This is a genomic window from Pseudomonas psychrophila HA-4 (assembly GCF_000282975.1).
In the GTDB taxonomy this organism is placed as follows: domain Bacteria; phylum Pseudomonadota; class Gammaproteobacteria; order Pseudomonadales; family Pseudomonadaceae; genus Aquipseudomonas; species Aquipseudomonas psychrophila_A.
This window is the reverse complement of the sequence record NZ_ALJC01000126.1, coordinates 1-48,446: the sequence shown is the minus strand read 5'-3', so window position 1 is coordinate 48,446 and position 48,446 is coordinate 1. Positions and strand designations below refer to the sequence as shown.

The 48,446-nt window shown below is 58.3% G+C and carries 50 protein-coding genes and 1 pseudogene; 27 read left to right on the top strand and 24 right to left on the bottom strand.

All coding sequences use genetic code 11. From position 1 onward, the window contains the following. The 3 genes from B347_RS25290 to B347_RS0121880 all read right to left on the bottom strand — a co-directional run. The coding region (locus B347_RS25290; RefSeq protein ID WP_019411836.1) for an SrfA family protein at positions 1-906 on the bottom strand (906 nt) is incomplete at its 3' end. A gap of 146 nt (positions 907-1,052) precedes the next feature. Next, positions 1,053-1,481: a bleomycin resistance protein gene (locus tag B347_RS0121885; RefSeq protein ID WP_019411835.1), complete on the bottom strand. Its 429-nt coding sequence runs from the start codon at positions 1,479-1,481 to the stop codon at positions 1,053-1,055. A 45-nt stretch (positions 1,482-1,526) separates the two neighbouring features. Further along, complete coding sequence (locus B347_RS0121880) at positions 1,527-1,787, bottom strand: accessory factor UbiK family protein (protein WP_019411834.1); 261 nt, start codon at positions 1,785-1,787, stop codon at positions 1,527-1,529. Positions 1,788-2,205: 418 nt separating this feature from the next. Here B347_RS0121880 and glnK point away from each other — a divergent pair, with 418 nt between their 5' ends. From glnK to sutA, 3 genes are all read left to right on the top strand, one after another. Next, positions 2,206-2,544 carry a P-II family nitrogen regulator gene (gene glnK / locus B347_RS0121875; protein WP_002555808.1) on the top strand — a complete coding sequence of 113 codons (339 nt, stop codon included), beginning with the start codon at positions 2,206-2,208 and terminating at the stop codon, positions 2,542-2,544. A 35-nt stretch (positions 2,545-2,579) separates the two neighbouring features. Then, positions 2,580-3,917, top strand: coding sequence for an ammonium transporter (locus B347_RS0121870; protein WP_019411833.1), 1,338 nt, complete (start codon positions 2,580-2,582; stop codon positions 3,915-3,917). A 486-nt stretch (positions 3,918-4,403) separates the two neighbouring features. After that, a complete protein-coding gene (sutA, locus tag B347_RS0121865; protein ID WP_019411832.1) occupies positions 4,404-4,730 on the top strand; it encodes a transcriptional regulator SutA in 327 nt (108 codons plus the stop codon). A gap of 186 nt (positions 4,731-4,916) precedes the next feature. Here sutA and B347_RS0121860 read toward each other — a convergent pair whose 3' ends face one another. The 6 genes from B347_RS0121860 to lptM are packed head-to-tail and all read right to left on the bottom strand — an operon-like array spanning position 4,917 to position 9,479. After that, a complete protein-coding gene (locus tag B347_RS0121860; protein WP_019411831.1) occupies positions 4,917-5,606 on the bottom strand; it encodes an HAD family hydrolase in 690 nt (229 codons plus the stop codon). Next, on the bottom strand, positions 5,603-6,499 hold the full coding sequence (gene xerC / locus B347_RS0121855; RefSeq protein WP_019411830.1) for a tyrosine recombinase XerC: 897 nt from the start codon (positions 6,497-6,499) through the stop codon (positions 5,603-5,605). The genes B347_RS0121860 and xerC overlap by 4 nt, the downstream gene beginning before the upstream one ends. A gap of 2 nt (positions 6,500-6,501) precedes the next feature. Further along, on the bottom strand, positions 6,502-7,218 hold the full coding sequence (locus B347_RS0121850; protein ID WP_019411829.1) for a DUF484 family protein: 717 nt from the start codon (positions 7,216-7,218) through the stop codon (positions 6,502-6,504). Positions 7,219-7,231: 13 nt separating this feature from the next. Continuing rightward, positions 7,232-8,062 carry a diaminopimelate epimerase gene (gene dapF / locus B347_RS0121845; protein ID WP_019411828.1) on the bottom strand — a complete coding sequence of 277 codons (831 nt, stop codon included), beginning with the start codon at positions 8,060-8,062 and terminating at the stop codon, positions 7,232-7,234. Between the two features lie 4 nt (positions 8,063-8,066). Further along, on the bottom strand, positions 8,067-9,314 hold the full coding sequence (gene lysA, locus B347_RS0121840) for a diaminopimelate decarboxylase (RefSeq protein ID WP_019411827.1): 1,248 nt from the start codon (positions 9,312-9,314) through the stop codon (positions 8,067-8,069). Between the two features lie 9 nt (positions 9,315-9,323). Then, positions 9,324-9,479 carry an LPS translocon maturation chaperone LptM gene (gene lptM, locus B347_RS26190; protein ID WP_010656736.1) on the bottom strand — a complete coding sequence of 52 codons (156 nt, stop codon included), beginning with the start codon at positions 9,477-9,479 and terminating at the stop codon, positions 9,324-9,326. 205 nt (positions 9,480-9,684) lie between these two features. Here lptM and cyaY point away from each other — a divergent pair, with 205 nt between their 5' ends. The 3 genes from cyaY to rnk all read left to right on the top strand — a co-directional run bounded on the left by cyaY (position 9,685) and on the right by rnk (position 10,792). Continuing rightward, on the top strand, positions 9,685-10,017 hold the full coding sequence (cyaY, locus tag B347_RS0121830) for an iron donor protein CyaY (protein WP_019411826.1): 333 nt from the start codon (positions 9,685-9,687) through the stop codon (positions 10,015-10,017). 2 nt (positions 10,018-10,019) lie between these two features. Further along, entirely contained in the window at positions 10,020-10,226 is a 207-nt protein-coding gene (locus B347_RS26185) for a DUF1289 domain-containing protein (RefSeq protein WP_081498336.1), read from the top strand. Between the two features lie 152 nt (positions 10,227-10,378). After that, entirely contained in the window at positions 10,379-10,792 is a 414-nt protein-coding gene (gene rnk, locus B347_RS0121820; RefSeq protein ID WP_019411824.1) for a nucleoside diphosphate kinase regulator, read from the top strand. A 93-nt stretch (positions 10,793-10,885) separates the two neighbouring features. On the opposite strand, the pseudogene B347_RS0121815 reads toward rnk, so the two are convergent. Both B347_RS0121815 and B347_RS0121810 read right to left on the bottom strand, forming a co-directional pair. Next, positions 10,886-12,145 (bottom strand): annotated as a pseudogene (locus tag B347_RS0121815) (class I adenylate cyclase); the annotation flags it as partial. 184 nt (positions 12,146-12,329) lie between these two features. Next, complete coding sequence (locus B347_RS0121810) at positions 12,330-12,599, bottom strand: TIGR02647 family protein (RefSeq protein WP_019411822.1); 270 nt, start codon at positions 12,597-12,599, stop codon at positions 12,330-12,332. A gap of 353 nt (positions 12,600-12,952) precedes the next feature. Here B347_RS0121810 and oscA point away from each other — a divergent pair, with 353 nt between their 5' ends. The 5 genes from oscA (at position 12,953) to B347_RS0121785 (ending at position 16,995) form a co-directional block, all read left to right on the top strand. Next, entirely contained in the window at positions 12,953-13,135 is a 183-nt protein-coding gene (gene oscA, locus B347_RS0121805; protein WP_019411821.1) for a sulfur starvation response protein OscA, read from the top strand. A gap of 64 nt (positions 13,136-13,199) precedes the next feature. Beyond that, the gene (locus B347_RS0121800) at positions 13,200-14,213 is read left to right on the top strand and encodes a sulfate ABC transporter substrate-binding protein (RefSeq protein ID WP_019411820.1); all 1,014 of its coding nucleotides are present in this window, start codon (positions 13,200-13,202) and stop codon (positions 14,211-14,213) included. Positions 14,214-14,303: 90 nt separating this feature from the next. Then, complete coding sequence (gene cysT / locus B347_RS0121795; RefSeq protein WP_019411819.1) at positions 14,304-15,125, top strand: sulfate ABC transporter permease subunit CysT; 822 nt, start codon at positions 14,304-14,306, stop codon at positions 15,123-15,125. 13 nt (positions 15,126-15,138) lie between these two features. Beyond that, the gene (gene cysW, locus B347_RS0121790; RefSeq protein WP_019411818.1) at positions 15,139-16,011 is read left to right on the top strand and encodes a sulfate ABC transporter permease subunit CysW; all 873 of its coding nucleotides are present in this window, start codon (positions 15,139-15,141) and stop codon (positions 16,009-16,011) included. 3 nt (positions 16,012-16,014) lie between these two features. Continuing rightward, the gene (locus B347_RS0121785; RefSeq protein ID WP_019411817.1) at positions 16,015-16,995 is read left to right on the top strand and encodes a sulfate/molybdate ABC transporter ATP-binding protein; all 981 of its coding nucleotides are present in this window, start codon (positions 16,015-16,017) and stop codon (positions 16,993-16,995) included. A gap of 82 nt (positions 16,996-17,077) precedes the next feature. Here the strand turns inward: B347_RS0121785 and B347_RS0121780 are convergent, their stop codons facing one another. Next, on the bottom strand, positions 17,078-17,356 hold the full coding sequence (locus B347_RS0121780) for a YheV family putative zinc ribbon protein (RefSeq protein WP_019411816.1): 279 nt from the start codon (positions 17,354-17,356) through the stop codon (positions 17,078-17,080). Then, positions 17,353-19,431 (bottom strand): oligopeptidase A, encoded by a 2,079-nt coding sequence (gene prlC, locus B347_RS0121775; protein ID WP_019411815.1) that lies wholly within the window; start codon positions 19,429-19,431, stop codon positions 17,353-17,355. The genes B347_RS0121780 and prlC overlap by 4 nt, the downstream gene beginning before the upstream one ends. 75 nt (positions 19,432-19,506) lie before the next feature. On the opposite strand from prlC, the gene B347_RS0121770 reads away from it, so the two are divergent. Continuing rightward, complete coding sequence (locus B347_RS0121770) at positions 19,507-20,055, top strand: gamma carbonic anhydrase family protein (protein ID WP_019411814.1); 549 nt, start codon at positions 19,507-19,509, stop codon at positions 20,053-20,055. Positions 20,056-20,077: 22 nt separating this feature from the next. Further along, complete coding sequence (locus B347_RS0121765) at positions 20,078-20,725, top strand: HAD family hydrolase (protein WP_019411813.1); 648 nt, start codon at positions 20,078-20,080, stop codon at positions 20,723-20,725. 26 nt (positions 20,726-20,751) lie between these two features. Here the strand turns inward: B347_RS0121765 and B347_RS26180 are convergent, their stop codons facing one another. Further along, positions 20,752-21,753: an RHS repeat-associated core domain-containing protein gene (locus B347_RS26180; RefSeq protein WP_019411812.1), complete on the bottom strand. Its 1,002-nt coding sequence runs from the start codon at positions 21,751-21,753 to the stop codon at positions 20,752-20,754. A gap of 96 nt (positions 21,754-21,849) precedes the next feature. Next, positions 21,850-22,344, bottom strand: coding sequence for a DUF962 domain-containing protein (locus B347_RS0121755; RefSeq protein ID WP_019411811.1), 495 nt, complete (start codon positions 22,342-22,344; stop codon positions 21,850-21,852). A 223-nt stretch (positions 22,345-22,567) separates the two neighbouring features. On the opposite strand from B347_RS0121755, the gene B347_RS0121750 reads away from it, so the two are divergent. The 4 genes from B347_RS0121750 (at position 22,568) to B347_RS25635 (ending at position 26,162) form a co-directional block, all read left to right on the top strand. Continuing rightward, positions 22,568-23,149 carry an alpha/beta hydrolase gene (locus B347_RS0121750; RefSeq protein ID WP_019411810.1) on the top strand — a complete coding sequence of 194 codons (582 nt, stop codon included), beginning with the start codon at positions 22,568-22,570 and terminating at the stop codon, positions 23,147-23,149. A 50-nt stretch (positions 23,150-23,199) separates the two neighbouring features. Then, positions 23,200-24,096 carry a sigma 54-interacting transcriptional regulator gene (locus tag B347_RS0121745; protein ID WP_019411809.1) on the top strand — a complete coding sequence of 299 codons (897 nt, stop codon included), beginning with the start codon at positions 23,200-23,202 and terminating at the stop codon, positions 24,094-24,096. A 147-nt stretch (positions 24,097-24,243) separates the two neighbouring features. Beyond that, the gene (locus tag B347_RS0121740; protein WP_019411808.1) at positions 24,244-25,026 is read left to right on the top strand and encodes a MetQ/NlpA family ABC transporter substrate-binding protein; all 783 of its coding nucleotides are present in this window, start codon (positions 24,244-24,246) and stop codon (positions 25,024-25,026) included. Between the two features lie 149 nt (positions 25,027-25,175). Beyond that, positions 25,176-26,162 (top strand): RHS repeat-associated core domain-containing protein, encoded by a 987-nt coding sequence (locus tag B347_RS25635; RefSeq protein ID WP_019411807.1) that lies wholly within the window; start codon positions 25,176-25,178, stop codon positions 26,160-26,162. Positions 26,163-26,164: 2 nt separating this feature from the next. Here the strand turns inward: B347_RS25635 and B347_RS0121730 are convergent, their stop codons facing one another. After that, positions 26,165-27,325, bottom strand: coding sequence for an AAA family ATPase (locus B347_RS0121730; RefSeq protein WP_019411806.1), 1,161 nt, complete (start codon positions 27,323-27,325; stop codon positions 26,165-26,167). Between the two features lie 116 nt (positions 27,326-27,441). Between B347_RS0121730 and B347_RS0121725 the strand changes: the two genes are divergently transcribed. From B347_RS0121725 to B347_RS0121715, 3 genes are read left to right on the top strand one after another with little or no spacing between them, the layout of a single operon-like run. Next, a complete protein-coding gene (locus B347_RS0121725; RefSeq protein WP_019411805.1) occupies positions 27,442-28,533 on the top strand; it encodes an efflux RND transporter periplasmic adaptor subunit in 1,092 nt (363 codons plus the stop codon). Beyond that, entirely contained in the window at positions 28,530-29,600 is a 1,071-nt protein-coding gene (locus B347_RS0121720) for an efflux RND transporter periplasmic adaptor subunit (RefSeq protein ID WP_019411804.1), read from the top strand. The genes B347_RS0121725 and B347_RS0121720 overlap by 4 nt, the downstream gene beginning before the upstream one ends. After that, positions 29,597-32,659 carry an efflux RND transporter permease subunit gene (locus B347_RS0121715; protein ID WP_019411803.1) on the top strand — a complete coding sequence of 1,021 codons (3,063 nt, stop codon included), beginning with the start codon at positions 29,597-29,599 and terminating at the stop codon, positions 32,657-32,659. The genes B347_RS0121720 and B347_RS0121715 overlap by 4 nt, the downstream gene beginning before the upstream one ends. Positions 32,660-32,755: 96 nt before the next feature. On the opposite strand, the gene B347_RS0121710 is transcribed toward B347_RS0121715, so the two are convergent. The 4 genes from B347_RS0121710 to B347_RS0121695 all read right to left on the bottom strand — a co-directional run bounded on the left by B347_RS0121710 (position 32,756) and on the right by B347_RS0121695 (position 36,755). Then, positions 32,756-33,013, bottom strand: coding sequence for a hypothetical protein (locus B347_RS0121710; RefSeq protein WP_019411802.1), 258 nt, complete (start codon positions 33,011-33,013; stop codon positions 32,756-32,758). Between the two features lie 398 nt (positions 33,014-33,411). Then, positions 33,412-35,415, bottom strand: a complete 2,004-nt coding sequence (betT, locus tag B347_RS0121705) for a choline transporter BetT (RefSeq protein ID WP_019411801.1) — start codon at positions 35,413-35,415, stop codon at positions 33,412-33,414. A 496-nt stretch (positions 35,416-35,911) separates the two neighbouring features. Then, complete coding sequence (locus B347_RS0121700) at positions 35,912-36,295, bottom strand: hypothetical protein (protein ID WP_019411800.1); 384 nt, start codon at positions 36,293-36,295, stop codon at positions 35,912-35,914. Between the two features lie 133 nt (positions 36,296-36,428). Continuing rightward, positions 36,429-36,755, bottom strand: a complete 327-nt coding sequence (locus B347_RS0121695) for a DOPA 4,5-dioxygenase family protein (protein WP_019411799.1) — start codon at positions 36,753-36,755, stop codon at positions 36,429-36,431. Between the two features lie 147 nt (positions 36,756-36,902). On the opposite strand from B347_RS0121695, the gene B347_RS0121690 reads away from it, so the two are divergent. Then, on the top strand, positions 36,903-38,471 hold the full coding sequence (locus B347_RS0121690; RefSeq protein WP_019411798.1) for a SulP family inorganic anion transporter: 1,569 nt from the start codon (positions 36,903-36,905) through the stop codon (positions 38,469-38,471). Between the two features lie 165 nt (positions 38,472-38,636). Here the strand turns inward: B347_RS0121690 and aroE are convergent, their stop codons facing one another. Together aroE and hemF are read right to left on the bottom strand one after the other, a co-directional pair. Further along, on the bottom strand, positions 38,637-39,458 hold the full coding sequence (gene aroE / locus B347_RS0121685) for a shikimate dehydrogenase (protein ID WP_019411797.1): 822 nt from the start codon (positions 39,456-39,458) through the stop codon (positions 38,637-38,639). Positions 39,459-39,480: 22 nt separating this feature from the next. Beyond that, positions 39,481-40,395, bottom strand: a complete 915-nt coding sequence (gene hemF, locus B347_RS0121680) for an oxygen-dependent coproporphyrinogen oxidase (protein ID WP_019411796.1) — start codon at positions 40,393-40,395, stop codon at positions 39,481-39,483. A 159-nt stretch (positions 40,396-40,554) separates the two neighbouring features. Between hemF and B347_RS0121675 the strand changes: the two genes are divergently transcribed. Further along, positions 40,555-41,532, top strand: a complete 978-nt coding sequence (locus B347_RS0121675; RefSeq protein WP_019411795.1) for an NADPH:quinone reductase — start codon at positions 40,555-40,557, stop codon at positions 41,530-41,532. A gap of 86 nt (positions 41,533-41,618) precedes the next feature. On the opposite strand, the gene B347_RS0121670 is transcribed toward B347_RS0121675, so the two are convergent. After that, positions 41,619-42,176, bottom strand: a complete 558-nt coding sequence (locus B347_RS0121670; protein WP_019411794.1) for an L-threonylcarbamoyladenylate synthase — start codon at positions 42,174-42,176, stop codon at positions 41,619-41,621. A 35-nt stretch (positions 42,177-42,211) separates the two neighbouring features. Then, positions 42,212-43,309, bottom strand: coding sequence for a DNA-processing protein DprA (gene dprA / locus B347_RS0121665; RefSeq protein WP_019411793.1), 1,098 nt, complete (start codon positions 43,307-43,309; stop codon positions 42,212-42,214). Positions 43,310-43,703: 394 nt separating this feature from the next. Between dprA and def the strand changes: the two genes are divergently transcribed. From def to B347_RS0121635, 5 genes are all read left to right on the top strand, one after another. Further along, positions 43,704-44,210 (top strand): peptide deformylase, encoded by a 507-nt coding sequence (gene def / locus B347_RS0121655; protein ID WP_019411791.1) that lies wholly within the window; start codon positions 43,704-43,706, stop codon positions 44,208-44,210. Positions 44,211-44,428: 218 nt separating this feature from the next. Next, positions 44,429-45,379: a methionyl-tRNA formyltransferase gene (fmt, locus tag B347_RS0121650; RefSeq protein WP_019411790.1), complete on the top strand. Its 951-nt coding sequence runs from the start codon at positions 44,429-44,431 to the stop codon at positions 45,377-45,379. Next, positions 45,376-46,686, top strand: a complete 1,311-nt coding sequence (gene rsmB / locus B347_RS0121645) for a 16S rRNA (cytosine(967)-C(5))-methyltransferase RsmB (protein WP_019411789.1) — start codon at positions 45,376-45,378, stop codon at positions 46,684-46,686. Before fmt ends, rsmB begins: the two co-directional genes overlap by 4 nt. Positions 46,687-46,709: 23 nt before the next feature. Beyond that, positions 46,710-48,086: a Trk system potassium transporter TrkA gene (gene trkA, locus B347_RS0121640; RefSeq protein ID WP_019411788.1), complete on the top strand. Its 1,377-nt coding sequence runs from the start codon at positions 46,710-46,712 to the stop codon at positions 48,084-48,086. Between the two features lie 12 nt (positions 48,087-48,098). Beyond that, a complete protein-coding gene (locus tag B347_RS0121635) occupies positions 48,099-48,419 on the top strand; it encodes a hypothetical protein (RefSeq protein ID WP_019411787.1) in 321 nt (106 codons plus the stop codon). Positions 48,420-48,446: the final 27 nt, after the last annotated feature.

Sequence of the window (48,446 nt, the reverse complement as noted above, 5' to 3'; positions counted from 1 at the left end):
GGGCGGCTCGGGCGTCGGATTGGGTTCAGGTGCAGGCGGCGCAGGCGCGTCACCGCCCGGTTTGGGAGCCGGTAGTGGAGCCGTGTCCGAGCCCGTCTTGGGCAGCTGTGCGCCGCCCCTGCCAGGCCCCTGACCCGACAGGCCATTGCCATCACCGAGGCCCAGTTTGCCCATAATCAGCTTGAGCGACTGTGGCAGCTCAACCTTTGGCCATTGCCACGCGGAGCCCGAGGTCTCGGGCAACGGCGCATTCGGCGCGCAAAAGCGCAGCCCGAACAACAGCAAGAGCAGGAGCAACAAAGGCAGCAGCCACCACAACCAGCGCCACCAAGGGCGTTTGACCACCACATGAGCGCGTGGCGGCGTCACCACAGGCTCGGCAACGGGTGCCAACGGCGCTGCGACAGGCACTTCAGTGCGCGGATAAAGGCAATACAACGGATCTAGAAAACGATCGGCATTGGGGTGTACAAACCCCCAAAAGGTCAGTACCGGCGTGCCGTTGACCAAGTACACAAAGCTTTCATCAGGAAAGGAGATGACGCGCGTAAGGAGCTTGGCGAAGACCGCTTTGTCACTGAGCGGCGAACTGGCGCCTTCGCTCAGCAGCGTCGTGCTCTGCTCGGCCAAAAAGGCTTTGAAGGTTTCGAGCTGGGCGCGGGCAGGGGCGCGTTCTGCTTCGGTGGCGCTGCCCCACGGCACGACATCGCCCTGGACATCGCTGTACCAGTCAATGTTGTCGCCCAACTCATCACTTTGCGGGACGGCCAAATGCATGGCCATGCCAGGATTTTTGCGGCGAATCGCTTCGCGTAGTTGCAGTGCAGACCGATAGACCGGCTGTCCAGTTTCACCCAGGGCCGTAAAAGCCCCACTTTTGCCACTGCGTAAAAGTGCGCCGCGCATCCTTGCTCCATCAATTAATTCGCGCGGTAAAACCCGGACTGATGCCCGCACCGCCTCCCTGAAAGGTGAGGACAGTAATGTTAAAGCGTCACTGGCGTCAAATAGCCATTATCTGAGAACCGTCAATTTGTCGGCGCGGGGCAGGTTTACCCCTCCACAGCCTTGGTGCCTAGATCATCGGCAAAGCGAAGCAGATAGCCGTCGGGGTCGAGCACTAAAAAGTTGCGCTCACCAAACAGCACATCGTTGCTGCGGTACCAACGTTCTTCGAGGGGTTTGCGTAGCGTGTGCCCGGCGGCGTGGAGGTGCCCGATCAAACCTTGCGCGTCAGGGCATTTGATCGAGAGGTTCATGCCCCGCCCAAACGGCGGCTCTAACGGCCCCACACGCCAAGCGGACTCTTCATGATCATCCTGCTCCAACATCAGTTGGCTGCCATGAAAAGACAGAAAAGCAAAAAGATGCTCAGGCCGTTGATACTCGACGGTGAAGCCCAGCACATCACAGTAGAAGTGCAGGCTGCGCGCCAGATCCGCGACGATCAACTCAGGCACCAGTGCGTTCATCACCACCATAAAAAACATCCTTGTTCTTATTAAAAAACGCACCGCATCCGGGCATTACTCAGCGGGCGGCAGCAACGTGGCTTCCAGTTCAGCCACTTTGGCCTCAAGGCTTTCAAGGCGTGCGCGGGTGCGGGCCAAGACCACCATCTGGCTGTCGAATTCTTCGCGGCTGACCAAGTCCAGCTTGCTAAAGCCACTTTGCAGCAAGGCTTTGAACTGGCTTTCGATTTCGTTGCGCGGCAGCGCAGTTTCGCCACTGAACAGACGAGAGGCGTGGCCACTCAGGGCGTCGAGAAGGTCTTTAGGCGCGAGCATGATTTAAGGTCCTTAAAACTGATGGCGGCGAGTGTATCACGCAGTGTCAGGGGGGCATTCCCAACCGGCCTTCGCACATTTTTCGCGCATCCCACCTGCCACCAGCGCACCGTTTGAGTGCACAAATCCCCTGCGAACTCAGGCACAAAGCCATCAACCCTTGGTAAATGACTGTAATTGCTGACTTTTTCAGACATGGCAAGGTTTCTGCTTAGTTGCTCATGACTCACGTACTGATGCAGTTGCTGTGACGATGGTAGTGCGGCAGATGGTTCAGGGAGTGTTTTCGTCACCAGCGATTGATACACGTTGCGTTGCCTGAAGAAGGACAACGACGCGTTACAAAGCCAGACACTGCGCTTAGACTTGAGCCGGGTTTGTTTTCCTGGGGCAAGTCCACCAATTCGGGAGAAGTTTCATGAAGCTAGTCACCGCCATTATCAAGCCGTTCAAATTAGACGACGTACGCGAGTCGCTGTCTGAAATCGGTGTGCAAGGCATTACCGTTACTGAGGTTAAAGGCTTCGGCCGGCAGAAAGGTCACACCGAGCTGTATCGCGGCGCGGAGTATGTGGTCGATTTTCTGCCAAAGGTGAAGATTGATGTCGCCATTGACGACAAAGATCTTGACCGGGTTATCGAAGCGATAACCAAGGCTGCTAACACCGGCAAGATTGGTGATGGCAAGATTTTTGTGGTCAATCTGGAACAGGCTATTCGCATCCGTACCGGCGAAACCGATACCGACGCAATCTAAGCCGCCAAACCCCCAACGCCCCAGGAGAAAACACTATGACTCTGCGTAAAATCGCAGGGCTCGGAGCCCTGTTGTCCGTCGTAATGCCTGGCCTGGCCATGGCGGCAGACGAAGTGGCCGCTCCAGTCCTCAACTCCGGCGACACTGCCTGGATGCTGACTGCCACGGCTTTGGTGCTGTTTATGACCATTCCCGGCCTGGCGCTGTTTTACGGCGGCATGGTCCGCTCTAAAAACCTTCTTTCCGTGATGATGCAATGCTTCGCCATTACCGGCCTGATCAGCATTCTGTGGGTCGCTTACGGCTACAGCATCACGTTCGACACAACCGGTATGGAAGCGGGCGTTGTTAACTTCAACTCATTCATCGGCGGCTTTGGCAAAGCGTTCTTGGCTGGCATCACACCTGCCAGCATTACGGGACCTTCGGCGCTGTTCCCTGAGGCGATCTTCGTCACCTTCCAGATGACCTTCGCCATCATCACCCCTGCCCTGATCGTCGGTGCGTTCGCTGAGCGCATGAAGTTCTCGGCCATGCTGATCTTCATGGGCGTGTGGTTCACCTTGGTGTATGCACCTATCGCGCATATGGTCTGGGGCGGCCCGGGTTCATTGCTGGGTGATTGGGGTGTGCTCGACTTCGCGGGCGGCACCGTGGTGCACATCAACGCCGGTATTGCAGGCCTTGTAGCGTGCATCGTACTCGGCAAGCGTAAAGGCTACCCGACCACGCCAATGGCCCCGCACAACCTGGGTTACACCCTGATCGGCGCGGCGATGCTGTGGATCGGCTGGTTCGGCTTTAACGCAGGCTCCGCCGCGGCTGCCAATGGCACCGCCGGCATGGCGATGCTGGTAACTCAAATCGCAACCGCCGCGGCTGCACTGGGTTGGATGTTTGCCGAGTGGGTCACCCACGGTAAACCAAGCGCACTGGGCATCGCCTCCGGCGTGGTCGCAGGTCTGGTGGCCATTACCCCAGCGGCAGGCACTGTTGGCCCAATGGGCTCGATCGTGATCGGTCTGGCGGCAGGCGTGATCTGCTTCTTCTGCGCCACCAGCCTCAAGCGCAAACTGGGCTATGACGACTCACTGGACGCATTCGGCGTACACGGTATCGGCGGTATCGTCGGCGCCATCCTGACTGGTGTGTTCGCAGCCCCTGCACTGGGTGGCTTCGGCGCCGTCACTGACATCCCGACGCAAGTCTGGATTCAGTTCAAGGGTGTCGCCTTCACCGTCGTCTACACCGCGATTGTGACCTTCGTCATTCTCAAAGTGCTGGATGCCGTGATGGGCCTGCGTGTTGCCGAAGAGGAAGAGGCCGTTGGCCTCGACCTGGCACAACACAACGAACGCGGTTACAACTTGTAAGCTCGCAAGCGCTCGAAAAAAATACCCGGCCTGCCGGGTATTTTTTTATCTGTAATCTGGCGCTATTCGCGGCACTGAAATGATTTTTCCTACCACTTTAGGCTTAGAACAGTTCTACGCTGGTTTGTAAGCTGAATACTTACATCGAAACTCGACTATTAGCCGCTTTGTTTTTTTATTCAGCACGCTAGAATGCGCGCCGAAGGGCGAAAAACAGCACCTTGGCAGGACGAAGGCGAGGATAACCTCCCGACGCTTTCAAGGCCCGCAGGCCGGGCAGCCAAAGCAACTGGCACTGGGCTGCTGGCAACGTGTTTATCTGGACGAACAGCGCGATACCGCGGTGCTCGGTAAGTTCTCGTCACCTTAATCGATGAAGAGACTTGAGCCTCGGTTTACCCAAGGCTACTTTTTCACCAGCGGCAGTCGACAGTTGGCGCAGCTGGTCTATAACTAATCTGCTTTACGCAAGTCATGGGGTAGAACATGAGCGACGATGATCTGGAAAATGATGACCTCGAAGTAGGTGACGAAGACGAAACCGAAGAAGGCTTGGAAGCAACAGCCGAAGACGTTGCAGACGATGACGGTGGCGAAGATGCGCCGGTCCCTGCGGCCAAAGGCAAATCCAAGGCAGCGGTTTCGGTAGATGACCTGCCAAGTGTTGAAGCCAAAAACAAAGAGCGTGATGCGCTGGCTCGTGCCATGGAAGAGTTTCTTTCGCGGGGCGGCAAAGTGCAGGAGGTCGAGGCGAACGTGGTGGCAGACCCACCCAAAAAGCCTGACAACAAGTACGGCAGCCGTCCTATCTAAGGACTGCTCCAATGCATGAAGAAAAAACCCGCCGTCGCTGCGGGTTTTTTTGTGGGTCACGGCTGAGCGCCGCCCCCCCATAGGCGGCCGCTGCGCAGCCGGACGAAGCCTCGCAAGGCTCGTCAACGGCTACGAGAGGGGGCCTGTGCAGGAGCGAGCTTGTCTCGCGATCTTTTCGCGAAGCGTTTAGCGCAGGTGCTTGAGCACCGCTGGCAGTTCGCTCAAGCAACCTACTTCGGCATCCGGGGCTTTGTCACCGTCCCAGCGTTTGCCACCCGGATTGAACCAGACGGCGCGCAAGCCTGCCTGCTGGGCACCGGCAATGTCGTCACCAGGGTGATCGCCCACGTGCACGGTCGAACTGGCCGCCACGCCACCGCGCGATAAGGCTTCATGGAACAGCCGCGCATCCGGCTTGGCAATGCCAATGTCTTCGGCACACAACACAAACCTGAAGTGATGCCCCAACCCGATCCGTCGCACGTCCGCGTTGCCATTGGTGACCACGCCCAATGCGTAGTCACGGGCCAGTTGCGTCAACGTCGGCTCTGCCAGCGGGAATACGTGCAGTGCATGACGCGCCTCGATAAAGACCTCAAAGGCTTGATCCGACATGCCGGCCGCGTTCTCATAACCCGCATCGTTTAACGCGTGAAACAACACCCGCCGACGCAAGGCGCTGATCCGGTGTTTGAGCTGTGGCTCATCGCTCAAAACCCGCTGGCGTAGCGCCTGATACGCCACAAGGTCTAATGCGCCCAATCTTGGTGCATTCGCCGCCAACCAGTCATGCATGGCGGCCTCGGCGCTGATAATCACCGGAGCGGTGTCCCACAGGGTGTCGTCAAGGTCGAAGGTAATCAGCTCAATAGTCATTCACTGCCCTTACTGCGTTTGGCCCGTGGGTGGGCGCTGTCGTAAACCGATGCCAGGTGCTGGAAATCCAAATGGGTATAGATTTGCGTGGTTTTAATGTCCGCATGCCCCAGCAACTCTTGCACCGCACGTAAATCCTGAGACGACTCCAGCAAATGGCTGGCGAATGAATGGCGCAGCATGTGCGGGTGCAGGTTTTGCCCCAGCTCGCGCTCGCCTGCCGCCTTGACCCGCAACTGAATGGCCCGCGGCCCTAGGCGGCTGCCGCGCTGGCTGACGAACACAGCATCGTCTTGCGGGTTGGCCAGTGCGCGCAACGGGAGCCACGCTTGGAGGGCCTCGCGGGCTTTTTTGCCGACCGGCAGTACGCGGGTCTTACTGCCTTTACCGAGCACTTCAACCAAGCCATCGGCCAGGTCCAACTGGTCCAGATTAAGCCCGGTCAACTCAGACAGGCGCAACCCCGACGAATAGAACAGTTCCAGAATGGCCTGGTCGCGCAGGGCCAAAAAATCGTCTTCGACCGCGCCTTCGAGCAATTGCAGGGCACGGTCGGTGTCGAGGGTTTTGGGCAGGCGACGCTCACCCTTGGGCGGCGCCAGGCCGTTGGCCGGATCGTGATCGCACACACCTTCGCGATTGAGGTAGTGATAGAGCCCGCGCACTGCCGACAACAACCGCGCAATGCTGCGCGAAGACTGGCCTTGCTGGTGCAGACGCGACACCAGTTGGCGCAAGCGCTGAATGTCCAGCGCAGACCAATTGGGAATAGATTCTTTGACGCAGAACGCCAGCACCTTGTTCAGGTCGCGGCGATAGGCTTGCAGCGTGTGCGGTGACACTTGGCGCTCACTGCGCAAGTGAGTGCAGTAAGCGTCCAGTTGTCGTTCCACAGCTAGCGCACCGAGCGCAGGGCGTTGGTAAAACGCGGCAGGACTCGGCCTAGGACTTCGGCGATATACCCCAAAAACAGCGTCCCGACCGAGCTTTTGTAATGCTGGGGATCGCGGCTGGCCACCGCCAACACGCCGTGCAGACCCAGATGATTGAGCGCCACCACGGCGGTCGACCCAATCTGCTTGCGTTGCTCTTCGCCAAACAGGAAGTCCAGCTCATGTTCACGCAAACTGCCGCTGACCGCTTTGCCTTCGGCCAACAACCCGCCCAAGGCACGTTGCGCGTCGGCGCTGCTAACCCAGCGCCCGACGGGCATCGGGTTATCGCCAAACAGCACCAGGCTGACAAAGGGCACCTGAAAGTCCTGGCGCAAGCTGTCTTCGACCGCTATCACCATTTCTTCAAGACTGGTGGCGTCCATCAGGGCAAGGTTGAGACGACGGGTTTTTTCGAACAATCGATCGTTGTCGCGGGCCACGTCCATCAGTTGTGACAAGCGATGACGCATCTCGATGTTGCGACTACGTAACAGCTCTAATTGGCGCTCGACCAGCGAAATGGTATCGCCTCGCTGGTGCGGAATACGCAACGCCAACAGCAACTCGTCGCGTTGACTGAAGAAGTCCGGATGAGCCTCCAGATACGCCGCAACAGTCGCGGCCTCCAGAGAATCAACAGGCAGTTCAAGGTCGGAAGGCTGTGGCTGGTCGGTCATCAGATGCGCTCGCTCATAAACGGACTTGTCCTTCGTAAACACGCATCGCCGGGCCGGTCATGATCACGCTATGGCCTGGGCCTGCCCACTCGATAGACAAACGGCCACCGGGCAAATCAAGGATCAACGGTGAATCCATCCAACCCTGGCTGATCGCCGCCACCGCAGCCGCACAGGCGCCGGTACCGCAGGCCTGGGTTTCCCCGGCACCACGCTCCCACACCCGCAGTTGCGCGCGCTGGCGATCAATCACGTGCAGAAAACCCACATTGACCCGCGCTGGAAAGCGCGGGTGATGCTCAATTTTTGGCCCCAATTCGTGCACCGGCGCAGCATTGATGTCATCGACACGCAACACCGCATGCGGGTTGCCCATTGACACCGCCGCAAGCTCAACGTGTTGGCCGTCGACCTCCAGCTCATAGCTCAAGGCCTGAGCATCAGCCACAAACGGGATCTCTTGCGGGATCAGGCGCGGCGGCCCCATATCGACGCTGATTTGCCCGTCGCTGCGCACGTTCAGTTCAATGATGCCGCTTTTGGTTTCGACTTTGATCTGACGCTTGGTGGTCAAACGCTTGTCGAGCACAAAACGCGCAAAGCAGCGCGCACCGTTACCACACTGTTCTACTTCGGAACCGTCAGAGTTGAAAATCCGGTAACGGAAATCCACCTCCGGGCTGCTCGGGGCTTCAACGATCAATAATTGATCAAAGCCGACACCCGTGTGCCGATCACCCCATTGCTTGGCGTGCTTGGGCAAAATGTGCGCGTGCTGGCTGACCAGGTCGAGAACCATGAAGTCATTACCCAGGCCGTGCATTTTGGTAAAACGCAGCAACATGGGCTCACTCCGGCAGCAGGCTTTCGCCAGCAAACAACTCAGCAACGGTCTCGCGGCGACGCACTTCAAACGCCTTGTCGCCATCCACCAAAATTTCGGCGGCGCGGCCACGGGTGTTGTAGTTCGAGCTCATCACAAAGCCATAGGCACCGGCCGAATGCACAGCCAGCAGATCACCTTCAGCCAGCGCCAACTGGCGGTCTTTGGCCAGGAAGTCACCGGTCTCGCAGATCGGGCCCACGATGTCGTACGCACGGGCTTCGGTGTCACGCGGGCGAACCGCGGTCACGTCCATCCAAGCTTGATACAACGCCGGGCGAATCAGGTCGTTCATGGCCGCATCGACGATGGCGAAGTCTTTGTGCTCGGTGTGCTTGAGGTACTCGACCTGAGTCAGCAGCACGCCCGCGTTGGCCACGATAAAGCGGCCCGGCTCAAACACCAGCGACAAATCACGGCCCTCGAGGCGCGCACGCACCGCCTTGATGTAATCAGCGGCCAATGGCGGCTCTTCATCGCGATAACGCACGCCCAAGCCACCACCGAGGTCGATGTGGCGCAGGTAAATGCCGCAATCGCCCAGACGGTCGACCAGCGCCAGTAGGCGGTCGAGGGCATCAATGAACGGTTCTAGAGTGGTCAGTTGCGAGCCGATATGGCAATCGACGCCGACCACATCGAGGTTCGGCAACTGCGCCGCGCGGATGTACACATCCTCGGCGTCAGCAATAGCGATACCAAATTTGTTTTCTTTAAGACCGGTAGAGATGTACGGGTGAGTGCCCGCGTCGACGTCAGGGTTGACCCGCAACGAGATCGGCGCACGAACACCCAGCTCGGCGGCAACCACTTGCAAGCGCTCAAGCTCTTCGCTGGACTCGACGTTGAAGCAGTGAACGCCCACTTCCAGCGCACGACGCATGTCGTCGCGGGTTTTGCCAACACCCGAAAAAACGATCTTGTCTGCCGAGCCGCCAGCGGCCAGCACGCGCTCCAGTTCACCCCGCGACACAATGTCAAAACCAGCGCCCAAACGCGCCAGGACATTGAGTACACCTAGGTTGGAGTTGGCCTTTACCGCGAAACACACCAAATGCGGCATTCCGTTCAGGGCGTCAGCGAAAGCGTTGTATTGCGCCTCGATGTGCGCCCGGGAATACACATATGTCGGCGTACCAAAGCGCTCGGCGATGGCCGTCAGCGCAACACCTTCGGCAAACAGCTCGCCATCCCGGTAATTAAAAGCGTCCATGGTGCTCCCTTATTGGTGCTTGTGCGCTTGAGATTGCGACGACTTCGCTTGGTCATCAGGGTTTTGGCTGTCATCGGGCAGATACAGCGGTCCTTTTTGACCACAGGCAGAAACAAGGCAAGCAACCGCGACAAGCGCAGCAATAGAAGAGATCAGGCGCTTCATGGCGAAATCCTTTGAAAAGCATTAATTGCGCCCGAGTATACCGAGCACCTACCAGCTTGCCTATGCGGTAGACGGCTTGAGCGTGGGCGCCTGTCTGGATAATCAGTGGTGGCTTGCCGGCGGTCAGTCTTAGGGTTTGCAATCGGCCTGGAGCGCCCGTATCTTGCGAGTTCCGAGCATGACTAGACAATAAGAGGGTTCCACCATGAGTTTGACTGAAGCCCGTTTTCACGATCTGGTCGATGCAACCCAGCAACAGCTGGAAGACGTTTTTGACGAGAGTGGCCTGGATGTAGATCTGGAGAACTCAGCCGGTGTTCTGACGGTTACGTTTGAAGGCGAAGCCCAATTGATATTCAGCCGCCAGGAACCCGTGCGACAGCTCTGGCTCGCTGCTAAAAGCGGGGGCTTCCACTTTGACTACGATGAAGAGAGCTCGCGCTGGGTTCATGACAACACTGATGAACTGCTGAGTGAGATGGTGCAACGCCTGACACTGGAACACACAGGCGCTGAGCTGGATTTTGACGAGATCTGATTGTGAACACCCCTGCTAAACCCGCAAAACCGCTTTACAGCAACGTCAGTCCGGCAGTGCCGTCACCTTGCATCAGCACCTGCCGGCTGGATGAGCACAAAGTCTGCATGGGCTGTTTTCGCCACGTCGAAGATATTCGCGAGTGGCGCTCGGCCGATGACCAGCGGCGCCGGGTAATTTGTGAACAGGCCCGGCAACGCCAAGGTTGATCCACCGCTGCGCATTGACCCCACTTCGCTTGTGTATTTATTTTGCTGTGGTAGTGTCCGGGTTCGCCTCGCCCTAACGAGGCTGGTCAAAACCCCGCCATTTTTCGGCGGGGTTTTGCTTTTCCGTGCAGAAAAAAGGAGTCTGCCAGGTCATGAGTAATTCACCCGCCATCACCCTCACACGCCTGGACGTACAACGTCTGGAAAAGTTGATCGACAGCCTGGACGACACATTACCCGGTGTTGTTGCGCTGCAAGCAGAGCTGGATCGAGCCGAAAATGTTGTCGGCCACGAAGAAGTTCCGGCGGGCGTTGTGACCATGAACTCGCGTGTTCATTGCCGCGAAGAAAGCAGCGGCAAGGACTACCACCTGACCCTGGTTTACCCCAAAGACGCCAACGCTGACGAAGGCAAGATTTCGATTTTGGCGCCTGTCGGCAGTGCATTGCTGGGCCTGCATGCCGGTCAACACATCGACTGGCCAGCGCCGGGCGGCAAAACCCTCAAGCTCAAACTGCTCGAAGTTGAATACCAGCCAGAAGCAGCAGGCCATTTCGACCTATAAGCGTCCCCGCACTATCAGGATCAACGGTAGCGCTCGGCTTTGCAGCGCTGCCCCAACGCCTTACTCCACGCTGACGGGCCACCTGAGTGCAGGCTCATCGCGCGCCAACCGACTCAAAAACCGGTAACTGCCATTTAGCTCGCGCGACAACGCCAGACGCTCACGACTGTCGGGGCCGATCTTCCAGTTCGAGCGATTGTCCAGCCGCGCCAACTGCTGCGCATCCCAGCCCCATTCAGTGGTCAAGCGCTCCAACAACTGGCGTTGCCACTGTGCGCCACCTTGAGCCGCATGACGCGTCAACTTAGGATTGACCTTCAAGTACAAGCTGCGACGCACCAGCTCCAGCCGCTGCTCATCGCCACAGGCGCGCAGGTAATCTTCGATACGCCGGTACACGACCACGTACGGGTCTAGCTCATCGAGGTCCAGTTGATTGCTGTACACCGCCCGCTTAAACCCCAGGCTCAGGCAATTCACCTGCGGGTGCTCGCTGGCGTACACCTCAATCAGCAGCAGTTTGAGGACTGACTTGTAGGGCGACTCAATGCCTTTGAACAACTGCCGCAGGCCGGCACCTAAAAATTCACTTGGCGCGATGTGCGCCAAATGCCCGAGATCAATGACCTCATCGGCGCCGATAAAGCACTTTGCCTGCAATGCGCTGGCAAACTCGACATAACGAGCCTCCTCACACACCGGCACCCACCACCACAACGGTGTGCGCCCCGCTAACCAGATAGCGGTGCGATAAAACTCATCAAGCAACAACGAATGCTGAACGGCCGCGCCATCGTCCTCGCTCCATTTCAAGGCAACCTCGCCTTGAGCATAACGCTGTGCATCAATCAAAAAAAAATGCGCCTCCCAGCCTTGGATGGCCGCCCATAGTTCCAGTTGATGGCACTTTTGGTGCAACGCCGCCAGGGCGCCCTCATCCAAATCCGGGGCGTGGCAAATCCACACGTCCATGTCGCTTTTGTCGGTCTGGGCCAACGTTCCGAGACTGCCCATCAAATACAGGCCATGGATTAACAGCGGCGCGGTAGGGGCGCAGGTGTAAGTGAAGTCCGGCGCAAGACCCTGCGCCCTCTCAAGCGTTGACGCATCAGGCACATAGCCCGACACCCCGGCAGGCGTGCAGTCCGAGACATAGCCGGGCAACAACCGATGATTCACATGAAAAAGCAGCGCCAGCAGGCTCAGTACCGTCTGCTGACAGGGCGTCAAGCCTGCCATCGCTCGAGCCAGACGGCCCTGATTGACAGCCAGAAATCGCCCACGCAGTTGGTGGAGAATCTGTCGGTCGATTCCCTCATTCAGAGCGGGCCGTATTTCAAAGGGGCGCGTCATAGCAAACTCAGACTGGCTCGCCAAGCGAGAGAGAGGGGGAGGAGAGGTTACAACCAGCGGTAACAAAGACTTAGAGCGAATGTGTTTTTGACGTCAGAATTTTTACACATCTGAACATTTAGCGAGGTAAAGAGGGTGCCCGCGGAATCATTTAACGATGAGATTCCGTGGGCGAGGCGTGGTATCAGGCAAACTCGGCCAGTTTTTCACCCAACTTGGACTCTGAATTCAAAATCAACAGCAACCCTTGAACATGCTCAGCCGCATCACGGCCCAGGCTTGTCAGGTAACCGCCATCGGGCTGATTGATCAGGTCCTTGTCATACAAACGCTGTGCTGCCGCAACCAGTGCTGGATCGGCAGTTTGATGAATCTTCAGGCCCTCAAGAGTACTTTCCAAGTCAAACAGTGCAAGGACTTCCAGTTCGGCAACCAACTCAGGGGTAAACGACATAAAAACTCCAGACTATGCAGGAAAAGACGACAACTGCTCTAAGGTGATCTCACTCGCACCAACTGTCCAGTGACAGTTCCTAACTTGGCAAAGCAGCCTGTCGTGCCTGCCCCGCGCTATTGCTCTGACGAGGCAATTGGAGTGTAGCTGCAGTCTTAAATTACGCGCGCGAACAAATGAACACCTGTAGTCGCTGACGAGGAACGAAGGCTGCGACTACGCACGACCTCCGGCAACCGCGCTTTCAGTTATATAAACATTCTTAAATAGTATTTTTAAGAATAATCGCGCCTGACTACTATGACCCCCAGGCCAGCACCTCAGTCGGCACCCAATATTTTCAGGAGCACACCATGAGCGCATCTCTGCGTAGCGTTGACGGTCAGGACGAAGCCACCATTCTGCGGGAAATCCAGAGCGCGCTCCGAGACCTGCGCTTTGGTGCTGTGGAAATCACGGTGCACAACGCACAAGTGGTTCAGATCGAACGTAAAGAAAAATTCCGGCTACAGAACCCAAGCCAAAAAAATAACTGATTCGTGTAAAGCGCACTCGCCTGGGTGCGCCCATAAAAACTAGAAACGTTTTGGAGCCTCACCTATGTCCCTACGCCGTTACGCTTTGGCCGCGCTGGCCAGTGCCATTTTTGCTGGCTCCGCTGTAGCCAAAGATTACGAACTACTCAACGTTTCCTACGATCCGACCCGTGAGCTGTACCAGGATTACAACGCCGAGTTCACCAACTTCTGGAAACAAAGCCACCCGGGTGACAACGTCAAAATTCAGCAATCTCACGGCGGCTCGGGCAAACAGGCTCGCGGCGTGATCGATGGTTTGCGCGCAGATGTCGTGACCCTGGCCTTGGCCGGTGACATCGACGAAATCGCCAAACTGAACAAAGGCTCGCTGCCGGAAAACTGGCAAACCCGGCTTCCAGACTCAAGCACGCCATACACCTCGACCATCGTGTTCCTGGTGCGCAAAGGCAACCCTAAAGGCATCAAGGACTGGGGCGACCTGGTTAAGAATGACGTTTCGGTGATTACCCCGAATCCAAAAACCAGCGGCGGCGCTCGCTGGAACTTCCTTGCCGCTTACGCCTACGGCCTAAAAGCCAACGGCGGCGACGAAACCAAAGCCAAAGCGTACGTAAAAGAGTTGTTCAAACACGTTCCGGTGCTGGACACCGGTGCACGCGGTTCGACCATCACCTTCGTCAACAACGGTCAAGGTGACGTATTACTGGCCTGGGAAAACGAAGCGTTCTTGGCACTGAAAGAAGACGGCGGTGCTGACAAATTTGAGATCGTCGTACCTTCGCTGTCGATTCTGGCTGAGCCACCGGTAGCCGTAGTCGACAAAAACGCCGAGAAAAAAGGCAACGCCGAGATCGCCAAGGCGTACCTCGAACACCTGTACAGCCCGGCAGGTCAGGAGATCGCAGCCAAGAATTTCTACCGCCCTCGCGACAAGGATGTTGCAGCCAAATACGCCAAACAATTTCCGAAGCTGGATCTTGTGACTATCGACAAAGACTTCGGCGGCTGGAAAACTGCGCAGCCGAAATTTTTCAATGACGGCGGCGTGTTCGACCAGATCTACCAGGGGCAGTAACCTGTGGGGCGCGATGTAACGTCGCGCTTAAAGCTAGAACATTGAGCCCGCGACTGAGTTGCGGGCTTCGTGCGTTAACCAAGGACTCATATGTCACGTCGTATCTCCCCCGTCATACCCGGCTTCGGGCTGACGCTGGGCTACACCTTGGTGTACCTCAGCCTCATCGTGCTTATACCGCTGGCAGCCATGTTCGTGCATGCCGCCCAACTCACTTGGGACCAATTCTGGGCCATCATCACCGCCCCTCGGGTGTTGGCGGCGCTCCAGCTTAGCTTTGGTACCGCTTTCGTCGCCGCCATTATCAATGGCGTGATCGGCACCGTCTTGGCTTGGGTCTTGGTGCGCTACACCTTCCCCGGTCGCAAGGTCATCGACGCGATGATCGACCTGCCGTTTGCCCTGCCCACCGCCGTGGCCGGTATCGCACTGACCGCGCTGTACGCCCCTAATGGCTGGATCGGCCAATTCGCCACCGACCTGGGTTTCAAAATCGCTTATACCCCGATGGGTATCACCCTGGCGCTGACGTTTGTCACGCTGCCGTTCGTGGTGCGTACCGTGCAGCCGGTATTGGCGGACATCCCGCGTGAAGTCGAAGAAGCCGCGGCCTGCCTAGGCGCCAAACCCCTTCAAGTGTTCCGCTACATCTTGGTGCCGGCCTTGCTGCCCGCCTGGTTGACGGGTTTTGCACTGGCCTTCGCCCGTGGGGTTGGCGAGTACGGCTCGGTGATTTTCATCGCCGGTAACATGCCGATGAAAACCGAGATTTTGCCGCTGCTGATCATGGTCAAGCTCGACCAGTACGACTACACCGGCGCGACCGCCATTGGCGTGATGATGCTGGTGGTTTCCTTCATTTTGCTGCTGATCATTAACTTGATTCAGCGCCGCATAGAAACCCCATCCTGAAGGAGGCCAGCGCATGTCCAGTTCAACAGTAAGCGCGGCATCCGCCGCCAACGCCGCCCGCCGTGGCAGCCCCGGCTCACGCCGGACGCTCATCGTGCTCGGTTGGCTGTTCTTTATTGTCTTCCTGCTGCTGCCGCTGCTGATCGTCGTGTCGCAGGGGCTGAAGCTCGGTTTCGGTGCATTTTTTGACGCGATTCTTGAGCCTGATGCCTTGTCGGCACTCAAGCTGACCATCATCGCCGTGGTCATTTCGGTGCCGCTCAACCTGCTGTTCGGCGTCAGCGCCGCATGGTGCGTGAGCAAATACAGCTTTCGCGGCAAAAGTATCTTGGTCACCCTGATCGACCTGCCGTTTTCGGTCTCGCCCGTCATCGCCGGTCTGGTCTACGTGCTGATGTTCGGCGCGCAAGGCTTCTTCGGCGAATGGCTGCAAGACCACGACATCCAAATCGTCTTCGCCTTGCCGGGTATTGTGCTGGCCACCATCTTCGTCACCGTGCCCTTCGTGGCCCGTGAACTGATCCCGCTGATGCAAGAGCAGGGCACCCAGGAAGAAGAAGCCGCACGCCTGCTGGGCGCCAACGGTTGGCAGATGTTCTGGCACGTGACCGTGCCCAACATCAAATGGGGCCTGATCTACGGCGTCGTGTTGTGTACGGCGCGGGCGATGGGCGAATTTGGCGCGGTGTCGGTGGTTTCCGGGCACATTCGCGGGGTGACCAACACCCTGCCGCTGCACGTCGAGATCCTCTACAACGAATACAACCACGTCGCCGCCTTCGCTGTGGCCACCCTGTTGCTGATCCTGGCGCTCTTCATCTTGCTGCTCAAGCAGTGGAGCGAATCCCGTATTAACCGCCTGCGCGCCAGCGCCGCGGAGGAATAAACCATGTCGATCGAAGTCCGTAACGTCAGTAAGAACTTCAACGCCTTCAAGGCACTGAACAGCATCCACCTGGACATCCAAAGCGGCGAACTGGTGGCCCTGCTCGGCCCGTCGGGCTGTGGCAAAACCACGTTGCTACGCATCATCGCAGGCCTTGAGACTCCCGATCAGGGCAACATCGTGTTCCACGGTGAAGACGTCTCGGGGCATGACGTGCGTGATCGCAACGTCGGCTTTGTGTTCCAGCATTACGCGCTGTTCCGTCACATGACGGTGTTCGACAACGTGGCTTTCGGCCTGCGCATGAAGCCTAAGGGCGAGCGCCCGAACGAAACCCGCATCGCCGAAAAAGTCCACGAACTGCTGAACATGGTGCAACTGGACTGGCTCTCCGACCGCTACCCCGAGCAGCTCTCTGGCGGTCAGCGCCAGCGTATCGCCTTGGCTCGCGCCTTGGCGGTCGAGCCCAAAGTGCTGCTGCTCGACGAACCGTTCGGCGCCCTCGACGCCAAGGTGCGTAAAGAACTGCGTCGCTGGCTTGCACGCCTGCACGAAGACATCAACCTGACCTCAGTTTTTGTGACGCACGACCAAGAAGAGGCGATGGAAGTCGCTGACCGTATCGTGGTCATGAACAAAGGCGTGATCGAGCAAATTGGTTCGCCGGGGGAAGTCTACGAAAACCCGGCCAGCGATTTCGTGTACCACTTCCTGGGCGACTCCAACCGCCTGCACATCGGCGAAGACCAGCACGTGCTGTTCCGTCCGCACGAAGTGTCGTTGTCGCGTCACGAAATCGAAGACCACCACGCAGCACAAGTGCGTGACATCCGCCCACTGGGAGCGACCACCCGCATCACGTTGAAAGTAGAAGGTCAAAGCGAGCTGATCGAAGTGGAAGTGGTCAAAGACCACGACAGCCTGACCGAACTGGCCCGTGGCGAGACGTTGTTCTTTAAACCGAAGGTGTGGCAGAAGGCGTAAAAACGCCCTCACCAGAAGGCTGCGATGCGGTTTGCATCGCAGCCTCATGCTTCGTCAGCGACTACAGGGTTTTCGTAAGGCTTTAAGGCTTTTTCAGCTTCGGATTTGGAAAGAACTGCACCGCCTGGACTTTCGGGTCCGGGGCTTTTTTCAACGCCGACGTATTCACCCGCGTACCCAATTCCTTGGGCACCGACAGGCCTTGCTCATTCAGCGTGTCAGAGTAGCCACACGCCACGCATTCGCGGTGCGGCACGTCGTCTTCGTTCCACATCATCAACTTGTCTGGCTCGCTGCACGCCGGGCAAACAGCCCCGGCGATAAAGCGTTTTTTTGTCACGTTTACGGGTGCATCACTCATGCTGCCGCGTCCTCGGTCAGGCCGCTGTGACGCAGCAGCGCGTCAATTGACGGCTCCCGGCCACGGAAGTCCTTGAACAGTTCCATCGGTGCCAACGAGCCACCCCGCGCCAGAATCGCCTGTCGGAATGCCTTGCCGGTTTGTGGGTTGAATACGCCTTCTTCTTCGAAGCGCGAGAAGGCATCCGCCGACAGCACTTCAGCCCATTTGTAGCTGTAGTAACCCGCTGCGTAACCGCCCGCAAAAATGTGCGCGAAGCTATTCGGGAAGCGGTTGTAGGCCGGTGGACGCATCACGGACACTTCGTCACGAATGCGGTCCAGCACCCGCGCCACACTGCGGCCATCGCCGTGGGTGGCGTGCAGTTCGAAGTCAAACAGCGAGAACTCCAGCTGGCGAACCATCATCAGCCCGGACTGGAAGTTCTTGGCTGCCAGCATTTTATCCAGCAGGTCTTTAGGCAGTGCTTCGCCGGTTTCGTAGTGACTGGAAATCAGCGCCAGGCCTTCAGGCTCCCAGCACCAGTTTTCCATGAACTGGCTTGGCAACTCGACCGCATCCCATGCCACGCCGTTAATACCGGACACGCCTGCGTGTTCGATTTCAGTCAGCATGTGGTGCAGGCCATGGCCAAATTCGTGGAACAGGGTCGTCACTTCGTCGTGGGTCAGCAGCGCAGGCTTGCCCGATACGGCCGGGGTGAAGTTGCACACCAGGTTAGCCACCGGGCTCTGCAACACGCCAGACGCTGTACGGCGACGGTCGCGAGCGCCGTCCATCCAAGCACCACCACGCTTGTTAGCACGGGCATACAGGTCAAAGAAGAAGCGCCCGATGTGTTGACCGTTTTCTTTGATTTCGAACAGGCGAACATCCGGGTGCCAGGTGTCAAAGCCTTTGATTTCAGCAATCTCGATGCCGTACAGCCGATGCACGATGGCGAACAAGCCCTCCAGCACGGTGTCGATCGGGAAGTAGGCACGCAAAGCTTCTTGAGACACGCTGTAACGCTGTTCGCGAAGCTTCTCGCCGAAGAAACCGGTGTCCCAGCTTTTCAGCTCCGGGCAGCCTTGCTCGCTGGCATAGGCTTGCAGTTGCTCAAGGTCGCGGGCCGCGAACGGCTTAGTGCGCTTGGCCAAGTCACGCAAGAAGGTCAGCACCTGATCCGGGGTTTCAGCCATTTTGGTGGCCAGGCTCAGCTCGGCAAAGCTGCCGAAACCTAGGAGTTGTGCAAGCTCTTGGCGCAGATCGAGGATTTGCTCCATCACCGGGCCGTTATCAAACTTACCGGCATTGGGGCCTTGATCCGACGCACGGGTGCAGTACGCGGCGTAGACTTCTTCGCGCAGGGCGCGGTCTTCGGCGTAGGTCATCACCGGGTAGTAGCTTGGGAATTCAAGCGAGATCAACCAGCCATCCAGACCTTTAGCCTGTGCGGCGGCGGCCATTTGCGCCTTGGCCGAGTCGGTCAGGCCCGCCAGCGCGCCCTCGTCGGTAATGTGCTTGGTCCAGGCCTGGGTCGCGTCGAGCAACTGGTTAGAGAATTTGCTGCCCAGCTCTGAGAGCTTGCTCTGCACCTCGGCGTAGCGCTTCTGCTCAGCTTCTGGCAGATCGATACCCGACAAACGGAAATCGCGCAGCGAGTGCTCAAGAATGGTTTTTTGCGCCTGGTCAAAGTCAGCCACCTGCGGGCTGTGCGCCAAGGCTTCGAAAGCTTGGAACAGCTCGCGGTTTTGGCCCATCTCAGTAGAGTAGGCGCTCAACGCAGGCAAGCACGCCTCGTAGGCATCACGCAGTTCGCTGCTGTTGCACACGGCGTTAAGGTGGCTGACCGGGCTCCAAGCCGCGCCCAGACGGTCGTTCAACTCATCCATCGCCAGCACCAGACCGGCCCATGTCGGGTTCTGGCCTTGGTCTGCGAGGATCTTTTGAATGCCAGCGCGGTTATCCGCGAGGATCTGCTCGATGGCCGGCTGTACGTGCTCAGGACGGATCGCCGAGAACGGCGGCAGGTCGTAGGGCTGCAATAGAGGGTTGTTCTCGCTCACGTTTGGCACCTTGGCTGGAAGAAACATTGGCCCATCTTAATTACAATCGTCAGTCACCGCAGCCCTGTAACGCCCTATTACTGCTAAAGAAGGAAGCTATTTGTGTCCATCCGTCCGTTCCAGCAGCACACACCCTTATTGGGCGCGCGCGCCTTTGTCGATCGTTCGGCGGTCGTGATTGGCGATGTCGAGATCGGGGCCGACAGCTCGATTTGGCCATTGACCGTGATTCGCGGCGATATGCACCGCATCCGCATCGGGGAGCGGACCAGCGTGCAAGACGGCTGCGTACTGCACATCACCCACGCGGGGCCATTCAACCCCGAGGGTTTCCCGCTGCTGATCGGCGATGACGTAACCATCGCCCACAAAGTCATGTTGCATGGCTGCAACGTAGGCAGTCGCATTTTGATCGGCATGGGCAGCATCGTGATGGATGGCGCCGTGATTGAAGACGACGTGATCGTCGGCGCAGGCAGCCTGGTGCCACCGGGCAAGCGTCTGGTCAGCGGTTTTCTGTATGTGGGTAGCCCGGTCAAACAAGTGCGTGAACTGACTGAAAAAGAGAAAGCCTTTTTCACCTACAGCGCTGGCAACTACGTAAAACTCAAAGACCAGCACGTGGCCGAAGGCTACGACCAGCCCGTTTAAGCTGACTTTTTTGGAGCCTTGCATGCATTACCAAAACGTATTGTTCGACCTCGACGGCACCCTCACCGACCCGCGCGAAGGCATCACCCGCTCAATCCAGTACGGCCTGAGCAAAATGGGCATCGATGAACCTGACCTGAGCAAACTGGAACACTTCATCGGCCCGCCCTTGTTGCAAGCCTTTATGGAGTTCTATTCGTTCAGCGAAGCCCAGGCCTGGGAAGCCGTCGGTTATTACCGCGAGCGTTTTTCGGTGACCGGCTTGTACGAGAACCACGTGTTCGACGGCGTTACGCCGCTGCTTGAAGAACTGGTCGGGCAGGGGCGCCAGCTGTATATCGCCACCTCAAAACCGCAGATTTACGCCCGTGAAATCGCCCGGCATTTTGATTTCGCCAAGCACTTTAACGTGATTTACGGCAGCGAACTGGACGGCACGCGCACCAACAAAATCGAGCTGATTGCTCACCTGATGGCAGAGCAAGGTTTAGACCCGGCGCAGACCCTGATGATCGGCGACCGCAAACACGACCTCATCGGCGCCCGCCAGAACGGCCTGGACGCCGCGGCCGTGGGCTATGGCTTTGGCAGCTTTGAAGAGCTGAACTCGCACACGCCCGCGTACCACTTTGAGACGTTAGTTCAGTTGCACCAAGCGTTTAAGAACTGACAACAGCCTGGGTGAACAGTTAGAGGTTAATACCCTGCATAGTTGCTTCTGTATGGGCGGGTGACAGCGACATTCCGAATATAGCTTGTGTCTACATGCCATCTACTAGGGGGACGGTTCGAGAGTGCAGGAACGGGGTTTATACCCAAAGCGTTCACCCCTTGCGTGACAGCATTAAGGCCCGGTTGATTGTATGTTTGTACTTGAGCCAGTCCTTGTAAAACTTGTGGCGCTGCTGGGGCTTGCCCCGTGCCCCGTATTACCACAGGGGATAGCTCTGCAATTTCAGCGTTCACTCGCGCTGCTTCGGCCCTAACTTGAGCGAGACGCTGTTGTAATGCTCTTACCGGCTGATCTCGAGGAAGAGGCCTCGTAACCTCAAGGCTTCTGCGATACATAAGATCGCTCAACTGTTGCTCAACCCCCTCTGTAAAACGGGTTATCGCTGGCGTTACTGTTCTGTCCCCTAAGTTCAGAGCGCGTAAAAAACTCAAAGCTCTATATCCCGAGGGATCCTCATAATTAACAGGATCCCCCCCGCAATAAGCATAGGTATTTATTCCTCCCTCCCCAAACGGGCTCAACACATCAGGGCTGTTAAAACGCATCAAAATCGGGCTGTAAGCCCGTACACCGTTACCCAATAAGTAGTGCCCGGTCACAGGATCGGGGCGCTGACCATTAAAACCCAACACACTGCGCATGGCCCCAGAAGCCGAATGACTGCCGTAAGGGGTATAGGCAATAGTTTGCGTGGTGTATGTCTCAACCACGCCCAGCACCGACCGTTGAACGTTCGTTCCTAGCAAGCGGGTATCACGGCTGTTGAGGTCGGTTTGATGAAGCGCGAGCACGGAAGTCCCTGCCTCGAACACACTACGGGTTGACGTGCCCTGAATGTCAGTGGCGAGTCGTTTCTGGTTGTAAAACCGCTGAGAGACCGTTTTAGCGCCCTGTGCGGCAGCGGTGATGCGATCCAGTGGGTCGTAGCGGTAGGTGTTTAGTGCGAGTGGTGTTTGATCAGCCATGGCATTAGGCCCTTGAGCGAGAACAGTCTCGTGACTATCTGCCCATGTTCCCCCCAAGATAACTAGCAGAACTGCTAGGGTGGCTTTCAGGAAAAGCTAACAATGCACAGGCGATTTCAATCGCGCTTCTATCTCTCGCTGCAAATCGCCGCGCCAGCCCAGCAAAAAACCCAGCTCCACCACCACAAACAACGGCCCCACGATCAGCCCGGTCACGTCGTCGATAAACGCAGGCTTTCGCCCTTCGTAGTAATGCCCGACAAACTGAATCACCCAGCCAACCACAAACAGCCCAATCCCCCAGCTCAACCACGCGCTCGTACTCAAGGCCGTCAAGCTGTGCCCCAGCCATACGACCAAGCCGAGTAAAACGGTCATCAATACACCCAGACGCACGTCAAGGCGCAGGTAAAACACCGCGCTGGCGATCATCACTAAAACGGCAGGCGAGATGCCCGCCCATTGCGGCCGCGATAAGAGCACCGCCACGGCAATCACAATCAGCGGGATGCCCACAAAGTGAGTGACGATATTGCGCTTATCACGGTGGTAAGCGGCGTATTGGCTCAGATGGTCGACCAGGCTTTTCATGGTGCAAGCTCGTTATGAGTAACACACTGATTGTAGTCGCTGCCGAAGGCTGCGAAGGAATGCGCAGCAACCCGTTTTCTTGAAGCCCCCGGTATCTACGTCACAGCTCCCAGCACAAGAATGATTTTTTGGTTATTAACAAATAGCTTCTTATTCCTTAGCGAATCTAAAAACCGTCCCTATACTGACTCGGTAACACACATACCGCTGGAGGCATTCACCCATGGGCAACGAATCGATTCGCTATTTGATAGTGCCGGGCTGGCAAGGATCGTCTGACGATCATTGGCAAACCCACTGGCAAAACAGCTTGCCGAACAGTGCTCGGGTGGAGCAAGCCGACTGGCTGACACCCCGCCGCGAAGACTGGATTGCTGCGTTGGCTGAAGCGATTGCCGCCGACAGCACACCGGTCATTCTGATTGCCCACAGCTTGGGTTGCATCACCGTCGCGCATTGGGCCGAACGCGCGCCCGCGAGTTTGCTGAGCCAAGTGCGCGGTGCTTTGCTGGTGGCCCCTGCCGATGTTGAACGCCCAACCTGCGCTCCCGCGCTGCGTAACTTTGCACCCATCCCGACGCAAACCCTGCCGTTCCCGAGCCACGTCGTCGGTTCGGACAACGATGCAGCGGCCAGCGCGCCTCGCGCCATGCAGTTCGCCCGTCAATGGGGCGCCGAGGTCGGCATTCTCAGCGGCGCCGGACATATCAACGTCAAGTCCGGCCATCAGCGCTGGGAGCAAGGGTTCGCCTTTTTGTATCGCCTGCAAACCCGCATTGAGCACGGTGCTCTACGCCGAGCCTGAATTTTTTGTGACGCCCGCGCCCACCCATCGGCGGCGGGCGGGAGCCTGCCATGAGTCAGCATGAAACCTTTGGTCAGCCACTGCTGACCTTTCCCGACGCAGAAAAAAGCCCACTGAGCATTCGCGCCAAAGCGCTGGTGTTTGTTGACCCGCGCTCGCGCCAATTACGTGACGACCTGCAACTGCTCGCCCCGCGTGCCTTGCCTGTACTGATTCGCGGCGAAACCGGCAGCGGCAAAGAACTGCTAGCCCGGCACATTCATCGCGCCAGCGACCGCCCCGGCTTGTTTGTATCGGTTAATTGCGGTGCGATTAGCCCGACCTATGCCGACGCCGAACTGTTCGGCTACGCACCTGGCGCCCACAGCAGTTCGGCCAGCAGCCGCGCCGGATGGTTTGGCTCGGCCAATGGCGGCACCTTATACCTGGATGAAATCGGTGATTTGCCGCTGGGTATTCAGGTCAAGCTCCTAGCGGCCCTCGAAACCCACGAAGTCACGCGAGTCGGCGCCCATCAACCAAGCCCGGTGGATGTGCGGCTGGTGGCGGCCACCAGCATCGATCTGGCGCAGGCTGTAAAAGCGGGCAAATTCCACGGGCGCCTGTATCACTACCTCAGCGAGGGGCAATTGGCGTTACCAGCCTTGCGCGAACGAGTGGGCGATATTTTGTCGCTGGCCGAATACTTTTTGGGCATCTACAGCCAGCGCCTTAACCTGCCAGTGCCGTTTATCAGTGACAGCGCGCAACGGGTACTGGAACGCCACAGTTGGCCAGGCAACACCCGTGAGCTGGAGAACGTGATTCACTTTGCGCTGCTGGTCAGCACGGGCGAAGAGATACAGCCCGAGCATTTAAACCTGCCCGACAGCCTGAGCCAGATTGAGCTGTTTATAAAAGGCGCCACGCCGCAGGAGTTGGCAGCACTGAAGAACCTGCTGCCGTAACCCCCACGTGTAGGCGTGATATTTAATAACCAAACGATCTAAGCGGATAATAAAATATTATTGTTCTGGAATAAAAAAGTTGGGTATTGTCCGCTCCGACTTCCAATAAAACCGTCATCTGAACGGTCATTTACTTAAGGACATTGCATGAAAAAGGTTCTGTTGTTTACCGCATTGGCGGCTGCTTTGACGGCAGGCCTAGCACAGGCTAACGAAAAGCTGGTGGTCGCTGCGACCCCGGTTCCGCACGCCGAAATCCTTGAGCTGATCAAACCGACCCTCGCCAAAGAAGGCGTTGATCTGGAAATCAAAGTCTTCACCGATTACGTTCAGCCGAACGTACAGGTCGCAGAGAAACGTCTGGACGCCAACTACTTCCAGACCCTGCCGTACCTCGAAAGCTTTAACAAAGGCAAAGGCACCAACCTGGAGACAGTGATCGGTGTTCACGTTGAACCGTTCGGCGGCTACTCGAAAAAAGTTAAAAACCTGTCTGAGCTTAAAGATGGCGCAACCATCGCCATTCCTAACGAAGGCAGCAACAGCGGCCGTGCGTTGATCCTGCTGCAAAAGGCCGGTTTGATCGAACTGAAAGACCCGACCAACGCCGTGTCCACGCCAAAAGATATTGCTAAAAACCCGCATAACTTCAAATTCAAAGAACTTGAATCCGCACTGCTGCCACGCGTGCTGGATCAGGTCGACCTGGACATGATCAACACCAACTACGCGCTGGAAGCGGGCCTGAACCCAGCCACCGACGCGCTGATCATCGAAGGGGCTGATTCGCCTTACGTTAACTTCCTGGTGGCGCGTCCAGACAACAAGGACAGCCCGGCTATCCAGAAACTGGCCAAAGCCCTGACCAGCCCGGAAGTGAAAGCGTTTATCGAGCAGAAATACAAAGGTGCGGTGCTGCCTGCGTTCTGATTGAGCGCCCGCTTCACTGAAAACGCCGACGGCTAGTAAAGCGTCGGCGTTTTTTATTGATTGGCAAAACTACCTAGCAGGTTTCACAGGTAGGCAAGGATATGGTTTGCGGCAAAGCTGAGCGGACATCCAGCAAAGAGCCAACCCACATGCCTCTTAAATGCTATGCCTACGATCCTTTGGATCGCTTAACAACGGATACAATCGACGCCCAACCGCCGATGCAGCGTTTTTATCAACATGAACGCTTGAACACGATACGCCAGGGTGAACATCGCCAGACTGTCTTCCAACACCGCGACCTATTGCTGGCCGAAAAACGCACATCAGAAACCCTGTTGATGAGCACCGACCTGCAACGCAGCGTCTTGCACTCCCTCAGCGGCGCACACCACTACCCGCGGGCTTACACCCCTTATGGTCATCATGGTGGGCAGCAGGGACTATTAGGGTTTAACGGAGAAGCACCCGATCCGTTGACCGGCCACTATCTGCTAGGCAACGGTCGCCGCGCGTACAACCCTGTATTGATGCGCTTTAACAGCCCCGACACGTTAAGCCCGTTTGGCAAAGGTGGGCTCAATACCTATGCGTATTGCTCTGGCGACCCGGTGAACCGTAGCGATCCCAGTGGGCAGTTCAGTCTGGTTCTCGCTTCAGCCGTCATTGGTTTTGCGGGTGCATTGCTGAGCACGCAGCCCAGCATGGGATTCATGAGCGCTGTGAAAAAAATCTGGAATAAAAAAATCAGTTTTAGAGCGGCAACCAAGGTTGCAACTACCGTCGGCACTGTCGGGGCAAGCGGCGTGACCCTCGCTCGTTTAACGTTGGCTGAGTACGCCCCAAACAGTGTGCCGACCCAATTACTGGTAACTGCCACAGTCCTCAGCGGTATAGCCGTTTCAGGAGGCGCAGTAGGAGCCGCCCTTCATCGCCTGAAAAAGGGCCCCTTCACGTGGGGCATAAAAAAGGCACCGGTTGCGGCTGTCCCCAGCCGTCCTCTCGAGGAAATTATTATTGATAGCTCTGCATCATCGATAACGCCTCAATCAAGCACGCTATCAAGAACGACTTCATCTCAATCATCCGAAAGCATGAGGGATAGCAACCAGGTAGCGGACATTCGAAAAGGATGATCTCAATCCGCCCAATGCCAAGCCGGTTGATCCAGCATTCTTTGCCCCACGACCTCGGTCTGACCAAGATTTTTTTCCAGCACGATGCAGTTGCACTCCGGGTCTTGCTGCAAGGCGGCAATCAGCCGCCGGGCGTGGGACACCACCCACACTTGGGAATGATGCGAGGTGCGAATAATCAACCGCGCCAGCGCGGGCAGCAGGTCGGGGTGCAGGCTAGTCTCGGGCTCGTTGAGCACCATCAGCGTCGGCGGGCGCGGCGTGAGCAGGGCGGCCACCAGCAGCAAGTAACGCAAGGTGCCGTCTGACAGCTCCGCCGCCGACAATGGCCGCAACAAACCCTCTTGATAGAACTCGACAGCAAAACGCCCTCCGGGCAACGCATTGATCTTCAGCCGCGCGCCGGGGAAGGCGTCACTGATGGCGCTGTGCAGGGCTTGCGGGTCGCCCATTTCGAGGATGGTTTGCAGGGCCGCCGCGAGGTCACGGCCATCGTGGTGCAGCACCGGCGTGCGCGTGCCCAGTTGCGGCTGACGGACCGGCGCATCAGGGTCGGTGCGAAAGTGATCATAAAAGCGCCAACCGCGAATCGACTCCCGCAGCCGCAGCACTTCGGGCGAGGCCTGCAGGCTGCCGACTTGATCGAACAAGCTGTCGAACATCGGCGTGTGTTGCGCCAGCACCTGCCAACTGCGCTCAGTACGGGCACGAATCATCGGGCCATTACGCTCCACCAGCTCACTGGCCGGGCGGTAGCTGGGGCCAACCCAAATGCTTTCATGCTTGATTTGCGGGTCGAGGGTAAACGCTGAACGCTCAGGTGGCGACACCCCCAAGGCGATGGCGTAGCTGAAGTCTTCGCCCGCAAAGCCCATGCGCAAGCGCTTGACCTTGTTACGCGGCCCGCCCTCGATGGCCACCTCGCCTGACTTCATGCGCCGCGAAACCACCTCGGGCCCCGCCCAGAACGTAGATTCCAACCCGCCTTCACGCGCCAGCGCATTGACCACCCCGCCCTGAGCCGTCTCGGCCAGTAAACGCAGTGCTCGGTACAGATTGGATTTACCGCTGCCATTTGGGCCGGTAATCAAATTGAGCCGGGCCAACGGGACGATCAACTGGTTGATGGAACGATAATTGGCCACCGCCAGAGTGGTGAGCATAGGGTGACCTCAAAACAGTGCGGGAAAGGCGTGCACAGAGTCCCACAAAGTCTGAACCCTGTTCTACGCTATGTGTCGTATCGTCCCGTAAATCGGCATCGCGCAAAGGAGTCTGCATGGCTGGTCAACGAATCAAGTGTGTTTGGGGCTTAAGCCTTTTGGCGCTCCTGACCGCTTGTGGCAAAGAAGGCCCCAAAGAGCCTTTGTCCCCACGGGTCTATGTGCAGCAGGTGAGCACGCGCGAATTTGCACCTCCCATTCAACTCAGCGGCGATATTCAGGCACGGGTCGAAACGCAGCTTTCATTCCGCGTGGGCGGCAAGATTATCGAGCGTAAGGTCGATGTGGGCGATCACATCCAGGCCAATAAAGTGTTGGCCCGTCTTGATCCCAAAGACCTGAAAATCCAGGTCCAAACCGCGCAGGCGAGCGTTTATGCGCAGCAGGCGCAAGTGGTGCAAACACGCGCTGCATTTATTCGTCAGCAAAAACTGCTGCCAAAAGGCTACACCAGCCAAAGCGAATACGATGCCGCCAACGCCGCGCAACTTAGCGCCCAAAGCGCCCTGACCGCCGCACAGGCGCAATTGGCCAATGCCCGCGAGCAACTGAGTTACAGCAACCTTGTCGCCGAAGCGCCAGGCGTCATCACCGCGCGCCAGGCCGAGGTCGGCCAAGTGGTGCAAGCCACCATGCCGATTTTTACCCTGGCCCGTGAGGGCGCCCGCGACGCGGTATTTAACGTGTACGAGTCGCTGTTTATTGAGCCGCCCAAAGACCCGACCGTGCAAGTCACGTTACTGAGCGACCCGACCATCAAGGTCAAGGGCCAGATCCGCGAGATCACCCCGACCGTGGCAGCGCAAAGCGGCACGCTACAAATCAAGGTGCAACTGGACACCTTGCCCAAGGGCATGGATTTAGGCTCGATTGTGACCGTCAACCTGAGCCCCGCGCCTCGTCCCAGCGTTGAGCTGCCATGGTCAGCCCTGACCAAAGATGTCTCGGAACCTGCGGTGTGGGTAGTCGACGGTCAAAACAGCGTGCGGATACAACGCGTGACCGTGGGGCGCTACCTCACCGGCAGCGTGATCATCAACGATGGCCTCAAGGACGGAGAGAACGTTGTGGTCGCAGGCGGACAATTGCTACACCCCGGCATGCAGGTCGAGATAGCGCCCACGCCAGAAGGGGGGATAGCGTTATGAACCGCCTATGGATAGCGCCCTTCGCGGCCGTATTGTTGCTGGGCTGCTCTGAAAAAAAGCCGCCTGAACAACCCGTCAGGCCCGTGCTCTACGTGGTGGCCAAACCCGACCTGACCCAACAGCTGGGGCGCTTTGCCGGCAACATTGAGGCCCGCTACGAAAGCACCTTGGGCTTTCGCGTGCCGGGCCGTATTGTTCGGCGCCTTCACGATGTCGGGGCCATGGTCAAAGAAGGCGAGATTTTAGCCAGCCTCGACCCCACCGATCAGCAGAACAATGTGCGCGCAGCCCAAGGCGATCTGGCCAAGGTCCAAGCGCAATTAATCAACGCCAAGGCCAATGCCCGCCGTCAGCAAGAGCTGTTCAATCAGGGCGTAGGCGCACAAGCGCAACTCGACGCGGCGCAAGCCGACCTCAAAACCACTGACGCGTCGATGCAACAGGCCGTCGCCGCGCTCAATCAGGCCAAAGACCAACTCAGTTACTGCAACCTGCGCGCAGACCATGACGCAGTGATCACCGATTGGGCGGTCGAGGCCGGTCAGGTGGTCAGTGTCGGTGAAGCCGTGACTACCTTGGCGCGCCCTGAAATCAAGGAAGCGGTGATCGACCTCCCCGCGACGCTGGCCGAAGCGCTGCCCAAAGACGTGGTGTTTTTTGTCGCTGGTCAACTCGACCCGAACGTCAACACCACCGCCCATATTCGCGAAATCGCGCCGCAGGCCGACAGCGCTACGCGCACCCGCCGCGTGCGGTTGACCCTCGACCAGACTCCGCCCGCCTTCCGCCTCGGCAGCTCCATCAGCGTGACCGTCAGCAGCCCGATTACCCAGCACTTCCAAGTGCCGCACACCGCCCTGCAAGAAACCGACGGCAAGACCCGCGTGTGGGTCGTCGACCCGCAAACACTCACCGCCAACACCCGGGAGGTGACCGTGTGGCGGCGTGACGGCAACACCGTGTTGCTTTCGGGCGGCATCAGCAGCGGGGACACCGTGGTCAGTGCGGGCACCTACAGCCTTAAACCCGGACAAAAAGTCAGACTCGACAAGGAAAGCTCGCAATGAATGGGAAATTCAACCTGTCCGAGTGGGCCCTCGAGCATCAGTCATTCGTGTGGTACCTGATGTTCGTCGCGGTGCTTGCCGGGTTCTTTTCGTACTTCAACCTGGGCCGCGCCGAAGACCCCAGCTTTACCATCAAAACCATGGTGATCCAGACCAAATGGCCCGGTGCCACGGTGGATGACACCATGCTGCAAATCACCGACCGCATCGAGAAAAAGCTCGAAGAGCTAGATACTCTCGACTACGTCCAGAGCTACACCCGGCCGGGCGAGTCCACGGTGTTTGTGTTTTTGAAAGACACCACCAAGGCCGAGCTCATCCCGCATATCTGGTACGAGGTGCGCAAAAAGATCGGCGACATTCGCGGCGACTTCCCTCAAGGCATCCAAGGCCCGGGGTTCGACGATGAGTTCGGTGATGTCTACGGCACGATTTACGCTTTTACCGGCGACGGCATCAGCATGCGTCAGTTGCGCGACTACGTCGAAGAGGTGCGCCTGGGGATCCGCGACATCCCCAATCGCGGCAAGATGATGACCATCGGCGAGCAGGCCGAAACCTTCTACCTCGACTTCTCGACCCGCAAACTGGCCGCTCTGGGCCTCGATCAACAGCACATTCTGCAAAGCCTGCAAGAGCAAAACGCCGTGACCCCGGCGGGCGTCATTGAAGCCGGGCCTGAGCGTATGTCGGTGCGCGCCTCCGGCCAGTTCCACAGCGTGGCCGACCTTGAGGCGGTCAACCTGCGGGTCAACAACCGCTTCTACCGACTGGCGGACGTGGCCGACATTACCCGCGGCTATGTCGACCCGGCCGCGCCGATGTTCCATTACAACGGCCAACCGGCCATCGGCCTGGCCGTGGCCATGAACACCGGCGGCAACATTCAGGAATTCGGCCAGCAACTGCAACAGCGCATCAATGAACTGACCGCGCAACTGCCGGTGGGCGTGGGCGTGCACATGGTCTCTGACCAGGCCGAGGTGGTTCAGGTGGCCGTGCACGGCTTCACCAGCGCGCTGTTTGAGGCGGTGATCATCGTCTTGGCGGTCAGTTTTATCAGCCTGGGCCTGCGCGCAGGCATGGTGGTGGCGATCTCTATCCCGCTGGTGCTGGCGCTGGTCTTTGTGTTCATGGAGTTCACCGGCATCGCCATGCAACGTGTGTCGCTGGGCGCGCTGATCATCGCCCTGGGCCTGCTGGTGGACGACGCGATGATCACCGTGGAGATGATGATCTCGCGGCTGGAGCTAGGCGAAACCAAACAGCAAGCCGCGACATTTGCCTACCACTCCACGGCCTTCCCGATGCTCACCGGGACCTTGGTCACGGTGGCGGGCTTTGTCCCGATTGGCCTCAATAACAGCGCGGCGGGGGAGTACACCTTCACCCTGTTCGCGGTGATCGGCGTCGCCCTGCTGGTGTCTTGGGTGGTGGCCGTGTTGTTTGCCCCGGTGCTGGGCGTGCACGTACTGCCCTCCAAGGTTAAACCCAAGCCTCAAAAACCAGGACGGCTGGCCCAGGCCTTCAACACCGGCCTGCTGTGGTGCATGACCCATCGTTGGTGGACCATCGGCGGCACGGCAGCGATGTTCCTGGCCTCGGTGGTGGGCATGACCTTTGTGCAAAACCAGTTCTTCCCGGCCTCTGAGCGCCCTGAAATCCTGGTGGATTTGAACCTGCCGCAAAACGCCTCGATCCAGGAAACCCTCAAAGTCACCCAACGCTTTGAAGCCTCGCTCAAGGACGACCCGGACATCGTGCGCTGGAGTACCTACGTGGGCGAGGGCGCGATCCGTTTCTACCTGCCCCTGGACCAGCAACTGCAAAACCCGTTCTTCGCCCAGTTGGTGATCGTCAGCACCGGGCTTGAGAGCCGCGACGTATTGATGGAGCGCCTGAACAAACGCCTGCGTGAAGAATTTGTCGGCATCGGCAGTTACGTGCACACCCTGGAACTGGGCCCGCCCGTGGGCCAACCGCTGCAATACCGGGTGAGCGGCCCGAACATCGACCAGGTGCGCAAACACGCCATCGACCTGGCCACCGTGCTGGACGCCAACCCGAACGTGGGGGAAACCCTGTTCAACTGGAACGAACCGGGCAAGGTGCTGCGGGTCGACATCGCGCAGGACAAGGCTCGCCAGTTTGGCTTGTCATCCGAAGACGTCGCGCAAGTGATGAACAGCATCGTCACCGGCGCCACCGTCAGCCAGGTCAAAGACAGCATCTACTTGATCGACATCGTCGGCCGGGCCAATGGCAGCGAGCGCAACACGCCAGAGACCCTGCTCAACCTGCAAATCACCACACCGAGCGGCACCTCGATCCCGTTGCTGGCGTTTGCCTCGGTGCGTTACGAGCTGGAGCAGCCGCTGGTCTGGAGCCGTGACCGCATACCGACCTTGACCCTCAAGGCTGCGGTGCGCGGCAACATTCAGGCGGTTGACCTGGTGGACGAGCTCAAACCGACCATCGATGACTTTATCGCCAAGCTGCCTCAAGGCTATAAGGTCGAAACCGGCGGCACCGTGGAGCAAAGCGCCAAGGCCCAAGGCCCGATTGCCAAAGTCATCCCGTTGATGCTGTTTTTGATGGCGACTTTTTTGATGATCCAACTGCAAAGCGTGCAGAAAATGTTCATCGTGGTCAGCGTCGCGCCGCTGGGCCTGATTGGCGTGGTGTTGGCGCTGGTGCCCACCGGCACGCCGATGGGCTTTATCGCGATTCTGGGGATCCTGGCGCTGATCGGCATCATCATTCGTAACACGGTGATTCTGGTGACCCAAATCGACCAGTTCGAACGCGACGGCTTCGACCCGTGGCACGCGGTGGTACAGGCCACGCATCACCGTCGTCGGCCCATCCTGCTGACCGCCGCAGCGGCCAGTCTGGGCATGATCCCGATTGCGCGTGACGTGTTCTGGGGGCCGATGGCGTACGCCATGATCGGCGGCATCATCTCGGCCACCCTACTGACGCTGTTGTTTTTGCCGGCGCTGTACGTGGCCTGGTACAGAATCAAAGAGAACAAAAACCCACCACCGGCCATCCACTGACGGCTAACGCCTAATCCTGTAGGAGCTGCCGAAGGCTGCGATCATTTGATGTTCAAGATCAAAAGATCGCAGCCTTCGGCAGCTCCTACGGGGGGGTTACACCTCGCGTAACACCAACACCCCCAGCACGTCGCAGCCTTCTTGCAACAACAGCGACGTCGCCTCGCACACCGCACTCAAATCATGCGGGTCGCTGCTGTAGGCGTTCATGTGGGACAAACTGCGCAACAAATTCTTGGCCGCCTGAAAACGCTGCTCGGCACACGTGAGCAGGGCAGACACAGAGGCGCGGGTATCGATGAAGAGAACATTGGAATCGACAGGATTGTCGGTTTGCGGAAGGTAATGCGACATGGTGGAACTCCAATATGTTGAGGAGCCACTTCATCAGCTTGCATGCAGAAAGAAGGTGGCTGTTGTGCGCAGGTATGCAAGACCGGTTATTGGGACCCGGCAGATCCGAAGATCTCCCACGCACAACCGCCATAACGCCTATTGCAGGCGCGAGCCTACCAAAGCGATATGAAAAGTTGAAATCCAATAATCAGGCTTGCATGCCCGAACGCTGATGATTCAGCGACGGGGCGGACTATAGGCAGCCCGCAACAGGCATCACAATGGGGCTCAGTGCGCGCAAGCCGCATCCCACACAAGTCCGGGAAAGGTCTGTAATCGCGTTGCCTGAATCGCGAGCAAGCCCGCTCCCACAGGTGTTGCACAGGCCTGTAGGAGCGGGCTTGCTCGCGAGAGGCTCAACGCACCAAATGCAGGAACTGCATATGGCGTTCGTACTGGTCGAGGATGTCGTTGATGATTTGCTCTTTGGTGTAGCCGGTCAGGTCGTAGTCCTGGCTGCCTTCACTCAAGTGCACTTCGGCGCGGTAGTAACGGCGGTTGCGCAGTTGCTCTTTTTTGCCAAACCCGCCACGGGCGAAGGACGGCGTGAAGTAGCCACGCATCTGCACCTGATAGATGAACGGGTGCTCTTCGCCGTGGCCGATTTCCAGGCTTACGTTGTCGTTGGCCGGGTCGGGCTGGGTGACAACGTTGAGACCTTTTTCGCGGAACACCGCGCTCACGTCTTCAATCGCCGGGCGCACGGTGGTGTCCATGAAACGGTACACCTCGTCTCGTGACGGGAAGTGCACGGCCTGACTCAAGCGCTGACGCCATCCCCCACGCCCACGGCGCGAAGCCGATACCGGCGCCAACGAGTGCATCTGAGCAATTTGTTTCTGCGATTCGAGGTAGAACGCCTTATGCAGGCCCCACATCATGAGCAGCAAGATCAGCGAGAACGGCAGCGACGTCAGCACCACCGCCGACTTGAGCGCATCAATACTGCCCGAGAACAGCAGCGCGCTGGTCACCAGCGCGGTCATCGCGCCCCAGAACACCCGCAGCCATTTGGGGCCGTCTTCATCGGCGTTGTTGCCACGCGCCGATAGCGTCGACAACACCACGGTGCCGGAGTCGGCCGAGGTCACGAAGAACACAAAACTGATGAACACCGTCACGGCGATCACCGTTTTACTCCACGGGTAGGTTTCGAGCAGCAGGTACAACGTGCGCGACGGGTCGTCGATGGCCGACTGGCCAAGGGCTACCATGCCGTGGTTGAGCACTTGATCGATGGCGCTGTTGCCGAAAATCGACATCCACGCCAGGGTGAAGCCCAACGGAATCAGCAGCACGCCAAATACGAATTCGCGGATGGTGCGGCCACGGGAGATACGCGCAATAAACAGGCCCACAAACGGCGACCATGCGATCCACCACGCCCAATAGAACACGGTCCAACCGCCCAGCCAGTCGCTTGGCTTGTCATAGGCATACACGTCAAAACTCTTGGTCGGCAAGGCGCCCAAGTAGTCGCCTATGTTCTGGATCAAGGTGTTGAGCAAGTGCTGAGTGGGTCCGGCGAACAGCACAAACAGCAGCAGCGCACAGGCCAGCAGCATGTTGATGTCGGACATCACACGCACGCCTTTGTCGACGCCCGCGATGGCCACCAGAATGGCCGCGCCCATCATCAGGGTGATCAAGCCCACCTGAATCCATTGGGTATGCGGCATGCCGAACAGGTAGTCGAGGCCGGAGTTGAGGTGCAACACCCCAAAACCCATGTCGGCGCCCAGACCAAACACCGTGGCGATGATGCCGAAGCCGTCTACCGCATAGCCGATAGGCCCGTTAATGCGCTTGCCGATCAGCGGGTACAGCGCCGAACGCAGCGCCAGCGGCAGGTTGTGCCGGTAAGCGAAGTAGGCCAGCGCCATGCCGACAAAGGCAAACACACCCCAGCCGTGCAGGCCCCAGTGCAGAAACAGCAACTGCATAGCCTGACGCGCGGCCGCATCAGTACCTGCCGGGCCTTGAGGCGGGGCGAGCATATGGGTGAGGGGTTCTGATACACAGAAGAAAAATAGCGTGATGCTGATCCCGGCGGCGAAGAGCATGCCCGCCCAGGAGAGGTAACTGAACTCAGGTTCGTCGTGGTCGGCACCGAGCTTTATCTTGCCGTAGCCAGACAAGGCGGTGACGACCACGAAGATCAGATACAGGGTCATCGCTAACATGTAGTACCAGCCGACCGTATTGGCCGCCCAGGTTTGTGCAGCGAGCAGCCATTCACCGGCCGCTTTAGGCATGGAAATAACCACCAGGCCGAAGATCAAAATGAACGCGGCGGCAAAGTAAAACACCGGCGGGTTCATGCGAATCACAGACGTCTGCGACGTCGCTGGTGCACTCATAGGATGTGCACCTTATTGAGATGAAACGGGCATAAAAAGAGCGAATTCGGCAAAGGTAAGCCTCCTGTTGTGAGCGGGCAGCGGACCACCGTTTAACTTGAACGAGCGTTCAAGTTAAACATGAATGCCGTGTTAGGACTAATCGCTACCCTTGGCTACACGTGTCTTACGTTAGCTCATGGCAAGGTATGACACATACCAGCGAACAAACGTTCAGCCTTTATGGCTAGGGGCTATCAGGGATTTGCCGACGGTAGGTCGCGGGCGGAATTTGAGGGGGTGAAAAAAAATTCAAAAAAATAGAACAGAAGGGTTTTTGGTTAAAAAACCGGCAGATTTTGGATTCCGATCAGTGCGTGGAAGCTCCCATGAGGATCCACCGAACGGCTGGGCAGTAACGCGTTCACTTTTACTTCAAGCTCCTGACTTAATGACCCCGCTCAATATGAATGTCCAAACGCACTCTGCCCATATTCATCGACTTTAAAGTTCAGGGTTAGAACTGCCTTTGCTTGGGTGCCGATACAACAACAAGAACGATTACGATCACATCCAGCAAAATACCTATCCAACCTAGCAACGTGTCAAATCGGAATAAAAAAACCACCCACGCATGTAATAGCGCAACTAATACAAGCCAGACATTTGAGATTACAAAAACCGTCACTTGAATCCAAAAATCGTACAAAGAAGCGCTAAACGAGAACAAAATTCCTAAAATCGCAGCCAATAACGCTAAGAATCCGAAAAAAATCAACACCATAAAAGCGATAGCAAATACTGAATTTTCACTTGAACTTATAGCTGGAGCATAGATGAGGCATGCATAACTCAACGCCAGTAAAAAAATAGCAATTAGTAAACGCACGAGCTGACTCATGTATAGCCCTTTATGGGATATCAATAATTTATTGACATACCCTAAGGTTTATTCGAAAAGACAACTATAGAGAAACGGCCATTATTGATGTCGGACTTTTCCGCTACTCCGTATTAAAATTCTGGGCACAGTGTTAGAACGCCGACAAATTCAACGGTCTTATTTCACCCATCCAAATCGCATGATCGGTGTGATCCAGCAGGTCATTGCCCGTGTCGGGATGCAAAAATATCACCAGTCCGTGCCGACTGATGGCCAGCCACGGCAATACAATGCCCAGCAGTTCGGGGCCGAACGCCAGTTGGCAGCTCCAGTCTGGGTGCGGGCCGACCAGGCGCTCGTGAACGCGGCCCATGCTGATGCCAAACCGGTGCGCGGCTTCTTCGCATAAGGTGCGCGCCTGCTCGATGGTGCTGGCGTCGAAATAGACGTGGGCGTGGTAGCCCTTGATTCGTTGCATAAGCGCCTCTTGATTGTGTGCTGCACGCATTATTAATGTGGGAGCGGGCTTGCTCGCGATGCAGACGGTGCGGTGTATGCGAGCAAGCCCGCTCCCACAGAGGTAACCTTGTACGCGCACTCTAAACCCACACCAAGCGAGAGCGTTATGCCCCGGCTCAACCGCGCTGACATCCTGCCATTTCTGAACTGGCTGCCCAAACAAACCCGCGCAAGCGTAGGACGTGATGCGCTGGTGGGCTTGAGTGGTGCAATTCTGGCACTGCCGCAGTCCATCGCCTACGCGTTGATTGCAGGATTACCCGCTGAGTACGGGCTATATGCTGCCATTGTGCCAGTAATTATTGCGTGCTTGTGGGGCTCGTCGTGGCATTTGATCTGCGGTCCGACGGCTGCCATCTCGATTGTGCTGTTTGCCAGTGTCAGCCCGCTGGCGGTGCCCGGCACGCAGGATTACATCGGCCTGATCCTGCTACTGACGTTTTTGGCGGGGATTTTCCAGTGGCTGCTGGGAATGCTGAAGTTCGGCGCGCTGGCCAATTTTGTCTCACATTCAGTGGTGGTCGGGTTCACCCTCGGCGCGGCGGTGGTGATTGCGCTGGGCCAGTTACCCAATGTGCTGGGCGTTGATGTGCCGGGCAAAGCCACGGCACTCGACAGCCTGCTAACGCTGTTGCGCCATGTGCGCGACTTCGATCCCGCTTCGTTGGGGCTCGGGGTAGGGACGATGCTGGTGGGCGCCGCACTCAAACGCTGGCTGCCACGCTGGCCGACGCTGTTACTCACCTTGGTGCTCGCCAGCCTGACCGTGTGGCTGCTGCCACCGGTGTTTGGGCACGTGCAGTTGGTACAGGCGTTTGTGGGGCGTTTGCCGCCGTTTAGCCCGCTGCCGCTGGATATTGAAACGCTGCTGCGCCTGCTGCCCAGTGCCGTAGCAGTGGGCATGCTGGGGCTGGTGACCAGTTTGTCGATTGCCCGCTCGTTAGCGGCACGTTCGCAGCAGATGCTTGACGCTAATCAGGAGATTCGCGCACAAGGCTTGTCCAACATCTTCGGCGCTTTGTTCTCGGGGTATTTGTCCTCCGGCTCATTCACCCGCTCGGGGCTCAACTATGAAGCCGGCGCCCGCTCGCCATTGGCCGGGGTATTTTCCGCGCTGTGGGTGGCGCTGTTTGCGATCACCGGCTCAGCGCTGATTGCGCACATCCCGATCCCGGCCATGGCGGGCAGTATTTTGCTGATCAGTTGGGGGCTGGTGGACACACGCGGCATTCGTGCGCTGTGGCGCGTGAGCCGCGCCGAGTTCGCAGTGATGGCGCTGACCTGCGTCGCTACCTTACTGCTGGAGCTGCAAACGGCGATTTATGCCGGGGTGCTGGCCTCGCTTTTTTTCTATCTCAAGCGCACATCGCGGCCGCGTATTCAGCAGTGGATTGACGGGGATGAAGAGATTTTGCGCGTCGGCGGCTCGATTTTTTTCGGCGCCAGCCATTACCTGCAAGTGCGCTTGCAACGCACCCATGGCAAGCGGGTGGTAGTTGAGGCGCAGCAGATCAACTTTATCGACTACTCGGGGGTTGAGATGCTGCATCAGGAAGCGCGCAGATTGCTGGGGTTAGGCCGCAGCCTAACCTTGCGTAGGGCGCGGACGCAGGTGGTTGAGGAATTGATGAAACTGGAAGGGCCAGACAAGTGCCCCATCCAGTTTGAACGCTAACAATCCCTGTAGGAGCGCAATGCTGTTTACTTAAGCGATTTCTGCCTCTGTGGGAGCGGGCTTGCTCGCGATGGGCGATAACGAAGACGCCTATTTACTGAGCAAATGCGGTGTTCTGAACACCATCGCGAGCAAGCCCGCTCCCACACTTAAGTGGCGTTGCTCTCAAGTGAACAGCAGGCGGCGTACCTCGGCCAGCACTGGGGCCGTGTCCGGGCGCACGCCGCGCCACAAATAAAAGGCTTCTGCCGCCTGTTCGGCCAACATGCCAAGGCCGTCCATGACCTGACCCGCACCCTGCTCGGTGGCCCACACGCAAAACGGCGTTGGCTCTTTGCCGTACATCATGTCGTAGCACAGGGTTTGACCCGGCTCGATCAGGCTACTAGCAATTGGCGGCACTTCACCGGCCAAGCTGGCCGAGGTGGCGTTGATGATCAAGTCGACCGGCTCGTGCAGCCAGTCAAAACCACTGGCTGCCACCGGACCCAGATCGCTAAACAGTTCGGCCAGCACTTCGGCTTTATCGACCGTGCGGTTGGCGATGGTCACTGAGGCCGGGCTTTCAGCCAGCATCGGTTCTAGCACGCCACGCACCGCGCCACCTGCACCGAGGATGAGGATGCGTTTGCCCTTGAGGCTAAAGCCCGCATTCACCGTCAGGTCGCGCACCAAACCTGCGCCGTCGGTGTTGTCACCCAACAAGGTGCCGTCTGCCTGTTTGCTCAGGGTATTCACCGCGCCAGCCCGTTGCGCACGAGGCGTCAGGCTGTTGGCCAAACGGTAGGCATCTTCCTTGAACGGCACTGTGACGTTGGCCCCGCGCCCCTCTTGGAAAAACGCCGAGGCGCAGCCAGCGAAGTCATCCAGCGGCGCCAGTAAAGCGTCGTATTGCATCGACTGCCCGGTTTGCTCGGCAAACAGGCGCTGTAATACCGGCGATTTGCTGTGGGCAATCGGGTTACCAAAAACGACGTAACGATCCATCAGGCACGTTCCTCGGGCAATATCAGGCGTTGACTAACCAGTCGCGGTCTTGCAGGAAGTAGTCTGTCAGACGCGCTTCGGCACTGCCAGGCTCGGCTTTCCAGTCATAGCCCCAGCGCACGTGTGGCGGCAGCGACATCAGGATCGACTCGGTGCGCCCGCCCGATTGCAGGCCGAACAGGGTGCCACGGTCGTAGACCAGGTTGAATTCAACGTAGCGCCCGCGCCGGTATTCTTGGAATTCACGCTGTTGGGCAGTGTAGGCGTCGGCTTTACGGCGCTGAACAATCGGCAAATAGGCGTCGATATACGCGTCGCCAATCGCACGAATGAAGGCGAAGCACGTGTCGAAATCCCACTCGTTCAGGTCATCAAAGAACAGGCCGCCGATGCCACGCGGCTCGTTGCGGTGTTTGATATGGAAGTAGCGGTCGCACCAGGCTTTGTAGCGCGGGTACACGTCAGCGCCAAACGGCGCACACGCTTGCTCGGCCACACGGTGCCAATGCACACAGTCTTCTTCGACGCCGTAATAGGGCGTGAGGTCGAAACCGCCGCCAAACCACCAGACCGGCTCTTCGCCTTCTTTTTCAGCGATGAAAAAACGCACGTTGGCGTGGGAAGTCGGCACATGCGGGTTGTGCGGGTGGATCACCAACGACACACCCAAGGCTTCAAAGCCACGGCCCGCAAGCTCAGGGCGATGCGCGCTGGCCGAGGGCGGCAAGCCGCTGCCAAACACGTGGGAAAAGTTGACACCACCTTTTTCGATTACGTGGCCGTTTTCGATCACGCGGGTGCGTCCGCCGCCGCCCGCTGGGCGCTCCCACGCATCTTCAACGAAGCGCGTACCGCCGTCTTCGGTTTCCAGAGCGGAGCAAATGCGGTCTTGAAGGTCGAGCAAGTAGGCTTTTACAGCCTCAGTGCGGGTAGTCATGACATCACCTTTTTAGGTCAACGCTACGCGGCACTCCGTCTGAGCGGGCCGGCGGCAAAGGGCGGCTAGCATAACACCGCACTCGGCCTCGCCACAGTTGACGAAGATCACGGTAAAGCGTTGGATAGGGCCTTCGTCAATTCAGCGAGGACAGTGCAGATGGCTAAGCGTATCCAGTTTCGGGCCCACGGCGACCCAGAAGTGCTTGAGTATGTCGACTACCAACCCGCCGAGCCGGGCCCGCAGCAAGTGCGGGTACGCAACCAGGCCATTGGCCTGAACTTCATCGATACCTACTACCGCAGTGGCCTGTACCCGTTGCCTGAGTTGCCGTCTGGCCTGGGCAACGAAGGCGCGGGCTTTGTCGATGCCGTCGGCAGTGAGGTGCACACCGTTAAAGTCGGCGACCGCGTGGCCTACGGCACTGGACCTCTGGGGGCAAACAGCGAATTGCACGTATTGCCAGCCGCGAACGTGGTGAAGCTGCCCGACGATATTTCGTTTGAACAAGCGGCCGCTGTGATGCTCAAGGGCCTGACCGTGCAGTACTTGCTGCGTCAGACGTACGAGTTAAAAGGCGGCGAAACCGTACTGTTTCACGCAGCAGCCGGTGGCGTTGGCTCGATTGCCTGCCAATGGGCCAAGGCGCTGGGCGTAAAGTTGATCGGTACGGTCAGTTCGGCAGAGAAAGCCGCGCATGCCAAGGCACTGGGCGCTTGGGAAACCATCGACTATAGCCATGAAGACGTGGCCCAGCGGGTGCTGGAGTTGACCGACGGCAAGAAGGTCCCGGTGGTGTATGACGGCGTCGGCAAAGACACCTGGCTCACGTCGCTGGACAGTTTGGCGCCACGCGGGCTGATGGTCAGTTTTGGTAATGCGTCGGGAGCAGTGACCGGGGTAAACCTGGGGATTTTGTCGCAGAAGGGCTCGCTGTACGTGACCCGGCCAACGCTGGCGAGCTACGCCAACAACGCCGAGAACCTGCAAAAAATGGCCGACGAGCTGTTCGAGATGATCCGCAGCGACAAGATCAAGGTTGAGATCAGCCAGCGCTTTGCACTGAAAGATACCGCCAAGGCGCACATCGAATTGTCAGCCCGCCGTACGACCGGCTCGACGATTTTGTTGCCGTAATACAAAACCTGTAGCTGCTGCCGAAGGCAGCGATAAGGCCCGAAAGACCTTCGCTTTCAGCGGCGGCGGCTACAGGGTTTTGATGTTCAGGAAGGACGCACAATCCTGCCGGTCGCCAGATCACGGATCAGACTCGGGTTTTTACGCCCGCCTAAATTGCCACCCAACACGTAATCAACCTGCCCTCGAAAGTACTGTTCAACTTTCAGTCGCGTCCGCGCTGCCGGCAAACCCGCAGGGTTGGCTGACGTCGAGACAATTGGCCCCACCAACGAGCACAACTCACGCACTTGCGGATGATCGCTCACCCGCAATGCAACGGTTTCATGCTGGCCGGTGATCCACTCCGGCAATAAGCCCTGATGCGGCACCAGCCACGTGTTTGGCCCCGGCCAAGTACTGGCCATGCGGTCGAGCCACACGTGCGGGAAGTCTTCGAACAGAAAGTCGAATTGGTGAATGTTATCGGCCACCAGAATCAGGCCTTTATCCACAGGGCGAGACTTGATCGCCAACAAGCGCTCCACCGCTTCTTCATCCCACGGGTCGCAACCCAAACCCCAGACAGCTTCGGTGGGATAGGCGATTACCGCGCCTGCGCGAATGGCTCTTGCTGCTTGTTGGACGCGCCAGGTGCTGAGCATTGAATGTCTCCAAATAGGTACTGGGCGCAGTGTACTTAGCTGGCGCGAGCAAACCAACGCCCGGCCTCTAGCACGACGTGCCCGTCGAGCTCCAGTTCGGTCAGCGCAGCCAACAGCCGGGGCAAGTCCCAGCCGCTGGCGCACACCAGCGCCTCACTGGTGTGGGGCGCTGCTAGCAACAATTGCACTAATGAATGACAGCTGTGAGTAAACAGTTCAGGGGTGGACAACGGCATCGAACGCCAGCCGCGCAAGCCTTCGAGGATGTGTTCGACGGTTTCAACCAAGGTGGCGCCATCGCGTATCAGTTGATGACAGCCCCTCGCACCGGGGTGGTGGATAGAACCCGGCAACGCATACACCTCGCGGCCTTGTTCGGCCGCCAAACGGGCCGTGATCAGCGAACCGCTGGCCACGCTGGCCTCTACCACCAGCACGCCCAACGATAAACCGCTGATGATTCTGTTTCGCCGTGGGAAGTTTGCCGGCAGCGGCCCGGCATCCAACGGGAACTCCGAAACCACGGCACTACCACTCTCGATCATGGCGTCGGCCAGCACACGATGGCGCTGTGGATAAAGTTTTTCCAACCCCGTGCCCAGTACACCAATTGTCTGCCCGCCAATGTCCAGAGCGGCCTGATGCGCGGCCCCATCAATGCCCAGCGCCAGACCGCTGGTAATCACAAAACCTGCACCTGCCAGACAGCGTGAAAAGGCCGCCGCGGTGTCGAGCCCCGGTCTTGAGGCCCGGCGGCTTCCAACCATCGCCAGTTGTGGCTTTTCCAGAATAGAAGGGTCGCCAGCCACGAACAGTAAGGGCGGCGGGTCTTTGATTTCGCCCAGCAACGCCGGGTAATCGGGCTGATCATGCAACACCACATGGTGCTTGCAGCCCTCAAGCCAGCGCATTGCAGCGCTGGCGCCGTCACGAATTTCGGGGCTGCGGCGCGCCTCACTGCTCACCGCAGGCAACCCCAACGCCCGCCAGGCACTGGCGGGTGCGCTGAGCGCCGAACTGGCTGAGCCAAAGGCTCGGAACAGGCCGTGATAGCGCTGTGTGCCGACCTCGGGCAAGCGGTGCAAACGCAAACGGGCTTCCAGCTCTGCCGGGGAAATATCAGACATCGACATGGGATCATCCTTGATCTGTTTCAGCAGCGTTACGCAAACAACAACCTGTGGATAAGTCTGTTAACAAGTTGTTCAGCAAACGATGGAAAAAGCTGGGTTGAACGCCCGGCTAGTCCTTGAAATAACGCCTCGAAACCCAACCTTAGTTGAAGGCGCAACACAGGCCGCACACATTGGTTTCAAGCTGCGACACGACACGGCTGGCGCCCACGGCATGCAGCTGGGCAGCTAGTCGTTTCATCCGGTGTTGAATCCCTTTAATATGTGCGCTCGCGTGAAACGCCAGAGCCCGAGCGGGCTCTCTCTGAAGGAGACGTTTTGCACAGGTTGCCGAGTCTTCAAGACCCCCTGACAACCGTTTTTGAATCTTTCACACAGTGCCCCTATCAAACTTATGGCTATTTTAAACATCCTCGAATTCCCAGACTCGCGTCTGCGCACCATCGCCAAACCGGTGACGGTTGTGGACGACAGCGTCCGTCAGTTGATCGATGACATGTTTGAAACCATGTACGAAGCGCCTGGCATTGGTCTGGCCGCAACCCAGGTCAACGTGCACAAGCGCATCGTGGTCATGGACCTGAGCGAAGACCGCAGCGAGCCGATGGTGTATATCAACCCCGAGTTCGAAACCCTGACCGATGAGATGGGCCAGTACCAAGAAGGCTGCCTCTCGGTGCCGGGTTACTACGAAAACGTAGATCGCCCGCAACAGGTCAAAATCAAAGCGCTGGACCGTGACGGCAAGCCGTTTGAAATGATCGCCGAAGGCCTGCTGGCGGTGTGCATTCAGCACGAATGCGACCACCTTAACGGCAAGCTGTTCGTCGATTACCTGTCTACGCTCAAGCGTGACCGGATCAAGAAGAAGCTGGAAAAACTGCACCGCCAGAACGCTTGATTCCAACATCCAAATAGTGACGCAGCCCTTGTAGCCGCTGTCCAGGCACGAAGGCTGCGATCGGGCGCGAAGCGGCCGTAATCCAGGCTCCACCGATATGCCTGATGTACCGTATCGCCGGGTTTTGCGACTGCTACGCAGCCTTCGTGCCTCGACAGCGGCGACAGGTATCTCGCAGGATTATTCCCGCGCCTTCCCCCATTCCAAGTGAGTAATCCATGACTGAGCCACTGCGCATCGTCTTTGCTGGCACCCCCGAATTTGCCGCTGAACATCTCAAGGCGCTGCTCGACAGCCCCTACGAGATTGTCGCGGTGTACACCCAACCGGATCGTCCGGCCGGGCGCGGGCAAAAGCTGATGCCAAGCCCGGTCAAGCAGTTGGCGTTGGAACACAACATCGTGGTCATGCAACCGCCCACCTTGCGCGCACCAGAAGCGCAAGCCGACCTCGCGGCCCTCAAGCCAGACCTCTTAGTGGTGGTGGCATACGGCCTGATCCTGCCGCAAGTGGTGCTGGATATTCCGCGTCTGGGCTGTATTAACAGCCACGCGTCCTTGCTGCCACGTTGGCGCGGGGCGGCGCCGATTCAACGCGCCGTTGAAGCGGGCGATGCCGAGAGTGGGGTAACGGTGATGCGCATGGAGGCGGGTCTAGACACCGGCCCTATGCTGCTCAAATCCGTAACCCCCATCACCCCCGAAGACACCGGTGGCAGCCTGCACGACCGTCTGGCCGAGCTGGGGCCGCCTGCCGTTCTCGAAGCCATCAAAGGGTTGGCCGCTGGCACGTTGCAAGGCGAAGTACAGGACGACAGCCTAGCGACCTACGCCCACAAGCTGAATAAAGACGAAGCTCGCATCGACTGGAGCCGCCCGGCGGTTGAATTGGAGCGCCTGATTCGGGCCTTCAACCCGTGGCCGATCTGCCACAGCACGCTCAATGGCGAAGCGCTGAAAGTACTGGCCGCTACCCTGGCAGACACCAAAGGCGAGCCGGGGCAGATTCTCGCCGCTAGCAAAGACGGCCTGATCGTTGGCTGTGGCGAAGGCGCGTTGTGCCTGACACGTCTGCAATTGCCAGGCGGCAAAGCGCTGAACTTCAGTGATTTATTCAACAGCCGTCGTGAGAAATTCGCCGTTGGCACCGTTCTGGGCGCCGCACAATGAACCCGCGTCTGGCTGCCGCCAAGGCACTGACCGCCGTCCTCAACGGCAAGGCATCGCTCAACAGTTCGTTGCCGCTGCAACTGGACAAGGTTGAAGCCCGCGACCGTGGCCTAACTCAGGACCTGGCGTTCGGCACCGCGCGTTGGTATCCGCGCTTGTCGGCGCTGGCCAATAAGCTGCTGCAAAAACCCTTCAAGGCCGCCGATGCAGACGTTGAAGCGCTGCTGTTGGTGGGGCTGTATCAACTGCTCTACACCCGCATTCCGGCTCATGCCGCGATTGGCGAAACCGTGGGCTGCGCCGACAAGCTGAAAAAACCGTGGGCCAAAGGCCTGCTCAACGCCGTGTTGCGCAACGCCCAGCGCGACAGTGAAGCCTTGCTGGCTGAGCTTGAGCACGACCCGGTGGTGCGTACCGCCCACCCGCGCTGGCTGCAAAAATCGCTAAAAGCGTTCTGGCCTGAACAGTGGGAAGCCATCTGCGCCGCCAACAACGCGCATCCGCCGATGATTCTGCGGGTCAATCGCCGTCACAAGACCCGCGATGCCTACGTGCAGTTGCTGGTTGAAAGCGGCATCGAAGCGCAACCGTGTGTGTACAGCCAAGACGGCATCGTGTTGGCCGACGCGTGCGACGTGCGCAACCTGCCGGGCTTTGCCGAAGGTTGGATCAGCGTGCAGGACGAAGCCGCACAATTGGCCGCCGACCTGCTGGACCTGGCGCCCGGCCAACGCGTACTCGACGCCTGCTGCGCACCCGGCGGCAAGACCTGTCACATTCTTGAGGTTGAGCCCAAGCTCGCGGGCGTGGTGGCGGTCGATCTGGAAGCCAAACGTTTGGTGCGCGTGCGCGAGAACCTTGAGCGTCTGGGCCTGAGTGCCGAGTTGATTGCCGCCGATGGCCGCGACACCGCAACCTGGTGGGACGGCAAGCCGTTCCAGCGCATCTTGCTGGATGCCCCGTGTTCGGCAACGGGCGTTATTCGTCGTCACCCGGACATCAAACTGACCCGTCAGCCAGACGACATTGCCGCCCTCGCTACCTTGCAAGGCGAGTTGCTGGACGCGATGTGGCCTACGCTGGAAGTTGGCGGCATCTTGCTGTACGCGACGTGCTCGACGTTGCCGACCGAAAATACCGAAGTGATTGAAGCCTTTTTGGCCCGTACGCCGGGCGCACGTGAGCTGGATATCGCCGGGCAGTTTGGTATCAAGCAGCCGCACGGGCGCCAGCTGTTGGCGCAAGAGGGCGGGCATGATGGTTTCTACTACGCCAAATTGATCAAAATCGCTGCCGCTCGCGGCTAACGGCTGTAACAGGGAATGACGGCATGAAAATCATCATCCTCGGCGCAGGACAGGTCGGCGGCACACTGGCTGAGCATTTGGCCAGCGAGGCCAATGACATCACCGTGGTCGACACCGATGGCGACCGCCTGCGTGATTTGGGCGACCGTCTCGACATTCGTACCGTGCAAGGCCGCGCTTCGCTGCCCAACGTGTTGCGCCAGGCCGGTGCCGACGATGCCGACATGCTGGTGGCAGTGACCAACAGCGACGAGACCAACATGGTCGCGTGCCAAGTGGCCTACACGCTGTTCCATACCCCGACCAAGATCGCCCGGGTGCGCGAATCGGCCTACCTCACGCGCGGCGAAGAACTGTTCGACAACGATGCGATTCCGGTCGATGTGTTGATCAGCCCTGAGCAAGTGGTGACCAACTACATCAAGCGTCTGGTTGAGCACCCCGGCGCCTTGCAGGTGATCGACTTTGCCGACGGCAAAGCGCAGCTGGTGGCGGTCAAGGCGTACTACGGCGGCCCGTTGATTGGTCAGCAATTGCGCCAACTGCGTGAGCACATGCCGAACGTGGACACCCGGGTGGCGGCGATTTTCCGACGTGATAGACCGATCACGCCGCGCGGCGACACCGTCATTGAAGCCGACGATGAGGTATTTTTCATCGCTGCCAAAGCCAACATTCGCGCGGTGATGAGCGAAATGCGCCGGCTCGATGAAAGCTACAAACGCATTGTGATTGCTGGTGGTGGGCAGATTGGCGAGCGCTTGGCCGAGGCCATCGAAAGCCGTTATCAGGTCAAAATCATCGAGATGAACCCAGCCCGTTGCCGTTATTTGTCCGACACGCTCGACAGCACCGTGGTGCTGCAAGGCAGCGCGTCAGACCGTGACCTGATGCTTGAAGAGAACATCGCCGACGCCGACCTGTTTTTAGCCCTGACCAACGACGACGAGGCCAACATCATGTCCTCGTTGCTGGCCAAGCGCCTGGGCGCAAAAAAAGTGATGACTATCATCAACAACCCGGCCTATGTGGACTTGATCCAGGGCGGCGAGATCGACATCGCCATCAGCCCGCAGCTAGCAACCATCGGCACCTTGCTGGCGCACGTGCGCCGTGGCGACATAGTCAGCGTGCACTCGCTGCGCCGGGGTGCAGCCGAAGCCATCGAGGCGATTGCCCACGGTGATTCGAAGTCGAGCAAGGTGATTGGCCGCCGTATTGGTGAAATCCACCTACCGCCGGGTACCACGATTGGCGCGATTATTCGCGACGAAGAAGTGCTGATTGCCCACGACGCCACAGTGATTAATGCCGGCGACCACGTGATTTTGTTCCTGGTGGATAAAAAGCATATTCGTGACGTGGAGAAGCTGTTCCACGTGGGCTTAAGTTTTTTCTAAAGGGAGACGGCAATGCTGGAGTCACTGGAAAAAATGCTGGCCAAGGGTGTGGATAACGCTTTATTGCGCTTTGGTTTGGGCAAGGGTTATCTCGACCTTGGGGATAACCTCAAGGCGGCGGAGCATTTGCAGCGTTGTGTTGAGTTTGACCCCAAGTACTCAGCGGCCTGGAAGTTACTGGGCAAAGCCCGGTTGGCGGCCGAAGATCGTGCGGCAGCGCGCGCCGCGTGGGAGCAGGGGCTCAGTGCAGCCCAAGCCCATGGCGACAAACAGGCCGAGAAAGAAATGACCGTGTTTTTGAAGAAACTGGATAAACAACCGCCCTCACTGTAGAAACCGGTACATCCTTTACACATCTGA

Bases quoted from the DNA above. Each gene is read 5' to 3' on its own strand.
- B347_RS0121885 (WP_019411835.1), bottom strand. From the start codon at position 1,481: ATGGTGGTGATGAACGCACTGGTGCCTGAGTTGATCGTCGCGGATCTG.
- B347_RS0121880 (WP_019411834.1), bottom strand. From the start codon at position 1,787: ATGCTCGCGCCTAAAGACCTTCTCGACGCCCTGAGTGGCCACGCCTCT.
- glnK (WP_002555808.1), top strand. From the start codon at position 2,206: ATGAAGCTAGTCACCGCCATTATCAAGCCGTTCAAATTAGACGACGTA.
- B347_RS0121870 (WP_019411833.1), top strand. From the start codon at position 2,580: ATGACTCTGCGTAAAATCGCAGGGCTCGGAGCCCTGTTGTCCGTCGTA.
- sutA (WP_019411832.1), top strand. From the start codon at position 4,404: ATGAGCGACGATGATCTGGAAAATGATGACCTCGAAGTAGGTGACGAA.
- B347_RS0121860 (WP_019411831.1), bottom strand. From the start codon at position 5,606: ATGACTATTGAGCTGATTACCTTCGACCTTGACGACACCCTGTGGGAC.
- B347_RS0121850 (WP_019411829.1), bottom strand. From the start codon at position 7,218: ATGACCGACCAGCCACAGCCTTCCGACCTTGAACTGCCTGTTGATTCT.
- dapF (WP_019411828.1), bottom strand. From the start codon at position 8,062: ATGTTGCTGCGTTTTACCAAAATGCACGGCCTGGGTAATGACTTCATG.
- lysA (WP_019411827.1), bottom strand. From the start codon at position 9,314: ATGGACGCTTTTAATTACCGGGATGGCGAGCTGTTTGCCGAAGGTGTT.
- lptM (WP_010656736.1), bottom strand. From the start codon at position 9,479: ATGAAGCGCCTGATCTCTTCTATTGCTGCGCTTGTCGCGGTTGCTTGC.
- cyaY (WP_019411826.1), top strand. From the start codon at position 9,685: ATGAGTTTGACTGAAGCCCGTTTTCACGATCTGGTCGATGCAACCCAG.
- rnk (WP_019411824.1), top strand. From the start codon at position 10,379: ATGAGTAATTCACCCGCCATCACCCTCACACGCCTGGACGTACAACGT.
- B347_RS0121810 (WP_019411822.1), bottom strand. From the start codon at position 12,599: ATGTCGTTTACCCCTGAGTTGGTTGCCGAACTGGAAGTCCTTGCACTG.
- oscA (WP_019411821.1), top strand. From the start codon at position 12,953: ATGAGCGCATCTCTGCGTAGCGTTGACGGTCAGGACGAAGCCACCATT.
- B347_RS0121800 (WP_019411820.1), top strand. From the start codon at position 13,200: ATGTCCCTACGCCGTTACGCTTTGGCCGCGCTGGCCAGTGCCATTTTT.
- cysT (WP_019411819.1), top strand. From the start codon at position 14,304: ATGTCACGTCGTATCTCCCCCGTCATACCCGGCTTCGGGCTGACGCTG.
- cysW (WP_019411818.1), top strand. From the start codon at position 15,139: ATGTCCAGTTCAACAGTAAGCGCGGCATCCGCCGCCAACGCCGCCCGC.
- B347_RS0121785 (WP_019411817.1), top strand. From the start codon at position 16,015: ATGTCGATCGAAGTCCGTAACGTCAGTAAGAACTTCAACGCCTTCAAG.
- B347_RS0121780 (WP_019411816.1), bottom strand. From the start codon at position 17,356: ATGAGTGATGCACCCGTAAACGTGACAAAAAAACGCTTTATCGCCGGG.
- prlC (WP_019411815.1), bottom strand. From the start codon at position 19,431: ATGTTTCTTCCAGCCAAGGTGCCAAACGTGAGCGAGAACAACCCTCTA.
- B347_RS0121765 (WP_019411813.1), top strand. From the start codon at position 20,078: ATGCATTACCAAAACGTATTGTTCGACCTCGACGGCACCCTCACCGAC.
- B347_RS26180 (WP_019411812.1), bottom strand. From the start codon at position 21,753: ATGGCTGATCAAACACCACTCGCACTAAACACCTACCGCTACGACCCA.
- B347_RS0121755 (WP_019411811.1), bottom strand. From the start codon at position 22,344: ATGAAAAGCCTGGTCGACCATCTGAGCCAATACGCCGCTTACCACCGT.
- B347_RS0121750 (WP_019411810.1), top strand. From the start codon at position 22,568: ATGGGCAACGAATCGATTCGCTATTTGATAGTGCCGGGCTGGCAAGGA.
- B347_RS0121745 (WP_019411809.1), top strand. From the start codon at position 23,200: ATGAGTCAGCATGAAACCTTTGGTCAGCCACTGCTGACCTTTCCCGAC.
- B347_RS0121740 (WP_019411808.1), top strand. From the start codon at position 24,244: ATGAAAAAGGTTCTGTTGTTTACCGCATTGGCGGCTGCTTTGACGGCA.
- B347_RS25635 (WP_019411807.1), top strand. From the start codon at position 25,176: ATGCCTCTTAAATGCTATGCCTACGATCCTTTGGATCGCTTAACAACG.
- B347_RS0121730 (WP_019411806.1), bottom strand. From the start codon at position 27,325: ATGCTCACCACTCTGGCGGTGGCCAATTATCGTTCCATCAACCAGTTG.
- B347_RS0121725 (WP_019411805.1), top strand. From the start codon at position 27,442: ATGGCTGGTCAACGAATCAAGTGTGTTTGGGGCTTAAGCCTTTTGGCG.
- B347_RS0121720 (WP_019411804.1), top strand. From the start codon at position 28,530: ATGAACCGCCTATGGATAGCGCCCTTCGCGGCCGTATTGTTGCTGGGC.
- B347_RS0121715 (WP_019411803.1), top strand. From the start codon at position 29,597: ATGAATGGGAAATTCAACCTGTCCGAGTGGGCCCTCGAGCATCAGTCA.
- B347_RS0121710 (WP_019411802.1), bottom strand. From the start codon at position 33,013: ATGTCGCATTACCTTCCGCAAACCGACAATCCTGTCGATTCCAATGTT.
- betT (WP_019411801.1), bottom strand. From the start codon at position 35,415: ATGAGTGCACCAGCGACGTCGCAGACGTCTGTGATTCGCATGAACCCG.
- B347_RS0121700 (WP_019411800.1), bottom strand. From the start codon at position 36,295: ATGAGTCAGCTCGTGCGTTTACTAATTGCTATTTTTTTACTGGCGTTG.
- B347_RS0121695 (WP_019411799.1), bottom strand. From the start codon at position 36,755: ATGCAACGAATCAAGGGCTACCACGCCCACGTCTATTTCGACGCCAGC.
- B347_RS0121690 (WP_019411798.1), top strand. From the start codon at position 36,903: ATGCCCCGGCTCAACCGCGCTGACATCCTGCCATTTCTGAACTGGCTG.
- aroE (WP_019411797.1), bottom strand. From the start codon at position 39,458: ATGGATCGTTACGTCGTTTTTGGTAACCCGATTGCCCACAGCAAATCG.
- hemF (WP_019411796.1), bottom strand. From the start codon at position 40,395: ATGACTACCCGCACTGAGGCTGTAAAAGCCTACTTGCTCGACCTTCAA.
- B347_RS0121675 (WP_019411795.1), top strand. From the start codon at position 40,555: ATGGCTAAGCGTATCCAGTTTCGGGCCCACGGCGACCCAGAAGTGCTT.
- B347_RS0121670 (WP_019411794.1), bottom strand. From the start codon at position 42,176: ATGCTCAGCACCTGGCGCGTCCAACAAGCAGCAAGAGCCATTCGCGCA.
- dprA (WP_019411793.1), bottom strand. From the start codon at position 43,309: ATGTCGATGTCTGATATTTCCCCGGCAGAGCTGGAAGCCCGTTTGCGT.
- def (WP_019411791.1), top strand. From the start codon at position 43,704: ATGGCTATTTTAAACATCCTCGAATTCCCAGACTCGCGTCTGCGCACC.
- fmt (WP_019411790.1), top strand. From the start codon at position 44,429: ATGACTGAGCCACTGCGCATCGTCTTTGCTGGCACCCCCGAATTTGCC.
- rsmB (WP_019411789.1), top strand. From the start codon at position 45,376: ATGAACCCGCGTCTGGCTGCCGCCAAGGCACTGACCGCCGTCCTCAAC.
- trkA (WP_019411788.1), top strand. From the start codon at position 46,710: ATGAAAATCATCATCCTCGGCGCAGGACAGGTCGGCGGCACACTGGCT.
- B347_RS0121635 (WP_019411787.1), top strand. From the start codon at position 48,099: ATGCTGGAGTCACTGGAAAAAATGCTGGCCAAGGGTGTGGATAACGCT.